At 70.7% G+C, this 55,773-nt stretch carries 50 protein-coding genes and 2 pseudogenes (1 of these 52 running past the window's edge); 22 read left to right on the top strand and 30 right to left on the bottom strand.

The window, feature by feature from the left end; genetic code table 11:
* Positions 1 to 137: 137 nt before the first annotated feature.
* Both ACGFWE_RS32215 and ACGFWE_RS32210 read left to right on the top strand, forming a co-directional pair.
* Positions 138 to 683, top strand: a complete 546-nt coding sequence (locus ACGFWE_RS32215; protein WP_393603446.1) for a GNAT family N-acetyltransferase — start codon at positions 138 to 140, stop codon at positions 681 to 683.
* 31 nt (positions 684 to 714) lie between these two features.
* Positions 715 to 1,587 carry a GNAT family N-acetyltransferase gene (locus ACGFWE_RS32210; RefSeq protein WP_393603444.1) on the top strand — a complete coding sequence of 291 codons (873 nt, stop codon included), beginning with the start codon at positions 715 to 717 and terminating at the stop codon, positions 1,585 to 1,587.
* Between the two features lie 3 nt (positions 1,588 to 1,590).
* Here ACGFWE_RS32210 and ACGFWE_RS32205 read toward each other — a convergent pair whose 3' ends face one another.
* The 9 genes from ACGFWE_RS32205 to ACGFWE_RS32165 all read right to left on the bottom strand — a co-directional run bounded on the left by ACGFWE_RS32205 (position 1,591) and on the right by ACGFWE_RS32165 (position 13,038).
* A complete protein-coding gene (locus ACGFWE_RS32205) occupies positions 1,591 to 3,129 on the bottom strand; it encodes a type IV secretory system conjugative DNA transfer family protein (protein WP_393603442.1) in 1,539 nt (512 codons plus the stop codon).
* A gap of 14 nt (positions 3,130 to 3,143) precedes the next feature.
* Positions 3,144 to 4,553, bottom strand: coding sequence for an ATP-binding protein (locus ACGFWE_RS32200; RefSeq protein ID WP_352391644.1), 1,410 nt, complete (start codon positions 4,551 to 4,553; stop codon positions 3,144 to 3,146).
* A gap of 10 nt (positions 4,554 to 4,563) precedes the next feature.
* A complete protein-coding gene (locus ACGFWE_RS32195) occupies positions 4,564 to 6,123 on the bottom strand; it encodes an SCO6880 family protein (protein ID WP_352391645.1) in 1,560 nt (519 codons plus the stop codon).
* Positions 6,120 to 7,448: a hypothetical protein gene (locus ACGFWE_RS32190; protein WP_393603440.1), complete on the bottom strand. Its 1,329-nt coding sequence runs from the start codon at positions 7,446 to 7,448 to the stop codon at positions 6,120 to 6,122. Before ACGFWE_RS32190 ends, ACGFWE_RS32195 begins: the two co-directional genes overlap by 4 nt.
* Positions 7,438 to 8,271: a hypothetical protein gene (locus ACGFWE_RS32185; RefSeq protein ID WP_393603438.1), complete on the bottom strand. Its 834-nt coding sequence runs from the start codon at positions 8,269 to 8,271 to the stop codon at positions 7,438 to 7,440. Before ACGFWE_RS32185 ends, ACGFWE_RS32190 begins: the two co-directional genes overlap by 11 nt.
* 244 nt (positions 8,272 to 8,515) lie before the next feature.
* On the bottom strand, positions 8,516 to 8,824 hold the full coding sequence (locus tag ACGFWE_RS32180; RefSeq protein WP_007383036.1) for a hypothetical protein: 309 nt from the start codon (positions 8,822 to 8,824) through the stop codon (positions 8,516 to 8,518).
* 338 nt (positions 8,825 to 9,162) lie between these two features.
* Positions 9,163 to 10,437, bottom strand: coding sequence for a peptidase S8 (locus ACGFWE_RS32175; protein WP_393603436.1), 1,275 nt, complete (start codon positions 10,435 to 10,437; stop codon positions 9,163 to 9,165).
* Positions 10,438 to 10,811: 374 nt separating this feature from the next.
* Positions 10,812 to 12,131, bottom strand: coding sequence for a peptidase S8 (locus tag ACGFWE_RS32170; RefSeq protein WP_393603435.1), 1,320 nt, complete (start codon positions 12,129 to 12,131; stop codon positions 10,812 to 10,814).
* Between the two features lie 292 nt (positions 12,132 to 12,423).
* Positions 12,424 to 13,038: a TetR/AcrR family transcriptional regulator gene (locus tag ACGFWE_RS32165; protein WP_393603433.1), complete on the bottom strand. Its 615-nt coding sequence runs from the start codon at positions 13,036 to 13,038 to the stop codon at positions 12,424 to 12,426.
* A gap of 89 nt (positions 13,039 to 13,127) precedes the next feature.
* On the opposite strand from ACGFWE_RS32165, the gene ACGFWE_RS32160 reads away from it, so the two are divergent.
* Positions 13,128 to 14,081: an oxidoreductase gene (locus ACGFWE_RS32160; protein WP_393603431.1), complete on the top strand. Its 954-nt coding sequence runs from the start codon at positions 13,128 to 13,130 to the stop codon at positions 14,079 to 14,081.
* Between the two features lie 114 nt (positions 14,082 to 14,195).
* On the opposite strand, the gene ACGFWE_RS32155 is transcribed toward ACGFWE_RS32160, so the two are convergent.
* On the bottom strand, positions 14,196 to 15,095 hold the full coding sequence (locus tag ACGFWE_RS32155; RefSeq protein WP_393603429.1) for an alpha/beta fold hydrolase: 900 nt from the start codon (positions 15,093 to 15,095) through the stop codon (positions 14,196 to 14,198).
* A 127-nt stretch (positions 15,096 to 15,222) separates the two neighbouring features.
* Between ACGFWE_RS32155 and ACGFWE_RS32150 the strand changes: the two genes are divergently transcribed.
* The 3 genes from ACGFWE_RS32150 to ACGFWE_RS32140 all read left to right on the top strand — a co-directional run bounded on the left by ACGFWE_RS32150 (position 15,223) and on the right by ACGFWE_RS32140 (position 17,897).
* Positions 15,223 to 15,933, top strand: a complete 711-nt coding sequence (locus ACGFWE_RS32150) for a trypsin-like serine peptidase (protein ID WP_393603427.1) — start codon at positions 15,223 to 15,225, stop codon at positions 15,931 to 15,933.
* 88 nt (positions 15,934 to 16,021) lie between these two features.
* Positions 16,022 to 17,029, top strand: a complete 1,008-nt coding sequence (locus ACGFWE_RS32145) for a bifunctional lytic transglycosylase/C40 family peptidase (RefSeq protein ID WP_352391654.1) — start codon at positions 16,022 to 16,024, stop codon at positions 17,027 to 17,029.
* A gap of 169 nt (positions 17,030 to 17,198) precedes the next feature.
* On the top strand, positions 17,199 to 17,897 hold the full coding sequence (locus tag ACGFWE_RS32140) for a phosphatase PAP2 family protein (RefSeq protein ID WP_352391655.1): 699 nt from the start codon (positions 17,199 to 17,201) through the stop codon (positions 17,895 to 17,897).
* Between the two features lie 22 nt (positions 17,898 to 17,919).
* On the opposite strand, the gene ACGFWE_RS32135 is transcribed toward ACGFWE_RS32140, so the two are convergent.
* A complete protein-coding gene (locus ACGFWE_RS32135; RefSeq protein ID WP_393603424.1) occupies positions 17,920 to 19,461 on the bottom strand; it encodes an FAD-binding oxidoreductase in 1,542 nt (513 codons plus the stop codon).
* Positions 19,462 to 19,758: 297 nt separating this feature from the next.
* Here ACGFWE_RS32135 and pstS point away from each other — a divergent pair, with 297 nt between their 5' ends.
* The 4 genes from pstS (at position 19,759) to pstB (ending at position 23,873) form a co-directional block, all read left to right on the top strand.
* Positions 19,759 to 20,880 carry a phosphate ABC transporter substrate-binding protein PstS gene (pstS, locus tag ACGFWE_RS32130; RefSeq protein WP_352391657.1) on the top strand — a complete coding sequence of 374 codons (1,122 nt, stop codon included), beginning with the start codon at positions 19,759 to 19,761 and terminating at the stop codon, positions 20,878 to 20,880.
* Between the two features lie 114 nt (positions 20,881 to 20,994).
* On the top strand, positions 20,995 to 21,999 hold the full coding sequence (gene pstC / locus ACGFWE_RS32125; protein WP_393603422.1) for a phosphate ABC transporter permease subunit PstC: 1,005 nt from the start codon (positions 20,995 to 20,997) through the stop codon (positions 21,997 to 21,999).
* Positions 21,996 to 23,057, top strand: a complete 1,062-nt coding sequence (pstA, locus tag ACGFWE_RS32120) for a phosphate ABC transporter permease PstA (protein WP_352391659.1) — start codon at positions 21,996 to 21,998, stop codon at positions 23,055 to 23,057. Before pstC ends, pstA begins: the two co-directional genes overlap by 4 nt.
* A 39-nt stretch (positions 23,058 to 23,096) precedes the next feature.
* Complete coding sequence (pstB, locus tag ACGFWE_RS32115) at positions 23,097 to 23,873, top strand: phosphate ABC transporter ATP-binding protein PstB (RefSeq protein WP_352391660.1); 777 nt, start codon at positions 23,097 to 23,099, stop codon at positions 23,871 to 23,873.
* A gap of 112 nt (positions 23,874 to 23,985) precedes the next feature.
* Here pstB and ACGFWE_RS32110 read toward each other — a convergent pair whose 3' ends face one another.
* Entirely contained in the window at positions 23,986 to 24,984 is a 999-nt protein-coding gene (locus tag ACGFWE_RS32110) for an inorganic phosphate transporter (protein WP_352391661.1), read from the bottom strand.
* Positions 24,985 to 24,992: 8 nt separating this feature from the next.
* Positions 24,993 to 25,613, bottom strand: coding sequence for a DUF47 domain-containing protein (locus ACGFWE_RS32105; RefSeq protein WP_030043659.1), 621 nt, complete (start codon positions 25,611 to 25,613; stop codon positions 24,993 to 24,995).
* Positions 25,614 to 25,812: 199 nt separating this feature from the next.
* On the opposite strand from ACGFWE_RS32105, the gene ACGFWE_RS32100 reads away from it, so the two are divergent.
* Positions 25,813 to 26,151 (top strand): metal-sensitive transcriptional regulator, encoded by a 339-nt coding sequence (locus tag ACGFWE_RS32100; protein WP_352391662.1) that lies wholly within the window; start codon positions 25,813 to 25,815, stop codon positions 26,149 to 26,151.
* 48 nt (positions 26,152 to 26,199) lie between these two features.
* Here the strand turns inward: ACGFWE_RS32100 and ACGFWE_RS32095 are convergent, their stop codons facing one another.
* The 5 genes from ACGFWE_RS32095 to ACGFWE_RS32075 all read right to left on the bottom strand — a co-directional run bounded on the left by ACGFWE_RS32095 (position 26,200) and on the right by ACGFWE_RS32075 (position 31,442).
* A complete protein-coding gene (locus ACGFWE_RS32095) occupies positions 26,200 to 26,376 on the bottom strand; it encodes a hypothetical protein (RefSeq protein WP_352391663.1) in 177 nt (58 codons plus the stop codon).
* A 98-nt stretch (positions 26,377 to 26,474) separates the two neighbouring features.
* Positions 26,475 to 27,311 carry a hypothetical protein gene (locus ACGFWE_RS32090; RefSeq protein ID WP_352391664.1) on the bottom strand — a complete coding sequence of 279 codons (837 nt, stop codon included), beginning with the start codon at positions 27,309 to 27,311 and terminating at the stop codon, positions 26,475 to 26,477.
* Positions 27,312 to 27,608: 297 nt separating this feature from the next.
* Complete coding sequence (locus tag ACGFWE_RS32085; protein WP_352391665.1) at positions 27,609 to 28,049, bottom strand: NUDIX hydrolase; 441 nt, start codon at positions 28,047 to 28,049, stop codon at positions 27,609 to 27,611.
* On the bottom strand, positions 28,046 to 29,092 hold the full coding sequence (locus ACGFWE_RS32080) for a CHAD domain-containing protein (protein ID WP_352391666.1): 1,047 nt from the start codon (positions 29,090 to 29,092) through the stop codon (positions 28,046 to 28,048). The genes ACGFWE_RS32085 and ACGFWE_RS32080 overlap by 4 nt, the downstream gene beginning before the upstream one ends.
* Positions 29,073 to 31,442: an RNA degradosome polyphosphate kinase gene (locus ACGFWE_RS32075; protein ID WP_352391667.1), complete on the bottom strand. Its 2,370-nt coding sequence runs from the start codon at positions 31,440 to 31,442 to the stop codon at positions 29,073 to 29,075. The genes ACGFWE_RS32080 and ACGFWE_RS32075 overlap by 20 nt, the downstream gene beginning before the upstream one ends.
* Before the next feature lie 666 nt (positions 31,443 to 32,108).
* Between ACGFWE_RS32075 and ACGFWE_RS32070 the strand changes: the two genes are divergently transcribed.
* The 6 genes and pseudogenes from ACGFWE_RS32070 to ACGFWE_RS32045 all read left to right on the top strand — a co-directional run.
* On the top strand, positions 32,109 to 32,651 hold the full coding sequence (locus ACGFWE_RS32070) for an RNA polymerase sigma factor (RefSeq protein WP_037710944.1): 543 nt from the start codon (positions 32,109 to 32,111) through the stop codon (positions 32,649 to 32,651).
* A gap of 58 nt (positions 32,652 to 32,709) precedes the next feature.
* Positions 32,710 to 33,537 carry a zf-HC2 domain-containing protein gene (locus ACGFWE_RS32065; RefSeq protein ID WP_393603416.1) on the top strand — a complete coding sequence of 276 codons (828 nt, stop codon included), beginning with the start codon at positions 32,710 to 32,712 and terminating at the stop codon, positions 33,535 to 33,537.
* A complete protein-coding gene (locus ACGFWE_RS32060) occupies positions 33,534 to 34,397 on the top strand; it encodes an ABC transporter ATP-binding protein (protein WP_352391669.1) in 864 nt (287 codons plus the stop codon). The genes ACGFWE_RS32065 and ACGFWE_RS32060 overlap by 4 nt, the downstream gene beginning before the upstream one ends.
* On the top strand, positions 34,394 to 35,944 hold the full coding sequence (locus tag ACGFWE_RS32055) for an ABC transporter permease (RefSeq protein WP_393603414.1): 1,551 nt from the start codon (positions 34,394 to 34,396) through the stop codon (positions 35,942 to 35,944). Before ACGFWE_RS32060 ends, ACGFWE_RS32055 begins: the two co-directional genes overlap by 4 nt.
* 76 nt (positions 35,945 to 36,020) lie before the next feature.
* On the top strand, positions 36,021 to 36,680 hold the full coding sequence (locus tag ACGFWE_RS32050; RefSeq protein ID WP_393603412.1) for an ABC transporter: 660 nt from the start codon (positions 36,021 to 36,023) through the stop codon (positions 36,678 to 36,680).
* 264 nt (positions 36,681 to 36,944) lie between these two features.
* Positions 36,945 to 37,148 (top strand): annotated as a pseudogene (locus ACGFWE_RS32045) (hypothetical protein); the annotation flags it as partial.
* Positions 37,149 to 37,183: 35 nt separating this feature from the next.
* Here the strand turns inward: ACGFWE_RS32045 and mshD are convergent.
* Positions 37,184 to 38,110: a mycothiol synthase gene (mshD, locus tag ACGFWE_RS32040; protein WP_352391672.1), complete on the bottom strand. Its 927-nt coding sequence runs from the start codon at positions 38,108 to 38,110 to the stop codon at positions 37,184 to 37,186.
* A gap of 146 nt (positions 38,111 to 38,256) precedes the next feature.
* Between mshD and ACGFWE_RS32035 the strand changes: the two genes are divergently transcribed.
* Complete coding sequence (locus ACGFWE_RS32035; RefSeq protein ID WP_352391673.1) at positions 38,257 to 40,080, top strand: bifunctional metallophosphatase/5'-nucleotidase; 1,824 nt, start codon at positions 38,257 to 38,259, stop codon at positions 40,078 to 40,080.
* Positions 40,081 to 40,531: 451 nt separating this feature from the next.
* The gene (locus ACGFWE_RS32030; RefSeq protein WP_352391674.1) at positions 40,532 to 42,316 is read left to right on the top strand and encodes an ABC transporter ATP-binding protein; all 1,785 of its coding nucleotides are present in this window, start codon (positions 40,532 to 40,534) and stop codon (positions 42,314 to 42,316) included.
* A 27-nt stretch (positions 42,317 to 42,343) separates the two neighbouring features.
* Here ACGFWE_RS32030 and ACGFWE_RS32025 read toward each other — a convergent pair whose 3' ends face one another.
* The 9 genes from ACGFWE_RS32025 to ACGFWE_RS31985 form a co-directional block, all read right to left on the bottom strand.
* The gene (locus ACGFWE_RS32025) at positions 42,344 to 44,107 is read right to left on the bottom strand and encodes an immunity 49 family protein (RefSeq protein WP_393603410.1); all 1,764 of its coding nucleotides are present in this window, start codon (positions 44,105 to 44,107) and stop codon (positions 42,344 to 42,346) included.
* Between the two features lie 77 nt (positions 44,108 to 44,184).
* Positions 44,185 to 46,227: a pectinesterase family protein gene (locus tag ACGFWE_RS32020; protein WP_393603408.1), complete on the bottom strand. Its 2,043-nt coding sequence runs from the start codon at positions 46,225 to 46,227 to the stop codon at positions 44,185 to 44,187.
* A 79-nt stretch (positions 46,228 to 46,306) separates the two neighbouring features.
* The gene (locus tag ACGFWE_RS32015; RefSeq protein ID WP_352391677.1) at positions 46,307 to 47,164 is read right to left on the bottom strand and encodes a hypothetical protein; all 858 of its coding nucleotides are present in this window, start codon (positions 47,162 to 47,164) and stop codon (positions 46,307 to 46,309) included.
* A 133-nt stretch (positions 47,165 to 47,297) separates the two neighbouring features.
* Complete coding sequence (locus tag ACGFWE_RS32010; protein WP_352391678.1) at positions 47,298 to 48,743, bottom strand: HAMP domain-containing sensor histidine kinase; 1,446 nt, start codon at positions 48,741 to 48,743, stop codon at positions 47,298 to 47,300.
* Complete coding sequence (locus tag ACGFWE_RS32005) at positions 48,740 to 49,477, bottom strand: response regulator transcription factor (RefSeq protein ID WP_352391679.1); 738 nt, start codon at positions 49,475 to 49,477, stop codon at positions 48,740 to 48,742. The genes ACGFWE_RS32010 and ACGFWE_RS32005 overlap by 4 nt, the downstream gene beginning before the upstream one ends.
* A gap of 109 nt (positions 49,478 to 49,586) precedes the next feature.
* Entirely contained in the window at positions 49,587 to 49,766 is a 180-nt protein-coding gene (locus tag ACGFWE_RS32000; protein ID WP_352391680.1) for a hypothetical protein, read from the bottom strand.
* Positions 49,767 to 49,795: 29 nt separating this feature from the next.
* Positions 49,796 to 50,980 carry a S1C family serine protease gene (locus tag ACGFWE_RS31995; RefSeq protein ID WP_393603405.1) on the bottom strand — a complete coding sequence of 395 codons (1,185 nt, stop codon included), beginning with the start codon at positions 50,978 to 50,980 and terminating at the stop codon, positions 49,796 to 49,798.
* A 131-nt stretch (positions 50,981 to 51,111) separates the two neighbouring features.
* The gene (locus tag ACGFWE_RS31990) at positions 51,112 to 52,134 is read right to left on the bottom strand and encodes a LacI family DNA-binding transcriptional regulator (RefSeq protein WP_352391682.1); all 1,023 of its coding nucleotides are present in this window, start codon (positions 52,132 to 52,134) and stop codon (positions 51,112 to 51,114) included.
* Positions 52,135 to 52,253: 119 nt separating this feature from the next.
* Positions 52,254 to 53,021 carry a response regulator transcription factor gene (locus ACGFWE_RS31985; RefSeq protein ID WP_352391683.1) on the bottom strand — a complete coding sequence of 256 codons (768 nt, stop codon included), beginning with the start codon at positions 53,019 to 53,021 and terminating at the stop codon, positions 52,254 to 52,256.
* Between the two features lie 118 nt (positions 53,022 to 53,139).
* Between ACGFWE_RS31985 and ACGFWE_RS31980 the strand changes: the two genes are divergently transcribed.
* From ACGFWE_RS31980 to ACGFWE_RS31970, 3 genes are read left to right on the top strand one after another with little or no spacing between them, the layout of a single operon-like run.
* A complete protein-coding gene (locus ACGFWE_RS31980) occupies positions 53,140 to 54,000 on the top strand; it encodes an alpha/beta fold hydrolase (protein ID WP_352391684.1) in 861 nt (286 codons plus the stop codon).
* A 37-nt stretch (positions 54,001 to 54,037) separates the two neighbouring features.
* The gene (locus ACGFWE_RS31975; protein WP_007382997.1) at positions 54,038 to 54,292 is read left to right on the top strand and encodes a MoaD/ThiS family protein; all 255 of its coding nucleotides are present in this window, start codon (positions 54,038 to 54,040) and stop codon (positions 54,290 to 54,292) included.
* 2 nt (positions 54,293 to 54,294) lie between these two features.
* Positions 54,295 to 55,464, top strand: coding sequence for a hypothetical protein (locus tag ACGFWE_RS31970; protein WP_393603402.1), 1,170 nt, complete (start codon positions 54,295 to 54,297; stop codon positions 55,462 to 55,464).
* Position 55,465: 1 nt separating this feature from the next.
* Here the strand turns inward: ACGFWE_RS31970 and ACGFWE_RS31965 are convergent.
* Positions 55,466 to 55,579: pseudogene (locus ACGFWE_RS31965) on the bottom strand (VOC family protein); the annotation flags it as partial.
* A 149-nt stretch (positions 55,580 to 55,728) separates the two neighbouring features.
* A protein-coding gene (locus ACGFWE_RS31960) for a DUF3099 domain-containing protein (RefSeq protein ID WP_352391686.1) crosses the window boundary here: on the bottom strand, positions 55,729 to 55,773 show its 3' portion. The gene runs 216 nt beyond the window's last position; the window shows 45 of its 261 coding nt (coding positions 217-261); the start codon falls outside the window, past its right edge; it ends in the stop codon at positions 55,729 to 55,731.

Below are 55,773 nucleotides of genomic sequence, written 5' to 3'. Positions count from 1 at the left end.
GCGCCGATGGTACTGCAGGGGGGACCCTGTGGGAGAGTAGGACACCGCCGAACAATTTTTGGGAAAACCCCCGTGCCATTCGGCACGGGGGTTTTTTCGTTTCACGCATTACCCGGCCGAGTACTACTGTGGCCCGTATGAGCTACGTGATCCGGTCCGTCCGCGCCCATGAGTGGCCCGCCGCGAAGGAGTTGCGGCTCGCGGCACTTCAGGATCCGGTCGCGCCCCTCGCCTTCCTGGAGACCTACGAGGCGGCCGTCGCACGGCCCGACTCCTTCTGGCAGGAGCGGACGGCCAAGGGTGCCGAGGGGGCGGACGGGGCACAGACGGTCATCGCCGAGGCGCCGGACGGACAGTGGGTCGGGACGGTGACGGTGCTCATGGAAGAGCCCGGGACCACGGACTGGGCCGGGTTTCCGGTCGAGCGGAAACAGGGGCACCTCGTCGGGGTGTTCGTACGGCCCGAGGAGCGCGGCAGCGGGCTCACGGATGTGCTGTTCGACGCCACTGTGGAGTGGGCGTGGGCACACGGTGCCGAGCGGGTGCGGTTGATCGTGCACGAGGACAACGGGCGGGCGCAGCGGTTCTATCGCAAGGCCGGTTTCGAGCCCACGGGTGTGGTCGTGCCGCTGGGGTCGGCTCCGGGGGAGTCGGAGCTGGAGTTCGCGCTGGAGCGCGTCTGACCACGCCGAGGCCCTTCAGGGATCATGAGGCATGCGCTCGGACGACTGGCACCTCGACGACTGGCACCTCACCGAAGACCTCGACGACTTCCTCGCCCGAGGCGGGGAGTTCCTGCGCTCGCGGCCCGTCCCGCACATCATGCAGCTGACCTGGACCGCGAGACTTCGTACCCGCGGGGCGGCCGCGTACGACGCCGAAGGAGCCGTGTTCGGTCTGCTGGAGGAGGCCGGCGAGGTCCAGGGCGCCTTCTACCGTCTGTCGCCCCACCGCGGGCTGGGCCTGACTCCGCTCACCGCCGAGCAGGCCGACGCCCTCGCCGCCCGGCTGGTGGCACTCGGCCACTCCGTACCCTCCGTCAGCGCGGACGAGCGAACCGCCGCCGTTTTCGCCGAAGCGTGGCAGCGGCACACCGGGGCGGCGCCGCGGGAGAGCGTCCGGCTCTGTCTGCACCGTCTCGGCACGCTCGTGCCGCCGGAGCCGTACCCGGCGGGTCGGGGACGGCCCGTGGGGGAGCGGGACCACGAGCAACTGATGGGTATGTGCCGTGGGTTCGCCGCGGATGTGGGGGAGGCCGTCACCATCGACGCCGGCACCTGGGCCGGCACCCGCTTCGCCGACAAGAGCTACACGTTCTGGGAGACCCCGGGCGGCACGCCCGTCTCCATGGCGGGCGCGAACCCGATGGTCGCGGGCCTCGTCCAGGTCGACCCCGTGTACACGCCGGCCCACCTGCGGGGTCGGGGATACGCGGGCGCGGTGACGGTCGAGGTGAGCCGGGCCGCGCTGGCGGCGGGCGCCGAGGACGTGGTGCTGTTCACGGACGCGGCGAACCCCACCAGCAATGCCCTCTACCGGCGGCTCGGATATGTGCCGGTCATCGACTGGGTCGTGTACGACTTCTGAGCCCTACGCCGGGAACTCCGCGTCCGGCCAGCGGGTGCGGGCCTGTTCGCGGGACCGGAGCAGGGCCAGGGTCGGTAGTCCCCGGTCCGCTCCGGCGGTCAGCAGCTCCGGGAGCTGGGGAAGCGGAGCCACGGCTGCGATGTCGTCCAGGACGAGTGTCAGTGGTGGGTCGAGGCGACCGGCGGATGACCGTTCGGCCATGCGCCGGCCACGCTCGACCACGCTTGAGATGAGAGCCGTCAGAAGGGGCATCGCGCCTGGCTTCGTCCTGGGGTCCTCGAGGGATTCACCTACCACATAAAGCGTGCCCCCTTCATCGACGAAGGAATCCAAGGCGAGGGCATCATTTCGGTTGGGAGTGCATGCCTCGCGGATGTTGACCGTGAGGAGCGCCGAGAGGGCTCGGCCGGCCAGCTCCTGGGCGATGTCACGGCGTTCGGGGTGGGCGGTGAGGGCGGCTTCGAGTTCGCCCGCGGAGCCCGGGGCCGCCTTGGGGTGGGTGCGCAGAGTTCTCACCGCGTCCTGGACCTGGGTGCCCTGGCACCAGCGGTGGACATGGCGGATGGTGCGTGCCTCTATGGCCGCCGCGTGGAGATAGCTGCGCAGGAGCGTTTCGGCCACGTCGGCCACGGCCTGGTCGATCTTCGCGGTGGGGCGGACCGGGGCGAGGAGCGCGGCAGCTCTCGCCTTCGCCGTCTCCTTGGTCTCGCAGCCCGTGGTGGGGGACCAGTGCAGGCGGGCCGGGGTGTCGCAGAGGTGAGCGGGGTCGTAGACGTGGACCGGGCCCAGTTTGGTTCGGGCGTCCTTGGTGTCCTGCCAGACGGCCGGGTTCGAGGTGACGACGAGGGCGGGGCCTTCCGCGTCCCTGATGGCCTGGGTCGCGGTGGGGTGCCGGGTCGCCGGTGGGCCGTAGTGCACCACGCCTTCGGTGCGAGGGGTTTCCCACCCGCTCACCGCTGCGCCCTGCGTCACCGGGTGCGTGCTTCGCTCGGGTGGCCGGCTCACCGTGACCGGCAAAGGCTGCGGCAACGGCTGTGTTTGCGGCTGCGGTTGAGGCTCTGGCGTCGGTCTCGGGATCGCCACCTCGTGAGTGGCTACCTCGTGGGCCGGGGTCTTGTCAGCCGGTGCCGGTTCCGGACGTCGTTCCCGTGCCGCCAGTTTCTCCGCTCGCGTCCTCGCGCGGACCGCTCTCCAGCGGGCCAGTGTCCCCATCGCGAAGATCGTCAGGACGACCAGGAGCAGCAGCTGGCCGATGAACAGGCCCCAGACCAGGCCGTAGCCGGAGAGTTGGCCCGCCGAGGTGTCGGGCCAGGCTCCCGGGATGTCCTGGGGGTGACCGATGAGGTGGCGCATGGCCGGCGGGGTGCGGGTGAAGGTGACGCCGCTCGGCCAGTCGCCGTGGGCGAACAGACCCGCGAGGCCCGTCGCCGTCCAGACCAGCAGGGTCATGCCGAGGAGGAAGGCGAGTATGCCGACCAACAGCCCGTCAGGGACGCCTCCCTGGCCTCCCTGACCGCCCTGGTGGCGATCGTCCGGTCTCACCACTGCCCGCCCTCCTACGCCACCGTCGACTCGGAGTCGCCCATGTGCTGTTCCACGAAGGCCGCCGCCCGCTCCTCCGCCTCCAGCTCGGCGGCGCGCAGGGCCTCGTCGGCGAGATCGCTGGAGGACTCCGTCATCGCGCGGTCGGTGAAGACCAGCGGGCGTTCGGTCTCGGTGATCAGGTGTTTGACCACCTGGACATTGCCGTTGACGTCCCAGACGGCGATGCCGGGGGTGAGGGACGGGATGATCTCGACCGCCCAGCGGGGCAGGCCCAGGACACGGCCCGTCGCTCGGGCCTCGTCGGCCTTCTGGGCGTAGATCGTCCGGGTCGAGGCCATCTTCAGGATCGCCGCGGCCTCCTTCGCCGCAGCTCCGTCCACCACGTCGGACAGGTGGTGGACCACCGCCACGAAGGACAGGCCGAGCCGGCGGCCGAACTTCAGCAGGCGCTGGAAGAGCTGGGCCACGAAGGGGCTGGCGATGATGTGCCAGGCCTCCTCGACCAGGAAGATGCGCTTCTTGCGGTCGGGGCGGATCCAGGTGTGTTCCAGCCAAACTCCGACGATCGCCATGAGGATGGGCATGGCGATGGAGTTGCGGTCGATGTGGGACAAATCGAAGACGATCAGCGGCGCGTCCAGGTCGATGCCGACCGTGGTCGGGCCGTCGAACATGCCCCGCAGGTCACCGTCGACCAGGCGGTCGATGACCAGGGCGACATCGAGCCCCCACGCGCGGACGTCCTCTATGTCGACGTTCATCGCCTCGGCCGACTCGGGCTCGGGGTGCCGTAGCTGCTCCACGATGTCCGTGAGGATCGGCTGGCGTTCGACGATCGTCTCGTTGACGTAGGCGTGCGCGACCTTCAGCGCGAAGCCGGAGCGCTCGTCGAGGCCGTGGCCCATCGCGACCTCGATGATGGTCCGCAGCAGGGCCAGCTGGCCGGTCGTGGTGATCGCGGGGTCGAGCGGGTTGAGGCGGATCCCCATGTCCAGGGCGGCCATCGGGTCCAGGCGGATGGGAGTTATCCCCAACTCCTGCGCGATGAGGTTCCATTCGCCGACGCCGTCCTCGCCCTGGGCGTCGAGGACCACGACCTGGCGGTCCCGGAAGCGCAACTGGCGCAGCACATAGGTCTTCTCCAGGGCGGACTTGCCGTTTCCGGATTCGCCCAGGACCAGCCAGTGCGGTGCCGGGAGCTGCTGGCCGTAGAGCTGGAAGGGGTCGTAGATGTAGCCCTTGCCGGAGTACACCTCGCGGCCGATGATCACGCCCGAGTCGCCGAGGCCGGGCGCGGCGGTCGGGAGGTAGACCGCCTGCGCCTGGCCGGTGGAGGTGCGGACCGGCAGGCGGGTCGTCTCGACCTTTCCGAAGAGGAAGGAGGTGAAGGCGTCGCTGAGGACGGACAGCGGATCCCGCATGCTTGGTCCCCTACTTTCGAATGCCGGTGGCGAACGGAAGCGTGTTCACAAAGGCGCGATGGTGCTCGCGGTCGCACCACTCCAGTTTCAGATACGACTTTCCGGCCGAGGCCCGGATGGTCCGCTTGTCGCGGGCCAGGGCCTCGGGGTTGCGGGAGGACACGGTGATGTAGCCGACCAGGTTGACGCCGGCCGCGCCGCTCGCCAGGTCCTCGCCGCGCTGGTCCAGGCGGTTGTGGGAGGCGACGTCACGGGGGTCGACGGTGCGGTTCATCTTGGCGGCGCGGGAGGCCTCGGCCTCGTCGTTGGTCTTTTCGGTCAACATGCGTTCGATGGCTACCTCGGTTGGCTCGAGATCCATCGTCACGGCGACCGTTCGGATGACGTCCGGGGTGTGGACGAGCAGGGGTGCCAGGAAGTTGACGCCCACCGGGGTCATCGGCCATTCCTTCACCCAGGCCGTGGCGTGGCACCAGGGCGCGCGGGTGCTGGACTCCCGGGTTTTCGCCTGGAGGTACGTCGGTTCCATGGCGTCGAGTTCGGCCGGCCAGGCGTTGCGCTTGGTCATGGCCTGGATGTGGTCGATGGGGTGGTCCGGGTCGTACATGGAGTGGATCAGGGAGGCGAGCCGGCCCTGGCCGAGCGGCTGGCGGACCCGGATGTCGGCCTCCTGGAGGCGCGAGCAGATGTCGGTCAGCTCGCGGGCCATGACGACCGCGAGGCCGGCGTCCTTGTCCAGCTTGCGGCCGGACTGGGGGCGGGCCGCGCGGGCCATCGCGTGGGCCTCGGCGGCCAGTTCACGGGTGTAGTGCATGCAGGCGACGAGGTACGCGCGGTGCTGCTCGCTGCTGGTCGACACCATCGACTGGAGCTGGTCGTACGACGACTGCAGCCACGGCAGCGCCCTGTCGTCCCCGCGCATGGCGACGTCCTTGGCGTGGGCGTCCGGGTCGGCGGGGAGGGTGCGGGCGAGCATCTGGATGCGGGTGACGAAGCCGTCGCCGTTGGCCACGTGCTTGAGGAGGGTGCCGAAGCGGTCGACGAGGGCTTCCTGGTCCTCGGAGTCGCGCAGGCCGACGCCGGGGCCCTCGATCTCGATGGCGGCGGTGACGGTACGGCGGTCCGCGTGGAGCAGTACGGCGATCTCGTCGGGCCCGAACGGGGCGGCGAGCCAGTTGATCCGGCCGATGCCGGGGGGCGGGCCGACCTCGACCTCGCGGCCGTCGACGTGGGTGCCGGCCTCCATCACGGAGGAGCGGTAGGTGGTGCCCTGGCGCAGGGTGCGCTTGTAACTGCGGTTGATCTCGAACCACTTGTAGAAGGTGCGGCGCTTGTAGGGGACGTAGACCGCGGCCAGCGCGAGCAGGGGGAAGCCCATCAGCAGGACGATGCGCAGGGACAGGACGGGGACGAGGAGCCCGCACATCATGCCGAGGAACGCGCCCACGATGATGAGCGCGATCTCGCCCGACTCACGGTTGCGGCCGACGATCGCGTTCGGCCGGGCGCGGCCGATCAGATATGTACGGCGGGGCGTGACCGTATGCGACACGTGGGACTCGGTCGTCAACGCCCGTCACCTCCTGTGCTGTTGCTGCCTGCGTTGCGGTTGCCGGCGTGCGGGGTGTTCACCGCGTTGCCCGCGCGGGGAGCGGGAGCGGCGGAGGGGACAGATCCGCCGCCTCCGTTCGGGGTGCGCGAGCCGTGGGCGGCGACTCCGCCGGACGCCGGGTTGCTCGGGCGGGCGCCCGAGCCTCCGGAGGCCTGACCGTTGTTGTCGGCCCGGGAGCTGTGGGTCTTGATGCCCTGGGCGACCAGGGTGGCCGGGGAGCTGATGACCGCGGCGGCCTTGCCCTCGGCGTTCTGCATGATGCGGTTGTTGCGGGAGCCGGCGATCTCGTCGCCGAAGCCGGGGACGAACCGGTAGATCATCGCACTGGCGAAGATGGCGAGCAGGATGATGGCGAGGCCGGAGACGACGGCGGAGAAGGCGTCGGGGCCGTTGTCGGAGGAGAGCGCGCCGGCGAGGCCGAGGACGATGACGATCACCGGTTTGACCAGGATGACGGCGATCATGATGCCGGCCCAGCGGCGGACGTGGCCCCAGAGGTTCTTGTCGACGAGGCCGGCGTAGACGACGGTGCCGAGGAGGGCGCCGACGTAGAGGAGCGCGGCGCGGATCACGAGCTCCAGCCAGAGGACTCCGGCGGCGAGGATGCTGACGAGGGAGACGACGATCAGCATGATGGGGCCGCCGCCGATGTCGTTGCCCTTCTCCAGGGCGCCGGAGAAGGTGCCGAAGAACGTGTCGGTCTGGTCGCCGGTGGCCTTAGCGAGGACCTCTGAGACGCCGTCCGTGGCGGAGACGACGGTGTAGAGGATGAGGGGGGTGAAGGCGGACGCGAGCACGGTCAGCCACAGGAACCCGATCGCCTCGCTGATGGCGGTGGTGAGGGGGACGCCTCGTACCGCGCGCTTGGCGACTGCGAGCAGCCACAGGAGGAGGGTGAGGATGGTCGACGCGGCGAAGACGACGGCGTACTGCTGGAGGAACTTCTGGTTGGTGAAGTCGACGTTCGCGGTCTCCTTCACGGCCTCGCTGAGCTTGCCGATGGTCCAGGCGGCGGCTTTGGCACAGCTTTTGGCGAGGGAGGACATGGGGTCGAGGGTGGAGGTGAGACCAGGAGTGGTGCTGCCGCCAGACCCCGACCCGCTTTCGCAGTAGTCCTTGGCCGGGCCGACGATGAGGTCGCAGTTGTCGTCCGACGGGGTCGGGGAGGGCGTGGAAGAGGGTGTGGGAGCCGCAGCGGCGCGGGTGGCCAGTAGCAGGATTGCGGACTGAACGGTGGTCAGGGCTGCTGCGACCTTGAGGACGCGGCGCGGGCTACCGGGCATACGTGAACCCTCCGTACTCCTCGACGGCCTTGGCCATGTCGTCGGCGCTGGACGCCTTGTCGTCTCCGGGGACGGGAGCGGGGCCGTCCTTCTGGGAGAAGCTGTCGACCTTCCAGTCACTGTCGGCCCAGCGCATGTGGAGGGTCATGGTGAACCAGTCGCTTGTCACCGGGTCGGTCGAATCGGCGCCGGCTGTGCCGTACAAGCCGGTGCACCAGACCTCGACGGCCGCTGAGGTGGCCGATGCGCTCGTGACCTTGGTCCCGATCGGAACGGTGCGGGAGACGTAGGTGTGGCCTGCGGCCGCGTCGCCGTTCTGGTCGAGGCCGAGCTTGCTCAGGAAGTCCGCGGAGTAGGCCTTGTTGAACTTGGCGGTCAGGGCGGCCTGCTTGTCGGTCACGAAGACCTGCTGGACGATCTCGGTTCGCTGGGCCGGCTTCAGGATGTCGGCGGAGACCAGTACCGTCGCGTAATTCGCCGCAGCGCTCTGTGCCCCCTGGCTGTCGTGGGCGTAGCCGGTGGGGAGGGTGCCTGGGGTGGATTGCACCGGCTTGGTGCCGGTGGGGGCCGTGGTGGTGGCGTTCGGCTGGCCGCCCGTGCCCTGCGCCGAGGATGAGGGATCGTCTCCTCCTCGGTTCGCGAAGGCGATCGCGGCGATCAGGAGGACGACGACGCCGACCACGGTGACCAGGCTTCTGGAGGACGAGCGGCCGGAGCGGCGGGCGCCGCCGTACACGTCCGTGGTGCCGCCCGGCAGGTGGGTGCGGGTCTGGCCGGTGCCGCCGTAACCGCCGGAGCCCTCCTGGTCGTCTCCGAGACTCATGCCGCTTACGCCCCCTCGACGTGGTGCGGAACAGCGCGGGAAAACGCGTACGAGTACGACGGTAGCCGGGCTGGTTCCCGCGCGGGCGCGGTGTGGTGACTCGGCATCAGAGTCATAGGAGTCATCGAGGAGATCGGAGACATCGGGGGAACGCAACCTCAGCCGGTGGGCACTGCGGACGGGTGGGGTAGGGGGTACCGGGCGCGCCCGGCCGGGCCGGAGGTGCGTCGACCGGACGCGGCGGCTATACGGCCATGCCGTACACGATGGTGAAGAGCGTGCCCAGGGAGCCGATGATGAAGACTCCCGTCAGTCCCGCGATGATGAGGCCCTTGCCCTGTTCCGCGCTGAACGTGTCCCGCAGGGCGGTGGCGCCGATGCGCTGTTTGGCGGCGCCCCAGATGGCGATGCCGAGGCAGAGCAGGATGGCGACCGCCATGACGACCTGGATCATCGTCTTCGCCTCGGTCCCCAGTGCCCCGAAGGGGCCCCAGTCCGGAGCGATCCCGCCGATGATGGTGTTGATGTCTCCCTTGTCGGCCGCAAAGAGCATGTAAGTCACCGCCCCTGGTGGGTAGTTCCGTCTCCCCTGCGTGTGCGCAGAGGTCAGGCCTCATTGTCGCCGACAATTCTGCCGTCGTATGTCGACTTGGCGTCATTGGTTGGCGGGTTTCGTACGAATGACTGTCTGGTCACTCTGTGTATCACGGCAGGTAACGCCGGGCAATGAGGCCTGAGCGGAACCTGGCCCATGGTTCCGTCGTTGACCCCTCTTACGACCTGCGGCGCTTCTGGCACCGATGTTCTGCGGGTGAAGGCTAACCCGGAAGGCCGCCGGCATGACGAACGGGCCGCGGTAGGGGAGCCCGCGGCCCGTTCGTTGACGGACAGTCAGCTGGTGAAGGCGCTTACTCCCTTCGGGGTGCCCCACCCGGTCGGGCCGTCGTAGCCCGATCCGGCGGTGCAGAAGTAGCTCGTCGAGCAGGAGCCGTTGTTGCCGGAGGTCACGTCGTTGAGGGCGGACGTGTGCTTGTAGGGGTACTGGGCCGGGTAGTCGCTGCTGCCCGGGGTGCCCGCGAGGGCGTACACAGACGCGATGATCGGGGACGAGGCGCTGGTGCCGCCGAACGTGTACCAGCCGGCGGTGACGCCGTAGGAGTCGTAGACGGAGACGCCGGTGGCCGGGTCGGCGACGGCGGAGACGTCCGAAATCATGCGCTTGGTGCAGCCGGTGTCGGTCTGCCAGCTCGGCTTGGCGTCGTAGGACGAGCAGCCTGAACCCGTGCCCTCGGTGGAGCTGGTGTTCCAGACGCTCTCGGTCCAGCCGCGGGTGGTGGAGGACTTCGAGAGCGCGGTGCCGCCCACCGACGTCACGTACTTGGACGCTGCCGGGTATTCGGCGCCGTAGCCCTCGTCGCCGGCGGAGACGGTGATGGCGACGCCGGGGTGGTTGAAGTACGAGGTGTCGTAGGAGGTGTCCGAGGAGGACTCGGAGCCGCCGTAGGAGTTGGAGACGAACTTCGCGCCCAGGGTGACGGCCTCGTTCACCGCCTTGCCCAGGTTGGCCATGGTGGCCGACTTGGCCTCGACGAGGAGGATCTTGGCGTTCGGGGCGATGGCGGAGACCATGTCGAGGTCGAGGGAGATCTCCTCGGACCAGCCGCTGTCGCTGGAGGGCAGGGAGGTCGTGGAGCCGGTCTGGGAGACCTTCTTGAAGCAGCCGTTGGCCGTGGTGCAGGCCGGGAGACCGTAGTAGCTGCGGTACTTGGCGAGGTCGGCCTCGGCGTTGGGGTCGTTGTAGGCGTCGACGATGGCGATGGTCCGGCCGGAGCCGTTGGAGGCGGAGGCGGCGGTCAGGCCGTAGGCGGACTGGAGGTCGCTGGGGCCGTAGCCGGAGGGGGTGGCGGCGTCGGCGGCCTTCGGGGTGATGCCCCGGGCCTTCTGGAAGGCGGTGGTGCCCCCTGTCACGCGCAGGGAGTCGCAGGCGAGTTCGCCCGCCTTCTTGGGGGTGGCGCAAGGGGTCGCGGCCCAGGTGACCTTCGCGGAGCTCGCGGCGTCGGCGTGGACGGCGGTCCCGACGCCGGCGAGGAGGAGGGCGGCGGTGGCGGCCGCGGCGGAGCCGGCGCGGTGCCATCTCAGGCGGGTGTGGGGGAAGTCGGTACGCAAGGTGCAGCCTCCTGATGGTGACGGAACAGGGGCGGTGCGGGTGCGTGCCGTCGGTACGGTGTGTCCCCGGCGGCGGGCGGCGGCCTGCGACGACGGTCCACCTTGTTCCGTACGTGACAACAGGCAGTGGCCGGAATTCTGACCTTCGCGATACCGAAAGTTGTCCCGGGCTTACTCGTGCATGGCCGCTCGATGGACTGCGGGCGGTGGTGACTTGACTCGCGTGGAGACGGCGAACGACGCGCGTGACACGGCGAACGGGCCGCGACCGGATGTCGCGGCCCGTTGCCGTGGTGCCGCCGAGGGGACCCCACGTCCCCCTCTCGAGGGCGGCGCCCCCGTGACCCGACGGGGACGATTCAGGAGCTGACGGTTCAGCCGGTGAAGGCGCTGAGACCCTGCGGCGTGCCCAGACCGGTCGGTCCGTCGTAACCCGACTTGGCGGTGCAGAAGTAGCTCGTGGAGCAGCTGCCGTTGTTGCCGGAGGTCACGTCGTTGAGGGCGGAGGTGTGGGCGTAGGGGAAGGAGGACGGGTAGGAGCCGCTGGACGGCGTACCGGCCAGCGCGTACACCGACGCGATGATCGGCGACGAGGCGCTGGTGCCGCCGTAGGTGTTCCAGCCGGTGCCGTCGGAGCCGTAGGAGTCGTACACGGAGACGCCGGTGGCGGGGTCGGCGACGGCGGAGACGTCGGCGATCATGCGCTTGGTGCAGCCGGTGTCGGTCTGCCAGGAGGGCTTCGCGTCGTACGCGGAGCAGCCGGAGCCGGTGCCCTCGGTGGAGCTGGTCTTCCAGACCGTCTCTGTCCAGCCGCGGGTGGTGGAGGACGTCTTGAGGGCGGTGCCGCCGACCGCGGTGACGTACTTGGAGGCGGCGGGGTATTCGGCGCCGTAGCCCTCGTCGCCGGCGGAGACGGTGATGGCGACGCCGGGGTGGTTGAAGTACGAGGAGTCGTAGGAGGTGTCCGAGGAGGACTCGGAGCCGCCGTAGGAGTTGGAGACGAACTTCGCGCCCAGGGTGACGGCCTCGTTCACCGCCTTGCCCAGGTTGGCCATGCTCGACGAACTCGCCTCCACCAGGAGGATCTTCGCGTTCGGGGCGATGGCGGAGACCATGTCGAGGTCGAGGGAGATCTCGCCCGCCCAGCCGCTGTCGGCGGTGGGCAGGGAGGTCGTGGAGCCGGTCTGGGAGACCTTCTTGAAGCAGCCGTTGGCCGTGGTGCAGGCCGGGAGGCCGTAGTACGAGCGGTAAGTGGCCAGGTCGGCAGCGGCGTTGGGGTCGTCGTAGGCGTCGACGATGGCGACGGTCTGGCCCGAGCCGTTGTTCGCGGCCGCGGAGGTCAGACCGTACGCGGACTGGAGGTCGCTCGGACCGTAGCCGGTCGGGCTCGCGGAGGAGGCGTTCGGCTTGAGCGTCTTGGCGGTGATGCCCTTCAGCGCGGCCTGCTTCTCCATGAACGCGGTGGTGCCGCCGGTGACGCGCAGGGCGTTGCAGGCGGCGTAGCCCTTCTTGGGGGTGGCACCGCACGCGCTCTCGTACTGCACGTGGGCCTTGGCGACGGCGGTGGCGACGGCTTTGGCGCTCACGTGGTCGGGGGTGGCGGCGGTCGCGTGGACGGCGGTGCCGAGTCCGGCGAGGACGAGGGCGGAGGTGGCCACGGCGGTGGAGCCGGCCCGGCGCCATCTGCCGGACATGTGGGGGGAACGGGAAGTACGCAACGTACAGCCTCCTGGGAGTGGTTGCAGAGGCCTGCGGTGGGGGACCACCGGTGAGGTTCCCGGTGGGGGCGGCGACCCGCGAAGACCATCCCTTTGTTGAGTACGTGACAACAAGACAGGCGGTGGAATCCTGACTTCCGCCTTACCGAAGGGCGTTGGGGGATTGCTGATCAATGGCCGGCGGATGGGCGGGGGATGGTCACGGCTTGACCATCTACACGCGTCGCACACAACTCCCGGGTGCCTGAAGCCACTTGGAGGATCCGGATCAGCGGGGCTTGAGGCCGTACATCAGGTGGTGGACCAGTTCGGGCACGGTCTGCATCGCGGCCTCGGTGGTGAACATGCCGGTGGCAGCGAAGGATGCGAGGCCGTGCAGGGCGGTGCCCACGACGACGGTGAGCAGCTCGGGGTCGCCGTCGACGATCTCGCCGCGCTGCTGGGCGGCGGCGACGGCCCGCGCCAGGGCGCCCACCGTGCGGTCGATTCCGGCGGCCATCTGCTCGGTGGCGTCGGGCTCGTGCTTGCGGGCGTACATCAGCTCCAGGAGCGCGGCGTTGTCGATGGCGAAGCCCAGGTACGTCCGGGCCAGGACGGTGAGGCGGTCCTGGAGAGGGAGGCCCGGTTCGTCGGCGGCTTCGAGGGCCTCGGCCATGCGGTCGTAGCCGACCAGCGCGAGGGCGTTGAGCAGGGCCTGCTTGTCCTTGAAGTGCCGGCCGGGGGCGGCGTGGCTGACGCCGAGGTCGCGGGCGAGTTCCCGCAGGGAGAGGGAGGCGCTGCCCTTGTCGCGGAGGGTGTGCTCGGCGGCGGCGAGGAGGGCGGAGCGCAGGTCTCCGTGGTGGTAGGGGCGGCTCTCGGGCTTCTCGGCTGGCATGGGCGCCATCGTATCCGGATGTAGGCGATGCCAGCATTGTTGGCGGCGTCATCATTGTTGTCATTGACAGCATTGTTGGCGGCGTCTACATTCAGCGCATGGCTACGGACAGGCAGCAGAAGTGGAACGCGACCCGCATCCCCGACCAGACGGGCCGCACGGCGGTGGTCACGGGGGCGAACAGCGGGATCGGACTCCGGGCCGCGCAGGCCCTGGCCGAGGCGGGCGCGCACGTCGTGTTCGCCGTCCGGGACCCGGAGCGCGGTGAGGCGGCCGCGAGGACCGTCCACGGCAGCACGGAGGTGAGGCGGCTGGACCTGGCGGACCTGTCGTCGGTGCGCGAGTTCGCGGCGGGCTGGGACCGTCCGCTGGACCTGCTGATCAACAACGCGGGCGTGATGATGGTCCCGCAGCAGCGGACGGCGGACGGCTTCGAGATGCAGTTCGGCACGAACCATCTGGGCCACTTCGCGCTGACGAACCTGCTGCTGCCGTACGTCACCGACCGGGTTGTGACGGTGTCCTCGGGTGCGCACCGCTGGGGCGACCAGCGGATCGACTTCGACGACCTGAACAGGACGTCGGCCTATGACCCCAGGGGCGTGTACGGCCAGTCGAAGCTCGCGAACCTGCTGTTCGTGCTGGAACTCCAGCGCCGGCTGACGGAGTCGGGCTCCGGGGTCCGCGCCCTGGCGGCCCACCCCGGCTACTCGGCCACCAACCTCCAGAGCCACGCGGCCAGTGCGGCGGCCCGGGCGTTCATGAAGCTCGGCAACAGGTTCCTGGCGCAGGACGACCGCGCGGGCGCACTGCCCACCCTGTACGCGGCGACGCAGGAGCTGCCGGGGGCGAGTTACGTCGGTCCGGACGGGCTCGGTGAGATGAGGGGTGCGCCGACTCTGGTGGGCCGGAGCGCGGCGGCGAGCGACCCTGCCGTCGCGCGGCGCCTGTGGACGGTGTCGGAGGAGCTGACGGGGACGCGTTTTCCCCAGGGTGTGCAGACGCTCCAGGGTGCGCAGACGCCCCAGGGCGTGCAGAAGCGGGCCACCTGACCGCGGGCAGCCCCCCGTGACTCACGGCCATGTGTGGCCCGGAGTCGGTCGGACCGCCCTCCAGAGGGTGTGGGGACGCGGGGCCGAGCCGTTCGCCCGGTGCCCCCGCCGACCTCAGGACTGCTCGGTCCCGGTCAGGTGTCCGGCGCTCGCCCAGAACGCGCACAGCGCGCCGACGAGCTCTTCCGGGGCCTCCTCGGCCATGTGGTGCCCGGAGTCGATCGGGCCGCCCTCCAGGTGGGCGCCCGCCCAGTCGCGCCAGACGGCCAGGACGTCGCCGTACAGGTCGGTCATGTCGTCCCGCGTGGCCCACAGGACCTGGAGCGGGCGGTCGATGCGCCGGCCGGCCCGCCGGTCGGCGTCGTCGTGCTCGCGGTCGATGCCGAGGCCGGCCCGGTAGTCCTCGCACATGGCGTGCACGGTGGCCGGATCGTGGATCGCGTGCCGGTAGTCCTCGTACGCCTCGGCGCCCATCTGCTCGGGCTTCGCCGTGTACCAGGCGTCGGGGTCGGCGTTGATGACGCGTTCGGCGGGCTTGTCCGTCTGGCCGAGGAAGAACCAGTGCCACCAGCTCGCGGCGAAGCCGGCGTCGCAGCGGCGCAGGGCCTCCCCGATGGGGACCGCGTCCAGCACGCTGACGGCGGACACCGCCTCGGGGTGGTCCAGGGCGAGGCGGGTCGCCACGTACGCGCCCCGGTCGTGCCCGACGACCGCGAACCGCTCGTGCCCCAGCCGGCGCATGACCGCGAGGCAGTCGCCGGCCATCGCCCGTTTGGAGTACGGGCGGTGTTCCGGGTCGGTCGCGGGCTTGTCGGAGCGGCCGTAGCCGCGCAGATCGGGGCAGACGACGGTGTGGCCCGCCGCGGCCAGCAGCGGGGCGACACGGTGCCAGGTGGCATGCGTACGGGGATGTCCGTGCAGGAGCAGCACGGCGGGGCCGCTGCCGCCGTGCCGCACCCGCAGCCGGACGCCGTCGTCGCCCTCGCACCGCGTCAGTTCGAATCCGTCGAACACGCCCAGCCTCCCGGACTCCCTCGTCGAAGCTCGGCTGCCCCGGGGCGCGGGATCCACACCGTCGCCGGAGGCTGCACGAAACCTCCGCTTGATGCGTTTCTCACCTTCGTGCGGAATGCTTTCTTCCGTGAAGCGCACGCCACGTCTCGCTCTCCACGCCGCCGCTGTCCTGCTCACCGTCACCTCGGCCTCCGAGGCGGCCGCCGACGACGGGGCGGGGCCCTTCGGGGTGACGACGGTCGCCGCGGCGAACGCGCCGGCCGCCCGGGTGGGGCCCCTGTTCAACGGCGACCGGCACCACTGCACCGCCTCCGTCGTCCGCAGCCCGCACCGGGACCTCCTCGTCACCGCCGCACACTGTCTCGACGGCGACGACGACCTCGTGTTCGTGCCCGGATACCGGGACGGCGAGGCGCCGTACGGCAGGTGGCGGGTGCTGAGGCGGTTCCTGCCCGAGGGGTGGTCCAAGGGGCAGGACGAGGACAGCGACCTCGCCTTCGCCACGGTGGAGGGGGAGGTCCAGGACGTCGTCGGCGGGAACGGTGTCGCGACCGGCACCGCCACCGGGGCCACCGCCGTCACGGTCATCGGGTACCCCTCCTCCCGTGACGTGCCGATCAGCTGCACCAACAAGCCGACCGTGCACAGCCGCACGCAGCAGCGAATAGCGTGCCCCGACTTCACGGGGGGTACCAGCGGCAGTCCCTGGGTGAACGGGGACGGGCAGGTCGTGGGGGTGGTGGGCGGGCACGAGCAGGGCGGGGCGACGCCCGACGTGTCGTACAGCGTGGTGCTGGGGGCCGAGGCCGCCGCGCTCCACCGTGACGCCGTGCGCTGATCTTTGCGCCGACCCGTCCGAGTACCCCGGCTTTCTTCGGGGAAGCTCCTAGACTGGCGCGGGCGGACTCCCGGTCGTTGAGGGGCGGTTGACGGTGCGTAAGGCGTGGCTCGTTGCGGGCGCCGTTCTCGGGGCGGGGCTCAGCTTCGTGATGCTGCTCGTCGTGGGGGTCTACGTCGTCGCCGGCAACCTTGCGGGCGGGGTCGGCGGAGCCACCAGGGCGCTGGCCAAGGGGGCTGTTCCGGCCGCCTATCAGCCGCTCGTGCAGAAGTGGGGCAACCTCTGCCCCGCCATCAACCCGGCCCTGCTCGCCGCCCAGCTCTACCAGGAGAGCGGATTCAACCCGAGGGCCCAGAGCGCCGCGGCCGCGCAGGGAATAGCGCAGTTCATTCCGGGGACCTGGGCCACGCACGGGGTCGACGGGGACGGCGACGGCGACAAGGACGTCTGGGACCCCAACGACGCGATTCCCTCGGCGGCTTCCTACGACTGCTCGCTCGCGTCCTATGTGAAGAACGTCCCGGGGAACATCACCGAGAACATGCTCGCCTCCTACAACGCGGGCGCCTACGCGGTCATCAAGTACGGCGGTGTGCCGCCGTACGCGGAAACCCAGAACTACGTGAAGACCATCACGTCCCTGGAGGAGAGTTTCGCGGCGCCCACCACCCGCGTCGATCCCTCCAGGCAGGCCGCCGGTGCCATCTACTACGCGCAGAAGAAGCTCGGGACGCCCTATCTGTGGGGCGGGACCGGTACCGCCGAGCAGGGCGGGCGCTTCGACTGTTCGGGGCTGACGCAGGCCTCGTACGCGAGCGTGGGCATCACGCTGCCGCGCGTCGCGAACGACCAGTACAACGCGGGCCCGCATCCGGCCAGAAGTGAACTGTTGCCGGGGGACCTGGTGTTCTTCTCCAAGGACCTCGGCAATTCGCGCGCCATCCACCATGTGGGGATTTATGTGGGCGGCGGATACATGATCGACGCACCGAGAACAGGTGCTGTGATCCGGTTCGACCCGATCGACACTTCTGAGTACTTCGGCGCCACCCGGGTCACCGAAGATGGCGCGAAAGCGTTGCCCACGACGGTGTGACCGAGCGTGAAACTCACCCCCTGAGCTGCGGCGATGTGTCTCTCTTCGATAACGTCTGCGTGATCATTCAGTGGAGTGTGGAACGTATTAACGGGAGCCGTGCGTTCCTGGGGACGTAGCCGAGCGCACATGGGTACGCCGGGAAAGACGACGAAGGGGCCGCAGCACCATGGCTGTTCTCGCCGAATCCGGGTCGAACCCCGACGTCGACCTGCTCTACGACATCAACGGCCTGGCCAAGGACGCCCCGCACTGGTTCGACCGGGTCATGGAGTACGTCGGGGAGTACGGCATCCTGCTCGGGATGGTGCTGCTCGTCCTGTGGTGCTGGTGGTCGGGCCGCCGGCGCGGGGGTGAGGACGCCGCCTCCTCGGTGGCCGCGCTGCTGTGGGCGCCGCTCGCCGCCGCGCTGGCCGTGCTGGTGAACGTGCCCATAAGGGGGTTCGTCGAGCGGCCCCGGCCGTTCCGGACCCATGAGGGGCTCGAGGTCCTGGTGGCCGGGAAGACCGACTACTCCTTCGTGAGCGACCACGCGACGATCACCATGGCGATGGCGGTCGGACTGTTCGTGGCCAACCGGAAGTTCGGGCTCGTCGGGATCGTGCTCGCGCTGCTCGAAGGGTTCTGCCGGGTGTACATGGGGGTGCACTACCCGACGGACGTCATCGGCGGGTTCGCGCTCGGGACGGCGGTGGCTCTGTTGCTGTCGCCGCTCGCGATGGCCCTTCTCACGCCCTTGATGAGGGCCGTCGAGAGGTCGCCGAAGGGGGCGTGGATCGTTCGCGCGCGAGACGGCGGGCGGGGAGCGTCGGTGATTTCCGGGGCCCGGCAGGAGACCCCGGCCTCCCAGCGGGACCTCGCCGCGTAGCCGACGAAAGCTGCGACTACCGCTACAGCGACTGCGGGTACGTGAAGAAGCCCTGCGGGTCGTACTGCTTCTTCACCTTGGCGAGCTTGGTCGCCGCGTCGCCGTAATACGCCTTGCGCCAGTCCTTCAGCGTCGGGTCCGTGTAGTTCTGGTAGGCCGCTCCCGAGGCGTACGGCTTCATCGCGCCGTGGGCCCCCGCCAGCCAGGACTGGGCCGTCGTGCCCGGCGTGCCCGCCCGCCAGGACGCTATGTACTGGGCCAGCATGCGGGAGCGGCGGTGGACGAAGGCCGTGGCCGTGGGGGAGACGCGGTTGACCGCTCCGCCGAGGGCGGTCAGGGCGATGCTGCCCGAGCCGCCCCGGGCCGCGGCGACCTGCCTGAGCAGGGCCTGGACGCCGGCCGCCGGGATCGAGCGGTCGAAGAAGTCCGAGCGGGCCGCGTAGGTCTCGCGGCCGAGGGCGCCGTGCGGGTCGCGGTTCGGGGTGGAGCCGGGCAGGTGGCACTTGGCGTCCGTGGAGAAGGACGAGCAGCCCGCGTACGCCTCCATCGCGCTCTCGTAGGAGTGCCGCCGCAGTGAGACGCTGCGGGCCGGTGCGCCGACCCGGTCGGCCAGGTGGTCGAGGGCGTTCTGGAGTTCGCCGTAGGTGCCCATGGAGAACGCCGCGACCGCCACGGACGGCGAGCCGCCGTTCTCCAGATGGCAGGAGGACCAGATCTCGTCGGGCTGGCCGGGACCCCACTCCTGCCAGGCCTTCACCACGGCGGCGGCCCTGGACCACGGCCAGGTCGCGTACGCGGTCACGCCCTGCGGGGCCGGGTGGGTCCTGAAGTGCAGTTCCGTCACCACGCCGAAGTTGCCGTTGCCCGCGCCGCGCAGGGCCCAGAAGAGGTCCTTGTCGGTGGACGCGTCGGCGGTCACTTCCTTGCCGTCGGCCGTGATCAGTGTCGCCCGGGTGAGGCTGTCGCAGGTCAGGCCGTAGGCCCGGGAGGCCACGCCGTGGCCGCCGCCCAGCACCAGGCCGGAGACACCGACGGTCGGGCAGGAGCCCCCGGGGATCGTCACGCCCTTCGCGGTCAGGGCCCGGTAGACGTCGATCAGCTTGGCGCCGGCGCCGACCACGGCGGTGCCGCCCGAGGCGCGGACGCGCTTCAGCCGGGAGACATCGACGATCAGCCGGTTGTTTCCCGAGGACCAGCCGGCGTAGGAGTGGCCGCCGTTGCGGATCGCCACCCGGACGCCGTGGGCGCGGGCGTAGGCGAGCGTGGTGCGGATGTCGTCGGCATGCGCCACGTACGCCACCGCCGCGGGCTTCAGCGAGTCGAAGCGGGTGTTGTAGAGCTGCCGGGCGGTCGCCCAGCTCGCGTCGCCGGGGCGGACCAGGGTGCCGTCCAGGTCGCGGCCGAGGGCGGTCCAGTTCGCGGCGGCCGCGGCGGGCGTACGGGCGGAGAGGGACTGGCCGAAGGTGCTGGGTGTGGTGCCGGCGCTCTTGCCGCCGTCGCAGGCGGCCGTGCCGATCGCGGCGATCGCGGCCGCGCCGCCCCCGATGAACGTACGCCGTTCCATGTGTCCGTGCCTTTCGTCGGCCGCGTGGGCTTCCCTGGGACGAGACGGGACTGTGGGGGTGAGGGTTCCCTGGTGGGTTCCGGAATCACACTGTGCCCTCGACGTAAGCGTTCCGTGACCTCACCGCACCTTCTGCAGGGGTTCACTCCCCGTTCACTTCCGGCCATGAACGCCTTCACCTGATCTGCCTAATTTCGGCCTTACGCGATGTGTGGTGCGCCGTGAGCGCGCATCCGCATCTCCCAGACTTCGCGCACGCCGCCGGATTCAGGACGGCGGCTCCCGGAAGGAACTCAAGTGAAGCTTCAGCGCAAGAACCGGCGGGCCCTCGCCTTCGGTGCTCTCGCCGTCTCCGGCGCCCTGGCCCTCACGGCGTGCGGCTCCGACGACACGAGCGGCGGCAGCGGCAACGCGTCGGCCACCGCGGCCGCGGGCAACATCAAGTGCGACGGCGCCAAGGGCCAGCTGCTCGCCGACGGCTCCTCCGCGCAGAAGAACGCGATCGACGCCTGGGTCAAGCAGTTCACGCAGGCCTGTGGCGTGCAGATCAACTACAAGGGCTCCGGCTCCGGCGCCGGCATCACCGCCTTCACCAACGGCCAGGTCGCCTTCGCCGGTTCCGACTCGGCGCTGAAGCCGGAAGAGGTCACCGCCTCCAAGAAGGTCTGCTCCGGCGGCCAGGCCATCGACCTCCCGATGGTCGGCGGCCCGATCGCGCTCGGTTACAACGTCCCGGGCGTGGACAAGCTCACGCTGGACGCCCCGACGCTCGCGAAGATCTTCAACAACAAGATCTCCAAGTGGAACGACGCGGCGATCAAGAAGCTGAACCCCGACGCGACGCTTCCCGACCTCAAGATCCAGGCGTTCCACCGCTCCGAGGACTCCGGTACCACGGACAACTTCACCAAGTACCTGATCGCCACCGCCAAGAGCGACTGGCCCTACTCGGGCGGCAAGGCCTGGCAGGCCGAGGGCGGCCAGTCGGCGTCCGGCTCCTCCGGCATCGCCCAGCAGGTGAAGCAGACCTCCGGCGCGATCGGCTACATGGAGCTGTCGTACGCCAAGGACGGCATCAACCCGGTCAGCATCGACACCGGTGCCTCCGCCCCGGTCGAGGCCAGCGTGGACAACGCCACCAAGGCCATCGCCGACGCCAAGGTCGTCGGCACCGGCTCCGACCTGGCGCTGCAGCTGAATTACGCCACCAAGGCCGAGGGTGCCTACCCGATCACCCTGGTGACGTACGAGATCGCCTGCGACAAGGGCAACAAGGCCGACACCCTGGCCGCCACCAAGGCGTTCCTGCGCTACATCGCCTCCGAGGACGGCCAGAAGGTTCTCGCGGACAACGACTACGCGCCGATCCCCGACGACATCATCGCCAAGGTCCGCACCACCATCGAGGGCCTGAGCTGACCTGAGCGTGTGGCCGGACCGGGCCCGCTTCGAGGGCCCGGTCCGACCGCACCGTCCGGTGCACCGCCGCCAGGAGCCGCACATCGCGTGCGGCTCAGCAGACCGGAGAACCCGATGGACACCACACAGCTAAAAGACGTACCTCCTCCAGCCCACCGGCCGACCGAGGCCGAGCACAAGCGCGCGGCCCGTGGCGCCACCCGGCCCGGTGACCGGATCTTCCTCGGTCTCTCCCGCGGGTCGGGCATCCTGCTGCTGGCGATCATGGCCGCGATCGCCGTGTTCCTCACGTACCGCGCCTCGATCGCGATCGGCAAGGACGACGGGAACTTCCTCACCACCTTCGAGTGGAACACCGGTCTGATCCCGCCGAAGTTCGGCATCGCCGTCCTCGCCTTCGGCACGATCGTCTCCTCGATCATCGCCATGGTCATCGCGGTCCCGATCGCGGTCGCCATCGCGCTGTTCCTCACCCACTACGCCCCCCGCAGGCTGAGCGGCCCGATCGCCTACGTGATCGACCTGCTCGCCGCCGTGCCGTCGATCGTCTACGGCCTCTGGGGTGCTCTGATCCTCGTCCCGCACATGAACGGCCTCTACGGCTGGCTCGACGACTACCTCGGCTGGACCGGCATCTTCGACTGGCAGGGCGGCGCGCCCCGCTCGATGCTCACCGTCGGCATCCTGCTCGCGATCATGATCCTGCCGATCATCACCAACGTGAGCCGCGAGGTCTTCCGCCAGGCCCCGCAGATGATCGAGGAGGCGGCCCTCGCCCTCGGTGCCACGCGCTGGGAGGTCATCCGCATGGCGGTGATCCCCTTCGGCCGCTCCGGCGTGATCTCCGCCTCGATGCTCGGCCTCGGGCGTGCGCTCGGCGAGACGATGGCCGTGGCCACCGTGCTCTCCCCGACCTTCACCATCCAGGCCAGCCTGCTCGACCCGGGCGGCGGCACCTTCGCCCAGAACATCGCCAGCAAGTTCAGTGAGGCCAGCGACCTCGGCCGGGACGCCCTCATCGCCTCCGGTCTGGTGCTGTTCGTCATCACCCTGCTGGTCAACGGCGCGGCCCGCATGATCATCGCCCGCCGCAAGGAGTACTCGGGGGCCAACGCATGAGCAACGCCGTCATCGCCGACAAGCCCCGCAGCACCCTGCGTGGCGCGCGCCTCCCCAAGTGGAGCCCGTACGCCATCGGCGCCGGCTCCGTCGCCCTGGGGCTCGGCATCAGCGCGGCCGCCGGTCTGCACAGCAGCATCCAGTGGGCCCTGATGGCCGCGGTGCTGTTCGTCCTCGGCACGTACGTCATCGCGTCCCGCGTCGAGGGGCGCCGGCAGGCCAAGGACCGGGTCGCGACCGCGCTCGTCTGGGTCGCCTTCCTGATCGCCCTGGTCCCGCTGATCTCCCTGGTCTGGACGACCGTCGTGCGCGGGGTGAAGGTCCTCGACGTCTACTTCCTGACCCACTCGATGGGCCTGGTCTCCGACACCGAGCCGGGCGGCGGCATCTACCACGCCATCCTCGGCAGCCTGGAGCAGGTCGGCCTCGCCACCGTCATCGCGGCGCCGGTCGGTGTGCTCACCGCGATCTACCTCGTCGAGTACGGGCGGGGCAACCTTGCCAAGGCCGTCACGTTCTTCGTGGACGTGATGACCGGTATCCCCTCGATCGTCGCGGGCCTGTTCATCCTGTCGATCATGCTGATGTTCGACATGCAGCCCTTCGGCTTCGCCGGCTCGCTCGCGCTGGCCATCCTGATGATGCCGGTGGTGGTCCGCTCCACGGAGGAGATGCTCAAGCTCGTCCCGAACGAGCTGCGCGAGGCGTCCCTGGCGCTCGGTGTCCCGAAGTGGCGCACCATCCTGAAGGTGGTCCTGCCGACCTCGATCGGCGGCATCACGACCGGCATCATGCTGGCGGTCGCCCGTATCGCGGGCGAGACCGCGCCGGTGCTGCTGCTGGTGTGGGGCAACTCGCTCATCAACACCAACCCCTTCGAGGGCGCGCAGCAGTCGTTGCCGCTGTTCATCTACCAGCAGTACGCGAACAGTGCGGGTTCCGGTGCGGCGTACGACCGTGCGTGGGCGGCGGCGCTGACGCTGATCGCCTTCGTGATGATCCTCAATCTGGTGGCTCGCGGCATCGCCCGCTGGAAGGCCCCGAAGACCGGTCGCTGACGCGGCCCACCCAGCGACCGATCTGGAAGTGAAGCAATCATGGCCAAGCGAATCGACGTCAGCGGGCTCACCGCCTACTACGGCTCCCACAAGGCGATCGAAGACATCTCGATGACGGTCGAGCCCCGCTCGGTGACGGCCTTCATCGGCCCCTCCGGCTGCGGAAAGTCGACCTTCCTGCGCACCCTCAACCGGATGCACGAGGTCACCTCGGGCGGCCGGGTCGAGGGCAAGGTGCTCCTCGACGACGAGGACTTGTACGGCCAGGGCATCGACCCGGTGTCCGTCCGCCGTGAGGTGGGCATGGTCTTCCAGCGCCCGAACCCGTTCCCCACCATGTCGATCTTCGACAACGTGGCGGCGGGCCTGCGCCTGAACGGCTCGTACAAGAAGAGCGAGCTGGCGGACGTCGTAGAGAAGTCCCTCAAGGGCGCGAACCTCTGGAACGAGGTCAAGGACCGCCTGAACAAGCCGGGTTCGGGCCTGTCCGGCGGTCAGCAGCAGCGTCTGTGCATCGCCCGCGCGATCGCGGTGGAGCCCAAGGTCCTGCTCATGGACGAGCCCTGCTCGGCCCTGGACCCGATCTCCACGCTCGCCATCGAGGACCTCATCGGTGAGCTGAAGGAGCGCTTCACGATCGTCATCGTGACGCACAACATGCAGCAGGCGGCGCGTGTGTCGGACCGTACGGCCTTCTTCAACCTGGCCGCGGTCGGACAGCCCGGCAAGCTGATCGAGATCGACGAGACCGAGCGGATCTTCTCCAACCCGTCGGTCCAGGCCACCGAGGACTACATCTCCGGCCGCTTCGGCTGAGCCGGAGCCGTCGTACCAAGCCCCTCGCGGTGCTGCATGGCGGTGCCACCGCGAGGACACAGAGGGCCCGCCCCCGGAATCCGGGGGCGGGCCCTCTCTCGGTGTACGGCTCCTACAGGAATGCCAGATGGACGATGCCGTAGGCGCAGGCGGCCACGATCGCCGCGGCCGGCATGGTGATGAACCAGCCGAGGACGATGTTCTTGGCGACGCCCCAGCGGACCGCGTTGACCCGCTTGGTGGCACCGACACCCATGATCGCCGAGGTGATGACGTGGGTCGTCGACACCGGCGCCTTGAACAGGTACGCGGTGGTGAACATGATCGCCGCACCGGTCGTCTCCGCCGCGAAGCCCTGCGGCGGATCGAGTTCGATGATCTTCCGGCCCAGGGTGCGCATGATGCGCCAGCCGCCCGCGTAGGTGCCCAGCGACAGCATCAGAGCGCAGGCGATCTTCACCCAGACCGGGATCGGGTCGCCGTACGTCTCGTGACCGGAGATCACCAGGGCCATCACCACGACACCCATGGTCTTCTGGGCGTCCTGGAGACCGTGCCCGAGGGCCATACCGGCCGCGGACACGGTCTGCGCGATCCGGAAACCCCGCTTCGCCTTGTGCGGGTTGGCACGCCGGAAGAGCCACATGATCGCGGTCATCACCAGGTAGCCGGCGACCAGACCGACGACCGGCGAGAGGAACATCGGGATGACGACCTTGTCGAGCACCCCGTTCCAGATGACCTCGGTGCCGCCCGCCAGCGCCGCCCCCACCATGCCCCCGAACAGCGCGTGCGAGGACGAGGAGGGCAGGCCGAAGTACCAGGTGACCAGGTTCCACACGATCGCACCGACCAGGGCCGAGAAGAGGATGGCCATCCCCCGCGAGCCCTGCGGCGTCTCGATCAGGCCCTCACTGACGGTCTTGGCGACCCCGGAGCCGAGAAAGGCTCCCGCCAGGTTCATGACCGCCGCCATGGCCAGCGCCGCGCGCGGCGTGAGAGCCCGCGTGGACACCGAGGTCGCGATCGCGTTCGCCGAGTCGTGGAAGCCGTTGGTGTACGTGAAGAAGAGCGCGACCAGGATGGTCACGATCAGAGCGAAGGTGTCCATGGAAGAGGTCAGGACTCCTTGACGGCGATGGTCTCCACCGTGTTCGCCACGTGCTCGAACGCGTCCGCGGCCTCTTCGAGGACGTCCACGATCTGCTTGAGCTTGAGGACCTCGATGGCCTCGTACTTGCCGTTGAACAGCATGGCGAGCAGCTTGCGGTGGATCTGGTCCGCCTGGTTCTCCAGCCGGTTGACCTCGATCCAGTACTCGGTGAGGTTGTCCATGGTCCGCAGGTTCGGCATGGCCTCGGCCGTGAGCTCGGCGGCCCGCGCGAGCACCTCGATCTGCTGCTCGACGCCCTTGGGGAGTTCCTCGACGTTGTAGAGGACGACCAGGTCGACGGCCTCCTCCATGAAGTCCATGATGTCGTCGAGGGAGGACGCCAGGTTGTAGATGTCCTCGCGGTCGAACGGTGTGATGAACGAGGAGTTCAACTGGTGGAAGATCGCGTGGGTGGCGTCGTCACCGGCGTGTTCAGCGGCCCGCATACGCTCTGCGATCTCGGCCCGGCCGGCGGTGTCCGCGCCGAGCAGTTCCATCAGGAGCTTCGAGCCCGTGACGATGTTGTCCGCGGAGGCGGCGAACATGTCGTAGAAGCTCGTCTCCCTGGGGGTCAGACGAAAGCGCACAAGGGGTCCTCGGGGTGCATCGGTTTCGGTCAGGGTGATGCTAAGTGCATCATCCGGCCACGGCTAATGGGCCGTCCCCCAGTGTCGCCCATCGGGCACAGTGGTTGGCACGGGGGCCGTCCGCAGGCCATATACCCGGGAAACTTCGGTACGATATACCCAGGAGGGGTATAGGAATGCCCCTGGTTGTGAGGACGCGATGACGACGACCGACACCGGCGCCACGGCGCCCTCCGAGGCAGTGGCCGAAAACGTCACGCACGGCTACCACAAGCAGAAGGACGAGCACCTCAAGCGCCTGCGCCGGATCGAGGGCCAGATCCGGGGTCTGCAGCGGATGGTCGACGAGGACGTCTACTGCATCGACATACTCACGCAGGTGTCCGCCTCCACCAAGGCCCTGCAGTCCTTCGCCCTGCAGCTCCTGGAGGAACACCTGCGGCACTGCGTCGCGGACGCTGCCGTCAAGGGCGGCGCGGAGATCGACGCGAAGGTCGAGGAGGCGACGAAGGCGATCGGCCGTCTGCTGCGGACCTGACCGGCCTTCCCCTACGACGCGACCTGCGACGCGACGGGCGCCCCCGGCTCACTTGCCGGGGGCGCTCGCGCGTTCTTCGGCCACTTTCAGCACCTCGTCGATGCTCTCCGGGCTGAGCCGGTCGTCCGCGGCCGAGGCCGCGATGATCAGCTCTCCGCACAGCTCGATCTCGGCGAGGGCCACGTGGTCCTGAACCGCCGTACCGCCGACCGGAGCCACGCGCATCACCTCTTCTCTGCCGTTACCGGCTTCCTAGAGTAGGGAGCGGCCTACACACCGCGCATGGCACGGACGGGCTAGTCCTTGAGGCCCGGCACGGCCGCTCACCCCTCGGCGATCCTGCCGGCGTAGATGTCCCGGGCGGCCGGCAGACGTACGTCCGTGGCGGTCCCGAAGTCGTACAGCAGGGTCGTCGAGGCGACCGCCACGGTGCCGTGCCGCCGGCCGTTGACGAAGCTGAAGCGGTGGCGGACCTTGCGGATACGGCCCTGGTCGTCGAGGTAGACGTCGAAGGGCACCGTCGCCGTGGCGAACCCTTTCGCCGCCGCCGCCAGGACGTCCTTGTCGGCACTCGGGGTGCCCTTGGCCGCGGCCACGAGGTCCGCGGTACCCCGGTAGTGCCGCACCTCGGTCCCCGCGAGCTCGGTCGCGCCCACGTACGTCGCCGTCCTGGTCCCGCGCAGAATCTCGGCGGCCACCAGCGGATCGGTGGCACCCCCGGTGACGAGGTTGCCGTCGGTCAGGGTCGCGGTATCGACCCGCACCCACTTGTCGGCGGGCACACCCGCGCCCCGGTTCTTCATGAACAGGGCGCCCGGAGCGAGGAGTTCGGTGATCGGCCGGTGCTCGCTGGTGCCGGCCGGGTCCTGCGGCAGCATCACCTTCAGCCGGCCGAGGCGCTCACGGTAGTCGTACACGCCCTCGCCGCGGATGGTGACCAGGGTGCCGCCGGTGGCCATCTCCATGGACGTACGGGCCTTGGAACTGCCCGCGTCCACCAGGGTGTCGGCGGCCCGGCGCAGGGTCCCGACCGGGTCGGCCGCCCGCGCGTCGTCCAGCGCGGCGCCGCTTCCCGCACAACTCGTGGCGCAGGCGCAGACCATGAGCACCGCCGCGACGACGACCGACCCGCCGGCCTGCCTCTGCTGCCGCTTCGCCATCGCCGCCTACCCCCAGCCGATACGTCCGTCAAGGACCCGTGTCGTTTCGCATAACGACGGCCGGGTGGGGCCCGTCACGCGTACACCGGCCCTTTACCCGGGGTGGGTAACGTTGTCGGCGTGGCGCAGCAGGACAGGATCCCCCCACCTCCCTCCGACCGACCGGCCCACCACACGCAGATGGTCGAACAAGGCCGTTTCTGCCTGGCCCGGTGCACCTGCGGCTGGCGCGGACCGGCGCGCAGAGCCCGCAGCCAGGCCCGGGCGGACGCGGAGGGACACACGGAGGGCTGAGGCCTATGTGTCGTGCCCGGTCACGTGCACCAGGAGCTCGTCGACCAGGGTTCGGTCCTTGGGCTGGGTCAGCCGGTTCCTGGCGGCCGTCGGGGAGAGCCACAGCACGCGGTCGACCTCGTCGTTCGGGGTGAAGGCGCCGGTGACGGCCTCGGCCGCCCAGTAACGGACCTCCTTGGGACGGCCGCCCGCGTAGTACTTCGCGGTGGACAGCGGGGCGCCGGGCACGGCCCGGTGACCCGTCTCCTCCTCGACCTCGCGCAGCGCACCGGCGAGGGCGTCCTCGCCGCGCTTCACCTTGCCCTTGGGGTGCGACCAGTCGTCGTACTTCGGCCGGTGGACCAGGCAGACCTCGAGCCCGCCGTCGGCCGGGGAGCGGCGCCACAGGACGCAGCCGGCCGCCTGGACGGGGGGCTGCGGGGTGTCGGTGTCGGTGTCGGTCACGTGCTGACCGTCTGCTTCTGCCAGCACTGCTGGAACGCGAACCGGGCCGCCTCCACCTCGTGGCGCTGGTCGGCGTGCAGGACACCCAGGGCGTAGGCGGTGGCCGGAGCTATGCGGGGGGTACGGGCCGCGGCGGCGGCCTCGGCGGCCGCCTCCGAGGCGTCCCGGTGACGGTCCAGGGCCTGGCCCGCGGTCAGGAGCCGTACCTCCACCGCTGGATCGCCGCCGGTGAGGGCCTCTCGCGCGTAGCGGTGCAGGCGCAGGAGGAGGCGGACCTGGTGCCAGGGGGCGTCCTGGGGGTGCGGGGAGGGGTCCGGGGAAAGGCCGTGGACGAGGGCCTCGGCGTTGTAGGGGCTGCCCGCGGTGACCAGGGGCAGGGCGGTCACCGCGGCTTCGAGACGTTCCCGGGCCGCGGTGGCGAGGGGGTGGAGGCCGGTGGTGACGGCCGTTCTCGTCAGGGGGACCTCGCTCGCCAGTACGGCGATGCTGTCGGCGACCGCGTGGAAGCGGGAGGAGCCGAGGGCCTGGAGGGCGGTGCTGTGGGCCCGGGTGCGGGCGAGGGTGAGCCGGCGGTCCAGGAGGGCGCCCGCTTTCGCCGCGCCCACCGTCAGGTTGCCGCGGTCCGGGCCGGGCACCACGGTCTGCGTCGGGAACACCGCTCCCGACAGTCTGTGCAGCGCCAGCAACAGCCGCTCCAGCCGGGACTCGTACGCGTGCTCCATGCCCAAGGTCCCTGACAGCCAGGCCAGTTCGGGGCGGAGGGACTCCGACCAGTCGGGGTCCAGGAGGGGGCGGAAGGTGTGGAGGCAGGCGCTGATGCGGCGGACCGAGCGGCGCAGGGCCCGGGCCGCGTCGACCGGGTCCTGCGCGCCCGCCGCCGTAGCGCCCGCCGCCGTACCGCCCGGGTCGCGGTGCTGGCGCAGGGCGCGGAGGAACTCGGTGGCCTGGGCCCGCAGGTAGCCCGCGAGGGCGTCCCCGGTGGGGCCCGGCGGCCCGACGTGCCCGGACCGGGGATCCGTCGGTTCAAGGTGTTGCTGTGCCACGCCGGCGCCTCCGGGCGTCTATGAGCATCTCCTGGACGTTGCGCAGGGGTTGGCCGTCCGCGTCCGTGGCGTGCCGGGTCCACTCACCGTCCGGGCCGAGGTGCCAGGACGCGGTGGTGTCGGACATCCCGGTCTCCAACAGGCGGTTCAGGGCTGCCCGGTGGGCCGGGTCGGTGACCCGGACCAGTGCCTCTATCCGGCGGTCGAGGTTGCGGTGCATCATGTCGGCGCTGCCGAACCACACCTCGGGTTCGCCGCCGTTGCCGAAGGCGAAGACCCGGGAGTGTTCGAGGAACCGGCCGAGGATCGAGCGGACCCGGATGTTCTCGGACATGCCCGCGACGCCCGGGCGGATCGCGCAGATGCCGCGCACCCAGACGTCGACCGGCACGCCCGCCTGGGACGCGCGGTAGAGCGAGTCGATGAGCGCCTCGTCCACCAGCGAGTTGACCTTGATGCGGATGAAGGCCGGACGTCCTGCGCGGTGGTGCTGGACTTCCTTGTTCACGCGGGAGATGAGGCCGTCGCGCAGGGACTTGGGTGCCACCAGCAGACGGCGGTAGGTCTCGCGGCGGGAGTAGCCGGACAGCCGGTTGAAGAGGTCGGAGAGGTCGGCGCCCACCTGCGGATCGGCGGTGAGCAGGCCGAGGTCCTCGTAGAGCCGGGCGGTCTTCGGGTGGTAGTTGCCGGTGCCGACGTGGCTGTACCGCCGTAGCGTGTCGCCCTCCTGACGGACCACCAGGGACAGCTTGCAGTGGGTCTTCAGGCCGACCAGGCCGTAGACGACATGGCAGCCCGCCTCCTCCAGCTTGCGCGCCCACTTGATGTTGGCGTGCTCGTCGAAGCGGGCCTTGATCTCGACCAGGACGAGGACCTGCTTGCCGGCCTCGGCGGCGTCGATGAGGGCGTCGACGATGGGGGAGTCGCCCGAAGTGCGGTACAGGGTCTGCTTGATGGCGAGGACGTCCGGGTCGTCGGCCGCCTGCTGGAGGAATGCCTGCACGGACGTCGAGAAGCTGTCGTAGGGGTGGTGCAGCAGGACGTCACGGATGCGCAGGGCGGCGAAGATGTCCGGCGCGGACGCGGACTCGACCTCGGCCAGGTCACGGTGGACGCCCGCGACGAACTTGCGGTACTTCAGCTCGGGGCGGTCCAGGCCGGCTATGCGGAAGAGGCCGGTGAGGTCGAGCGGCCCGGGCAGCGGGTAGACCTCCGCCTCGGAGATCTTCAGCTCGCGCACGAGGAGGTCGAGCACATCGCGGTCGATGGACTCCTCGACCTCCAGACGGACCGGCGGACCGAAGCGGCGCCGCATGAGCTCCTTTTCCAGGGCCTGGAGGAGGTTCTCGGCGTCGTCCTCCTCGACCTCCAGGTCCTCGTTGCGGGTGACCCGGAAGGTGTGGTGCTCCAGCACCTCCATGCCCGGGAACAGCTCCTCCAGGTGGGCGCCGATGACGTCCTCGATGGGGACGTAGCGGCCGGGGGAGGACTCCAGGAAGCGGGACAGCAGCGGCGGGACCTTGACCCGGGCGAAGTGGCGGTTGCCGTTGACCGGGTTGCGCACGATCACGGCCAGGTTCAGGGAGAGGCCGGAGATGTACGGGAAGGGGTGCGCCGGGTCGACCGCCAGGGGGGTCAGGACCGGGAAGATCTGGTGCCGGAACAGGGTGAAGAGGCGGGCCTGCTCCTTCTCCTGGAGTTCGCTCCAGCGGACCAGGTGGATGCCCTCCTCCGCGAGGGTGGGGGCGACGTCCTCGTGGTAGCAGGCGGCGTGCCGGGCCATCAGCTCGCGGGAGCGGGCCCAGATCATCTCCAGCACCTCGCGCGGCTGGAGGCCGGAGGCGGAGCGGGTGGCGACGCCGGTGGCGATACGGCGCTTCAGTCCGGCGACCCGGACCATGAAGAACTCGTCCAGGTTGCTGGCGAAGATCGCGAGGAAGTTCGCGCGCTCCAGGAGGGGCGTGTTCGGGTCCTCGGCGAGTTCCAGGACCCGTTCGTTGAACGCGAGCCAGCTGCGCTCCCGGTCGAGGAAACGGCCCTGCGGGAGCTGGGCGGCACCGTCGACCGGGATCTCCTCGTACGCGTCGAGATCGGCGTCGAGGTCGGGCTCGAGATCGGAGACGGTGGCCGACACGGTGTGCGGGCGGTGCGCGGCTATGGAGCCCACGGAGGGCTGCATGTGCTGGACCTCTGCCTGGGCGTTCGACTGGCTCATGGACCCATTCTTCCGCGCCAGGAGCGAAACGGGCGCGTCGGAGGCGGCGAGCGGGAGCACGGCGGCGACCGGGACGTCCCCGTTCCCTGCGGATCCCCCGGGCGGCGGCGAAGGCTCTGGCACAGCGGGCTTCATCCAGCGAGCCTCGCAAGCCTGTCTGAACCAACGGTTACGGCGACATGGCGTTCGGGATATCGGCGGAGGGCTCGCGGGGGTCTGCGGAGCGGAGGCGGGCGTTTTTCTCGGGGGTGGGGGGTGAGGTGGGTCCTGGGGCGGGGGTGCGCGGTCGCGAGGCGCGAGTCGGGGCTGGGAGGGCCGCACCTGCCGTGTGCCTGCCCTGTTCCTGCCGGGGGCGTGCCGGAGCTGGGCCGACCAGCGCGCTGACGCGGCCCGTGGGCAGCCGGAAGGAGCAGCCGTCGAGGGCCGGCCCGCCTGCCGTACGGCTTGCCCGGGCCGGCCACCTTCAGGGCGACGGCCAGGCCCCGCGGACCGGGCGCGGGCACGGGCACAGGCACAGGCACGGGCGCCGAGCGTCCTGCGGATGAAGGTGCCGAGGCTGTGGCGGGCCTCGGCCAGGCCCTCGCGCTCCCGCTCGCGGTATGTCTCGAGCACGGTGTTCGGCTTGCTGGTGGTGGCCTCCACGACCTCGCGTGCCGTGGGGACCCGCTCGCCGGGTTCCGGGAGGCCCAGCCGCAGGGCTTGCCTGGTCTGCTGGACGATCTGCAGGTAGGCGGCGACGCCGGAGCGTGGTTTTTTCGGAGCTGGGTGAACCGGTCGGCGGGGGTCGTCCGATGAAGGGGCGTGAGGGAAACGAGAAGCGACGGGGATCTGCTGCGGGCCATCGCGGCGGACGGCGACCGGCGCGCCTTCGAGGAGCTGTACCGGCGGTACGCGCCCTGGCTGCTGGCCCGGCTGCGCGGCCGGTGCGCCGACGCGGGCCTGGTCGACGACGTCGTGCAGGAGACGTTCCTCGCGGTGTGGCGGGGGACCGCGCGCTATCGCGAGGAAGGCGACGTGGCCGGGTGGCTGTGGCGGATCGGCTCGCGGCGGCTGATCGACGCGCTGCGCGGTGACGGGGCGCGGGGGCGGCTCAGGCAGGCCCTGTCCCGCCTGCGGCACCGGGACGAGGTGTCCGCGGAGGAACGCGTGCTCGCGGGGGTGGAGCACGGGGACCTCGCGGGCGCCCTCGTCCGGCTGTCACCGGAGCTGCGGGCGGTCCTGCAGGCCACGGTCATCGACGGCCTGACCACCCGCGAGGCCGCCGTCCTGCTGGGCATCCCGCCCGGCACGGTCAAGACCCGCGCGATGCGGGCCCGCAAGCAGCTGAGGGAGGCCCTCGCATGACGACCGACGCACGGTCGCAGGGCCCGGTACGGGGACGCACTCGAGAAGGTGGGGCGGCATGACCTGGCATGTGGCCGAAGAAGATCTGCGGGCGTATGCCCTGGGCGAGTTGGCCGCCCCCCTGCTGTGGTCCGCCGACACCCATCTCGCCGCCTGCGCCGAGTGCCGGGGGCTGCTGGCCGGTGTCACCGACCCGGTGACGCTGGATGCCGGATGGGAGCGGCTGGACGCCGAACTGGACGCGCCCCGGCCCGGGTGGTTCGAGTCGCTGCTGACGCGGGTCGGGATCGCCGACCACACCACGCGGCTGCTCGCGGCCACGCCGGTGCTCAGGCGCTCCTGGCTGGCGGCGGTGGTGTTCCTGCTGCTGGCGACCGTCGGCGCGGTGCGCACCACCGAGTCCCCGACCCTGTTCCTCGCCCTCGCCCCGCTGCTGCCGCTGGCCGGCGTGGCGCTGTCCTACGGTCCGGTGCTCGACCCGACCTACGAGATGACGGTCGTCGCGCCCACCCACGGCTTCCGGCTGCTGATGATCCGCACGCTCGCCGTGCTGGTCGCGGGCCTCGGCCTCAACGGACTCGCCACCCTCGCCCTGCCCGGTTACGGCCTGCGCGCCCTGGCCTGGCTGCTGCCCGCGCTCGCCCTCACGGCGACCGGCCTCGCGCTCACTCCGCGGCTCGGCCCGGTGCTCGCCCCGTCCCTGGTGGGCGGCGCCTGGGTCGCGGCACTCCTCGCCGCGCAGGCCGCGCAGCACACGGCCGCCGACCCGCTCGCGCCCTTCACGGCGGCCGGTCAGGGCGTGGCCGGAACCGTCGCCGCACTCGCCGCCGGGCTGCTCTTTCTCCTCCGTGACCGCTTCGACCTCTTCAACGGGAGCGCCGAATGACCGCCACCGTCTCTGCCTCCGGGCTCCATCTCCGCTACGGCGGCATCCGCGCTCTCGACGACGTGTCGCTGCGGCTGACGCCCGGTGTGACCGGGCTGCTCGGGCCCAACGGGGCCGGGAAGACCACCCTGTTGCGGGTGCTCGCCACCGCCGTGCCCGCCGACCGGGGCTCCTTCACCGTGCTCGGCCACGACCCGGGCAGCTCGCGCGGACGTCAGCAGGTCCGCCGTTCGCTCGGCTATCTGCCGCAGACCCCGGGGTTCCACCCGGACTTCAGCGCCTTCGAGTTCGTCGACTACGTGGCGATCCTCAAGGAGCTCACCGACCGCACCGCACGCCACCGCGAGGTGCGCCGCGTGCTGGAGGAGGTCGACCTCGGGGACGTACGCCGACAGCGCATCAAGCGGCTGTCCGGCGGGATGCGGCAGCGGGTCGCGCTGGCCGCCGCGCTCGTCGGCGACCCCGGCTTCCTCGTCCTGGACGAGCCCACCGTCGGCCTCGACCCCGAACAGCGCATGCGGTTCCGGGAGTTGATCGCGCAGGCGGGGGAGGGGCGGACCGTGCTCCTGTCCACCCACCAGACCGAGGACGTGGCGATGCTCTGCCACCGCGTCCTCGTCATGGCCCGCGGCCGCATCCTCTTCGAGGGCACCCCCGCCGACCTGACCGCCCGCGCGGCCGGCCGCGTGTGGAGCAGCACGGAACGCGCCCCGGGCGCCAAGGCGGGCTGGCGGACCGGCACCGGCTCCTTCCGCAACGTCGGCGACCCGCCCGCCGGCGCCGACCTCCTCGAACCCACCCTGGAGGACGGCTACCTGCTCACCCTCGACGACGTGGACGCCGAGGTGGCGGCCGCATGAGCCTGGCGACGCAGACGGTGGCCGAGGCCGCCGCCGTACACGAGGACGATCCGCGCCGACGAGCCTGGGCAGCCGTGTTCGCCCTCGCCCGGTTCGAGGCACGCGACCTGCTGCGGTACATCCCGGTGCTGGTGACCCTCGTTCTGTACGTCGGTTACACCGCCTGGACGCTGTTCGGCTCGAAGGAGGGCATGGACGCCTTCCCGGCCCTCCAGGACGCCGACCGCGCCACCCAGAGCGGGCCCCTGTTCCTCGGGATCGCCCTGTTCGTGTGCGTCAACCGGTGCACGCTGCGCTCCCGCAGGCGCGGTACCGACCGGCAGTTCGACGTGCTGGTCATGGAACCGTGGCGGCGGACGGTCGCGCATGTGCTGTCGGTGGCGCCCTTCGCCGCCGTCACCGCGCTGGTCGTGCTCGGCGAGTTCACCCGGCAGGCCCTCAGGCCGGGCGCGGTGGGCCACGGCTCACTCGCCGAACTGGCCGTCGGCCCCCTGTACGTGCTGCTGTGCGGCGCCCTCGGGGTGCTGCTCGCCCGGCTGGTCCCGTCCACGCTCGCGGCACCGGGCGGCATCGTCGCGCTCTTCGTCGTCAGCGTGTTCCTCTCCGCGGGCACCAGCGACGCGGAGTGGACCCGGTGGCTGCCCCCGATCGTGAGCGAGAACGGCGGCAACACGGTCCTCCCCTCGGACCTCATCGGCCGCCCGGCGGCCTGGCACGCGCTGTACCTGACCGGGCTGATCCTGCTGCTCGCCCTCTGCGCGGTCCTGGCGAGCGGCGGCCGGACGCTGTCGCTGAAGGCCGGTGCGGCGGGTGCGCTCGCGCTGACGCTGGCCGGCGCGGTGGGCCAGTCCGGAGGCGTGTCACCGGAGCTGTCCGCCGCCCGCGAACAGGCCTCGGTCTCCCCGCAACGGGACCAGACCTGCGTCGAGCAGGGCACCTCGACGTACTGCGCCTTCCCCGAGTGGACCGGCCGCGCGGGCACCTGGGCGGGGGTCGTGGACCGCGTCCAGTCCCTGGCCGGCGGTACGGCCGCCCGGCAGCCCCTTCTCGTACGGCAGCGGGTCGAGGCTCGTTACGGTCTGGACGGCGACTCGGCGATCGATCCGCTCACCACGCCGCACCAGGTCACCGTCGACACGCGGTGGGGCGGCAACCGGGTCCCCGAGTTCGCGGTCGCCGTCGCCTATGTGCTGGTCGCCGGAGACGAGTCGAAGGGCGGCGAGCTGTGCGACGGCAGGGTGGTCACCACGATGTGGCTGGCCCTGGGCGGGGCCTCCCACCCGATGACCGACCTCGCGAACGTCCGCCTCGACGACAGCGTCACCGGGTCCGCGTATGTACTCGCCCCGACCAGCGGGCTGTCCATGACGGCCGGACAGACCGATGTCGTACGGGAGTTGCTCCGGCGGCCCCGCGGCGAGGTGACGGCTTCCGTCAAGCGGCACTGGGGCGAGCTGACCGCGTCGGGGGTCTCGACGACCCAGGTGGCGCGGGTGCTGGGGACCGAGGTGCCGAAGGGGGCGAAGGATTGTGAGGACGGGGAGTGACGGGGGTGTTGAGCGGCGGCTCGGCGGAGTTGGGGCGGGTGCCGGAGGTGTTTCGGGAGCCAGGGGAGCTCGGGGCGTGAGCAGCGCGCTGACGGTGGCCGTGGCGCGGACGGTGCCGTGGCGGGCGGTCGGCGCCGGGGCGGCCGTAGGGCTGCTGGTCGTGGGGGTGCCGCGGCTGCTGTCCACCACCCTCGACGCGTGGCTCGGCCTCAACCTTCTGCGGGCCGCCGCGCTCGTCTTCGCCCTCGGACTGACCTTCCTCCTGGACGACCCGGCCCGGCGTCTCACCTCCCCCGTCCCCACCCCGCGTTGGGTCCGGACGGGACTGCGGGTGGCGCTGGTCGCCCCGGTCACCGCGCTGTGGTGGGCGGCCGTACTGGTCCTCGTACCGGCGCAGGCGCGCCCCCCGGTCGGCGCGATCACCCTGGAGGCGGCGAGTACGGCCGCCCTCGCGCTGGCCGCCGCGGCCGTCGCCGTCCGCTTCACCGACGAACCCGAACCCGGCCCCTCGGTGGCGGCCGGCGTTCTGACCCTCGCCCTCCTCGCCCCCCTTCTGCTCCCCACCCGCTGGGACCTGTTCGTCCCGGTGGGCGACCCGGACTGGACGGCGGCACACGGCCGATGGGCCCTGGTGCTGACGGGCGCGGTACTGGTGGGGGTGGCTTGCGCGCGGGAGCCGGTGCGTGGCTCTGCTCCGAAGAGGCGAGAACGTCGCGGCATCCGGTTCACCTCGTGACATCCGGTTCAAGGTGTCGCCGACTGGAAGGCGGGTGAAGTCCCCGTCATCGGTGCCGCAGTTGTCGGGCCAGGCTTTTCCTGCTCATGCCGGGGGACTGCTGTCATGCCGAGATGCCCGGTGTGCGCTGACGTCGTGACAGGTCGAGGCGAACGCGATCGACCCGTCCGTCGTCTGCGATCTCGACGTGCTGCGCACGCTCCACCACGAAGCCACCGCGGGCCGGCGGATCGGGCAACGCCCGGATACGGGAGCGTCTGCTACGCACCGGCAGACGGGCGGCTCTGGAACGAACTCCTGCGCGCCGCGCACGCCACGGGCGACACGGACAGGCTCGCATCGACGGCAGCAGCGCTCGTCGCCCGCCATCACGAGCTCACCGGCGGCGCCCGCGGCCTGCCTCCCCGCACCGAGGCGCTCCTCGACGAGCTCCTGCCGGCCTGGCGTGAGGCCCAAGGCGCTGCCGGCCGACTCCCCGTGCAATCAGCCGTAGGCCCGACTCGTCACGTCTCCGTGCGGTACATCAGGTCCGTCTCGTACGTCGTGAAACCGAGCCGTTCGTAGACCGAGACCGCCGCCTTGTTGTCGGCGTCGACGTACAGCATCGCGGTCGGCAGGCCCTGCGCGGCGAGGTGGCGCAGGCCGATCGTCGTGAGGGCCTTGCCGAGGCCGCCGCCCTGGGTGCCGGGGCGGACGCCGAGGACGTAGACCTCGCCGAGCTGTTCCGTCGCGTGGACCTTGGTCCAGTGGAAGCCGATCAGTTCGCCGTCCCGGAAGGCCAGGAAGAAGCCCTCGGGGTCGAACCAGGCCTGGGACTTGCGGTCGTCGAGGTCGCGCTGGGTCAGGGAGCCCTGCTCGGGGTGGTGGGCGAACGCGGCCGCGTTCACCGCCAGCCAGGCGGTGTCGTCCTCGCCGGGGACGAAGGCGCGGACGGTCACGTCGGCCGGGAGCACCGGGTCGGGCAGCTCCAGGCCGGTCAGGGGGCGCCGCATCTGCCGTAGCTCACGGAAGAGGGTGAGGCCCAGGACCTGGGCGAGATGGCGGGCGGCGCTGTGGCCGCCGTGGGCCCACACCCGCAGCCGCTTGCCGGAGGCGGCGAGGAGCGCCGAGCCCAGGGCGCGGCCGTGGCCGTGGCCGCGGTGGGCGGGGTGGACGACCAGCTCCGCCGCCGGTGCCTCCACCGGGTCGGTGTCCTCCAGCTGGGCGTATCCGGCCAGTTCGTCGTCCACGTGCAGCAGCAGATGGGACACGCCCTCGCGGGCGCCGCCCCGCAGCTGCAACCTGCCCTGTTCGGACACCGCCTGCCTGCCGTCGGCCTGCGCGGCCTCGGCCAGGAGCCCGAGGACCGCCTCGGTCTGCTGCGGCGAGAGCACCGAGAGGGTGTCGATGGAGCGGGCGATGCCGGGGCGTGCGATGTCGTCGCTGGTCATGGCTACGAGGGTAAGGGCAGGTCCGGGCAAAGCGGCGGCAAAGAAGCAACCGGGATGTAACCATGAAACCCCTGTCGCGCTACGCGCGTTGACCCTAGGCTGCGCCGGACGGGGGCCACTCTCACATCCGGAACACAGGGGGGCGTATGCCAGCCATATCCCAGTCGGACCAGCCGCGCCGGTCGGGCGCAATCCGCCGCGGACGCCGCACGTACCGTCTGGTCGCCGCGGCCGCCGGTCTCGCCACCGTCGGCGCCCTCGCCGCCGCGATGCCCGCGGGCGCGCACGACAGCAAGCACGGCAAGCCGCTGCCGAGCCGCTACCAGGACGTCCAGCTGCTGTCCTTCAACGACCTGCACGGCAATCTGGAGCCGCCGTCCGGCTCCTCCGGCCGGGTCACCGAACTCCAGGCGGACGGGACGACGAAGACGATCGACGCGGGGGGCGTCGAGTATCTCGCGACCCATCTGCGCGAGGCCCGCAAGGGCAACCCGTACTCCGTCACCGCGGCCGGCGGTGACATGGTCGGCGCGTCGCCCCTCATCTCGGGTCTGTTCCACGACGAGCCCACCATCGAGGCGCTCAACAAGCTCGACCTGGATGTGACGAGCGTCGGCAACCACGAGTTCGACGAGGGCGCCAAGGAACTGGCCCGGCTGCAGAACGGCGGCTGTCACCCCACCGCCGGCTGCTACACCGACAAGAAGTTCAAGGGCGCCGACTTCCCCTACCTCGCGGCGAACGTCCTGGACGAGAAGACCGGCAGGCCGATCCTCAAGCCCTACTGGGTGTGGAAGAAGAACGGCGTCAAGGTCGGCTTCATCGGCGTCACCCTGGAGGACACCCCGGGTGTCGTCTCGGCCGAGGGCGTCAAGGGCCTGAAGTTCAAGGACGAGGTCGAGACGATCAACAAGTACGCGCGCGTGCTCCAGAAGCAGGGCGTGAAGTCGATCGTGGCGCTCATCCACGAGGGCGGGCAGCCGGCCTCGGGCTCGTACAACTACAACTGTGACTCGCCGGGCGCCGGCGACGGCATCTCCGGCCCGATCGTCGACATCGCCAAGAACATCTCGCCGTCCGTCGACGCCCTGGTCACCGGCCACACGCACGCCGCGTACGTCTGCACGATCCCCGACCCGTCGGGCAAGCCACGCATGGTCACCTCGGCCGCCTCCTTCGGCCGCCTCTACACGGACACGACGCTGACGTACGACCGCTTCACCGGCGACATCGCCCGTACGGCCGTGAAGTCGGCGAACCACGTGGTCACCCGGACCGTCGCCAAGGCGCCCGACATGACCGAGCTGATCAGCAGGTGGAACACGCTCGCGGCGCCCATCGGCAACCGCGCGATCGGTTACATCTCCGCCGACGTCCCGAGTACCGGCACCGAGTCCCCGATGGGTGACCTGATCGCCGACGCGCAACTCGCGTACGGCAAGAAGCTCGACCCCGAGACCGACCTCGCGCTGATGAACCCGGGCGGGGTGCGGGCCGGCCTGACCTACGCGGCCAAGGGGACCGAGGGCGACGGTGTGGTGACGTACGCCGAGGGCTTCACGGTGCAGCCGTTCTCCAACACCGTGAACCTCCAGGACTTCACCGGGGCCCAGCTGGTCAAGGTGCTCCAGGAGCAGGTGAGCGGCTCGAACGCGGCCTCGCCCAAGATCCTGCAGCCGTCCACCGGCCTCACCTACACGCTCGACCTGACGAAGACCGGCGCGGACCGGATCGTCGTGGACTCCGTGAAGCTGAACGGGACGGCCATCGACCCGGCGGCCACCTACCGTGTCGCGACCAACAGCTTCCTCGCGGGCGGCGGCGACGGCTTCACCACGCTGGGCCAGGGCACGGGCGACCTCGTCGGCGGCGACGACCTCGCCGCTCTCGTGGACTACCTGACGGCCAACTCCTCGGCGGCCGGCCCGATCGCACCGCCGGTCACGAACCGGATCACGGTCGTTCAGTAACTCTCGAAAAACCCCGGCCCCGCCGACCACCCACCGTCACGCAAGGCGGTGGGTGGTCGGCGGGGCTTTTTCATTGGCCCATAAATTCTGTGTCAGCATTTCGATTCTCAGGCGATGCACATCCTTTCTTATTGAGGTCTAAGGCGGAATGGCCTTTTCCCCCGCAGGAATGCTTGTAGTGTTTTCCATGTCGAGATCGAACGACGCAAACGCAAAGGAAAACATGATGAGCTTCCACAAGATTGCCCCCGTCAAGAAGGCTCCCAAGCCCGCTCCGGCCCCGAAGAAGAAGGCGCCGAAGAAGCACGCGCCGAAGCGCCGCCCGGTCGGCCACAAGGGCTGAGCCGACACGCCACGAGGCGGGGTCACCGGCAGCGAGCGCGTCTCGCGCCGGGGCCCCGCCTCGGCCGTCTCCACCGCCCGCGACCGCCGCATACGAAAGGGAGTCGTCATGAGGGAAGTCCGCGAGGCCTTCCACCGTTTCTGGCCGCTGACCCGCGGCGACCGCAAGTGGCTGGCGGCGATCGTCGCGTGCGTGGTGGTGGCCGCGCTCGCCGAGACCGCCGCGATCCTGCTGTTCGCGGAGCTCACCGACACCGCCCTGAAGGCCGGTTCCCTCTCCGCGTTCTGGGGCCCGGCCGGCGCCTGGCTCGCCGTGGCCGTGCTCGGCGCGCTCGTCGGCTACTTCGGCAACTCGCTCGCGACCTGGACCGCGGAGAGATTCGTGCTGCGGCTGCGCGCGAAGGTCTTCCGGCACATCCAGGACCTGCCCCCGCACTTCTTCCAGAAGCACCGCCAGGGCGACCTGGTCGAACGCCTCACCGGTGACGTCGAGGCCATCGAGCAGATGGTCGTGTCCGGCGTCGTCGGCACGGTCGCCGCCGCGTTCTCGGCCGTCTTCTACTCCGCGGCCGCCCTGTATCTGCGCTGGGACCTGGCCCTCGCCACCTTCGTCCTCGCGCCCCTGTTCCTGGTCGCCGCCCGCCGCTTCTCCGGCCGGATCAAGGAGGCCTCGCAGGACGAGCGGGTCGCGGACGGCGCGATCACCTCCGTCGTGCAGGAGTCGCTCGGCAACGTCGTGCTGACCCAGGCGTACAACCGCCGCCGCGACGAGGAGCGGCGCCTGGACCGTGAGGCCCGCGCCTGGATGAAGGCGTCGGTGCGCGGGGCCCGGCTGAGCGAGATGTACGAGCAGTTCGTCGAGGTCGTGGAGACGCTCTGCGTGCTCGCGGTGATCGGCCTGGGCGTCTGGGAGATCTCGGCGGACCGTATGACGCTGGGCCAACTCCTCGCCTTCGCCGCCTTCATCGGCTATCTGTACCCGCCGGTCCGCAACCTCGGCCAGCTGGGTCTGACCCTCACGGCGGCCACCGCGGGCGCCCGGCGCCTGAACGAGATCCTGGACGCGCAACCGTCGGTCGGCGACCCGGCCGAACCCGTCCCCGCCTGGCCGGTCCACGGCTGGGTCGGCTTCCACGGCGTGCACTTCCGTTACCCCGGCGCCCCCAGGGGCTCCCTCACCGACGTCTCCTTCACGGCCGCCCCCGGCGAGCTGGTGATCATCACGGGCCCGAGCGGCGCCGGCAAGTCCACCCTGTCCAAGCTCCTCACCCGCTTCTACGACCCTTCCGCGGGCGTGATCACCCTGGACGGAGTCCCGCTCACCCACATGGGCCTGGAGTTCCTGCGGGAGCAGATCGCCCTGCTCCCGCAGGAGACGCTGATCCTCAACGGCACGATCCGCGAGAACATCGGGACAGGCCGGCCGGGCGCGAGCGACGCGGAGATCGAACAGGCGGCCCGGTCGGCTGCCGCCCACGACTTCATCGCGTCGCTCCCCGAGGGCTACGACACCGAGATCGCCCCCGGCACGGCCGCCCTGTCCGGCGGCCAGCTCAAGCGGATCACCATCGCCCGCGCGATGCTCCGGGCCGCACCCGTCCTGATCCTCGACGAACCCACCGCCGGCCTCGACTCGGTCGCCGCGCGACAGGTCGTGCAGCCCCTGCGCCGGCTGATGTCCGGCCGCACGACCATCATGATCACCCACGACCTGAGCCTGGCCCCGGACGCGGACCGGATCCTGGTGGTGGACGGCGGCCGCCTGCTGGAAGCGGGCACCCACACGGAACTGCTCACCCGCCGAGGCACCTACGCCCGCCTGCTGGGCCCACTCCCGGAGGACACGATGATCCTCAGAAGGCCGCCGATCGACATGACGGCACCGCGCGGCTGACAGGGCGCCCAGTCTCCGTCAACGTCCTCAGAACGGCTTCGCCGCCTCCACGATCCGCCTCGGCAGGTACGGGGAGCTCACCCTGATCTCCCAGCCCCGGCGGCGTGCGTGGCAGGTGAGGGCCAGGGTGTCGAGGTTGAGGGCGGCGTCGGGGTCGGACGGGCGGTCGGCCACGGCGTAGTGGTCGCGGTGGGCCGTCAGGGCGTCCAGGAGGGCCAGGTTGAAGCTCTCCTCGTCGCCCTCGACGAGCTGGGAGAGGAGCACCACGGGCGGCGGCAGCAGCCCCTGGTCGCGGGCCTTTCCGGCGTCCCGCAGGGCCTGGTCCGTGGCGGGCTCGGGGTCCTCGCCGCGCAGGTAGGCGTGCAGGGCCCGGCGGTAGGAGGCCGACACGGAACGGTCCGGGCCGACACGCTCCGGCCCCGCGAGCACCAGCGGCGCCAGATGCTCCCGCCGGCCCGTGATCAGCGCGAGGTGCACCGCCCGGTGCCAGGCCCCCGGCCCGGCGTCCTCGTCCCGGCAGGCGGGGTACGTCACGGTCCTGCCGTCGATCGTCACCGGCACGTCGGTGCCGGGTTGCGCCAGCGTCGTACGGAAGAGCGCTGCCCCCAGCTCCGCCGCCAGCCGCAGGTTCTCCAGTTGGGCGTCGCTCGCGTCGGCCGTGTGCGAGGCGCGGGTCCGGAACAGGAGCTCCTGGTAGGTGACGGCGTAGGCCAGCTCGAAGGTGGTGAGCGACTTGCCCGGCACCGGGGTGACGGCGTCCCGGGTGTACCGCTCGAACTGCTCCTCGCTGTCCGGGTCCAGCGGACGCGGCTCCAGGCAACGCCCGAACTCCACTACTCCCGCCGCCAGTTCGGCCACCGCGTCCGGGCGGCGGTCCCGGCCGTAGGGCCCCACCCGCGGCGGCGTGGCCCGGAACCCGGTGACCAGCGCGTCCGGCAGGTAGTCGCTGTCGACGGCCGGCGGCCAGCCCTCCTCGCGGTACGCCAGCGCCGTCAGGGCGATCGGCAGGAGCGGGAGGAGACTGCCCGGACGCGCACCGGGCCCGGTGGTGCCGGTGAGCGGCTTCAACAGCCGTACGACCGCCTCGCCGAACCCCTCCCGGTCGCCCGCGGTCAGCGCGCGCAGCGCCCGCAGCCCGATGCCGTACGGCTGGTCGGTGAGGCGTTCCCCGGTCTCCGTCTCCCGCGCCCGGACCCGGTCGAGCGCCGCGTCGAGCGCGGTGAGCTTCTGCTCGCGCGAGGGCGGGTGGTCGGCGTCGTCGTCGGCGGTGTCGCCGATGACGTACGCCATGAAGCCGTTGATCAGCTCGGCGTCGGGGTGGCCGGATCGGCCCTCCAGCGGGGCCTCGCGGGCGAAGTGGAAGGCCTCGCCGTGCCATTGGGTCTTCTCGGCGAGGATCGCCAGGCAGAACGCGTCCAGCCACCTGGCGGCGGTGACCGGCTCCGGGGTGCCGCCGGGCTCGCGGTCGTAGACCAGGCCCCAGTTCGGGTAGGTGAGGAAGACCTCGAAGTGGTCGCGCGGGAAGTACGCCGCGTACGCCACCGCGCCGGCGGCCGCCTCGGCGGCGTCCTCCAGGATCGCCTTCGCCTCGGGGGAGTGCAGATCGGGGGTCTCCACCGAGAGCGCGCCGAGATACTCGACGAACTCCTGGGCGATCAGCCACCACTCCCACGCCGTCACCGGGCCGGCCTTGGACAAGGAGTGGACCTGCGAACCGATCCTGTTCGCGAAGTCCTTCCGCACCGCCGAAACGGCCGCCTCGCCGACCCGATGCCTTTCGATACGCACCATTGTTCCGCTCCCCCGTCAGTCCTTCTTCAGCTGAACAACCAGCCTAGAACGAGGCACTGACACAGGAGCGGAGCAGATCAGGCCGCGCTCGGCGTCCAGTCGCCCAGCCAGTCCGCGACCTCCTGGCCGGTCGCCTGGGCGTCGGTCAGCTGCGGCCGGTCGGAGGAGGCCGCACCCGAGCCGGCGCCGGTGTTCTTGTACTCCGCGAACCGGTCGTCCTTCCAGGAGAAGCCGCTCATGTCGGTCCACGGCGTGGACCTGATCGCCGCGCTCAACGACGTGTTGCGGACCGTGGTCTGCGGGTCGAGGGTCGCGTCACCGCCCGCGTGCCAGGGGCGGCCGAGGTAGAAGCTCGCGGAGGACACATCCCCGTTCACGGTCGAGTTGGCGATGAGGATGCCCTTGCGGCCCGCGGCGGTGCTGGGCGCGGTGACGTAACCGGCCGAGGTGCCGTTCCAGCGCTTCTTCAGCGTGATGACGGACTTGTCGATCACCGCGGTGGCCCGGCCGAAGATGAAGTCGACGTTGCCGACGACATAGGAGTTCTTCATGTAGACCCGGCCCAGCTTCTCCTTGGCCGCGGTGTCCACGAGGAGCGTGTCCTGGTCGCCGCTGACGATGACCCCGTCCAGGAACACCTTGTCGGCGGCGGTGCGCAGGGCGACCGCCTGGCCCGCGATGTCCTGGTGACCGGCCTCGTCGAAGTCGTTGGAGATCGACAGGTTGCGGGCCTGGAAGTCGTCGGCCTCCACGGCGACGGTGGCGCTGCCGCCGGTGCCGTACGTGCCGGAGCCGTCGGGCTTGGGCGTGCCGGACGCGTTGTTGTAGACGATCACCGTGTCGTTACGGCTGGAACCCGTGCCCTGGATGGTCACATGCGGCTTGTTGGACGGCACCTTGACCAGTTCGCGGTACGTCCCCGGCTTCACGGAGATCACCACGCGGGAGGGGTTGTTGGCGGGTACGGCGTTCACCGCGGCCTGCACGGTCGAGTACTGCCCGCTGCCGTCCTTGGCGACGGTGAGGGTGGTGGCCGCCGCGGCTTTGGTGGTCGTGACGGCCGTCGTCCCGATGGAACTGCGCGGCCCCGTACCGGACGTGAGCAGGGCGGGCACGTCGGCGGTCTTGTCGAGCGTGTAGGCGTAGTACGTCTTCGGGTCGAAGGCGGTGCCCCCGCTCTCGTTCCTGCCGCTGGTGTCCACGAAGGTGTTGCCCTTCTGGACGATGCTCGCGGTGCTGTCCTTGATGACGGGGTTCTTGAAGCCCTGGAACCAGGAGTTCTCCAGGACCATCCTGGTCGCGCCGCGCGAGTAGTTGCCGTAGGAGGAGGCGATGTCCGTCCCGGCCACGTCCTCCAGGAAGTTGTTGTACAGGTGCGCGTGGGCGGCGTTGTCGGTGGACGGGTTGCGCTGCTCCGTCTCCCGCACCCAGTTGTGGTGGATGGTGATGTCGGTGACGACGTTCTCCGTCCAGCCGATGCCGAACGCCTTGTTGTCCTGGCTGAGTTTGTTCCAGGAGACCGTCACATAGGTGCTGTCCTTGCGGACGTCGATGAGTCCGTCGGCCATGTGCCGCAGGTCGTTGTGGTCGATCCACACGTGGTGGGCGCCGTCCATCTGGATGGCGTCGAAGTCGTGTTCCTTGTCGTTCCACACGCCCTGGTAGGCGTCCCGGATCGTCAGGTTCCTGATGATCACGTTGTGGACGCCGGAGCCGAGGAAGAAGCCGCCGCCGACGATCTGCCCGGAGGCCCCGGCCCCGACGATGGTCTTGTCGCTCTGGACCTTGATCTCTTTCCCGACCGGGTCCATGGTGATGGTCGCGGCGACGACGATGACGTACGGCTCGCTCGCCGTCGCGTACTTCTCCAGGTCGGCGAGCGTCTTCACGGTGACGATCCGACCGTCCCGGCCGCCGTACGTCCCGTTCTGCCCCAGCGCGTTGACGGAGGCGAAGCCGTCCGCGGTGGCGGTGGCCCAGGCGGGAGCGGCGGTCGTGGCGGCGGAGGCCTCGGGCTGGGAGCCGGGCAGCAGGCCGTAGGCGAGTCCTCCCGCGGCCGTCAGGGCGAGCGGAACACCGAGGGCGTAAGCGGTTGTTCGGCGTCGGCGATGCTGGGCCATGAGGTCATCCGTTCCGTGTGGGGGTAGCGACCGCAGTGCAGTCGCCGCCCCCGCACGGAAGGTTGCCGCCCGAAGTGGCCTACTTGGCGCAGGACTTCGGGTCGAGGTTCTCCTGCCACTTGTCCTCACGGCCGTCGGGCTGGCCGCTCGGCAGGAGCTTGTCGGAGATGCCGTCGATGTAGTAGCCGTACGAGTAGATCGTCTTCCAGCTCGCGTCCCGGCCACGCCAGGTGTGCGTGGTGACCTCGCCGTCGCCCTTGTTCCACTGGTAGTCCTCGACGGAGAACACCGGGTTCACGCGGACCACCCGCTGGTACGGCGTCCAGGTGGTCGCCACCTGGGTGCACGGCGGTATGGACTTCTCGCTGCGCCGCTCGAAGGACGAGGTCTTCTCCCAGCCCCACTCGTAGCCGGCGCTGCCGCCCACGGTGCCGGAGAAGATGCTCTTGGCCAGCGAGAGGCTGATGCTGGCGCCGACGCTCTTCTTGGCGAAGGTCTTGGTGCTGTACCCGCTGACGAAGGTCACCTTGTCCTCGGTCGTGCCGTGGTTGCCGGTCCACTCGGAGGTACGGACGGGCTCGCCCTTCACGGACCAGGTCGAGGACTGCGCGTACCCGCACCAGCCGCGGAACAGCTCCCACGGTCCGGCGGGCACCCACAGCCCGAACACGTCCCGCAGGTACTCGTCGCGGGTCTTGAACTCGCCGGTGTCGACGTTGAGCGCGCCGTAGACGCCGGTCAGGCTGGTCTCCTGGCTGCACAGCCGGTCCAGCATGACGTCGGTGTTCCCGGGGTCCACGCCCCGGACGTTCTGGGCCCCGCCGGGACCGGCGGCCTGCGCGGTCCCGGAGCCGGCCAGCAGCCCGGTGACGGCGAGGGCCGCGGACGCGGCGGCGAGGGCGCTCTTCTTCAGAGTCGATGTACGAAACAGACGCATGGGGGGTTCTTCACTCCTGAGTGCTGAGGACAGGTGCGTGGGGCACCTGTGCGACGACTCAGGAAGCTGGCAGAGAACCCGCGAGTAGGGTCGAGAACGCGAGAGGTTTGACAGGACATCGACAGCTTGGCTTTTACTGCACGGCGGCGGGAGCCTCCGGTGGCGGAGTCGCCGCCCCCGGCAGTCGTACGGTCGCGACGGTGCCGCCGCCCTCGGCGGGACCGAGGGTGACCTCGCCGCCGGCCTGCTGGACGGTGCGGGCCACGATGGACAGACCGAGGCCGGATCCGGGCAGGGCGCGGGCGTCCGGGGAGCGCCAGAAGCGGTCGAAGACGTAGGGGAGTTCGTCGGCGGGGATGCCGGGACCGTGGTCGCGGACGGTGAGGACGCCTTGGGTGAGCCGGACGTCGACGCTCCCGCCCTCGGGGCTGAACTTCACCGCGTTGTCGAGGATGTTGACCACGGCGCGCTCCAGGGCGGCCGGTTCCGCGCGGGTGTACCAGGGCTCCAGCGAGGCGTTGATGGTCAGCTCCGGGCCCCGCAGTCGCGCCCGGCGCAGGGCCGACTCGACGGTGTCCTCCAGGGACACCACCTGCACCCGCTCCCCGCGCTGGCCCTCCGACCGCGACAGCTCCTGCAAGTCGCCTATCAGGGCGGCCAGTTCGGTCATCTGCGCCTTCAGGGAGGCGAGCAGTGCCTTGCGGTCGGCCTCGGGGATGGGGCGGCCGGTCTCCTCGCTGCGGGTGAGGAGCTCGATGTTGGTGCGGAGGCTTGTCAGCGGGGTGCGCAGCTCGTGCCCGGCGTCGGCGATGAGCTGCTGCTGGAGCTCGCGGGAGCTGGCGAGGGAGCTCGTCATCGAGTTGAAGGACCGGGACAGCCGGGCGACCTCGTCCTCGGCGTCCTCCTCGACGGGGATCCGGATGCCCAGGTCCTCGGTCCTGGCCACGTGCTCGACGGCCTCGGTGAGCTTGTCGACGGGACGCAGGCCGGCACGGGCGACGAAGAGACCCGCGGCACCGGCACCGAGGACTCCGATACCGGAGACGAGGAGGAGGATGAGGGCGAGCTCGTTGAGGGTGGACTGGGTGCCCTTGAGGGGGACCGCGAGGACCAGGGCGACCCCCTGCGAGTCGCTCTGGTCGACGCCGAGGTACAGGGTCAGTACACGTACGGCGTTGCCGTCATCGTCGGTGCCGTCGCGGAAGTACAACTCGCCGGCCTTCGCGTTCCTGATGACATTCTTGTCGCCACCGGTGACGTCGACCGTGCCCGGGGAGTTGGGGTCGACGCAGGGAGCGCCCTCCACCTTGATCGCCTGGACGTAGTCGCTGCGGCCCGGGTACGTCTGGGTGTTCTGCTGCGGGGTCTGCGTGCACCGCTGCAGGAGCGACTGGACCGTGCCGGGCCTGCGCACCATGTCCTTCAGGTCGTTGTCGACCTGTTCGTACAGTTTCCCCTGCACGATGAACCAACAGGTGACCGAGACCGCCGCCACCGCGAACGCCACCGCTGCCGCGACCAGCATCGAGAGCCGGGCCCGGATGGGGAGCGTGCGGAGCCGCCGTACGAGCCTCTTCACTCCGCGCCGCCCTGCCGCAGGACGTACCCCACGCCCCGCACGGTGTGCACGAGCCGCGGTTCGCCGCCCGCCTCCGTCTTGCGGCGCAGGTACATCACGTAGACGTCCAGCGAGTTGGACGACGGCTCGAAGTCGAAGCCCCACACCGCCTTCAGGATCTGCTCCCGGGTCAGCACCTGGCGCGGGTGCGCCATGAACATCTCCAGCAGCGTGAACTCGGTGCGGGTCAGTTCCACCGGCCGCCCCGCCCGGGTCACCTCACGCGTCGCGAGATCCATCCGCAGGTCGGCGAAGGTGAGCGCCTCGTCGTCCGCGGCGGATGCCGCCTCGGCCGCCGCCGCGTAGGAGCTGCGCCGCAGCAGCGCACGGACCCGGGCGAACAGCTCGTCCAGCTCGAACGGCTTGACCAGGTAGTCGTCGGCGCCCGCGTCGAGCCCGGTGACCCGGTCGCCGACCGTGTCGCGGGCCGTCAGCATCAGGATGGGAGTCGTGTCGCCGGCGCCCCGGATGCGGCGGGCGGCCGTGAGCCCGTCCATGCGGGGCATCTGGATGTCGAGGACCACCAGGTCGGGCCGGTACGCGGTCGCCTTGTCGAGCGCGTCGGCGCCGTCCACGGCGACCTCGGTGTCGTAGCCCTCGAAGGCGAGGCTGCGCTGGAGTGCTTCGCGCACCGCCGGCTCGTCGTCGACGATCAGGATGCGCTGGGGGTCACGGTCGCCTTCGGCGGGGCTCATGGCTGGGGATTCCTCGGGTGCGGTGGGGAGAACAGGGGACTGAAGGGAGTGAACGCTTTCAGCCTCGCACGGTTCCCCGATGGCGCTGCGGGACGTGCTCTCTCAAGGGTCAGCCGCGTACGGTACGGCGGCGGCTGCGGGCGGCGCTCACCCCGCGGCGGGCCACCGCCGTGGACGCCACCTCGGGCGCCCGGGGCGCCGGGGCGTGCAGTGCGTACGCCACCTCGAGGGCCAGGGCGAACCCGGCCGGGTCGGTACCGGCCACCGTGTGCGAAACCTGCTTGATCATGGCGTACTCCTCGCGAGGGTCGAAGGGGGTCAGCTGTCCGAGCCGCCGGCCCGCAGCGTGGCCAGGTCGGACTTGACGGTGTTGATCGGGATGGAGAAGCCGAGGCCCGCGCTGCCGGCCGTGGACGAGTCCGAAGTGGCCGAGTACATCGCCGAGTTGATGCCGATGATGTTGCCGTTCATGTCGATCAGCGCGCCGCCGGAGTTGCCCGGGTTCAAGGACGCGTCGGTCTGGATCGCCTTGTACGTCGTCGTGGACGAGCCGGTGTCGCCGTTGAACTGCCGGCCGCCGAACTCGAACGGCCACTGGCCGCTGCCGCCGCTCTGGCCCTGGTTCTGGCTCTGGCCCTCGTCGGTCGCGACCGTCACGTCCCGGTTGAGGGCGGAGACGATGCCGCTGGTCACGGTGCCGGTCAGGCCCTCGGGGGAGCCGATCGCCACCACCTCGTCGCCGACCTGGACGCCGTCGGAGTTGCCGAGGACGGCCGGGGACAGGCCGGAGGCGTTCTCCAGCTTGATGAGGGCGAGGTCCTTCTTGCTGTCGGTGCCGACGACCTTCGCGGTGTAGGTCTTGCCGTCGCTGGTGCTCACCTTGACGGAGGTGGCGCCGGAGATGACGTGGTTGTTGGTGATGATCTCGCCGTCGCCGGTGATGATCACGCCGGAGCCGGTGGACTCCCCGGCGTTCGAGGTGGCGTTGATCTCGACGATGCTCGGGCTGACCGCCTTGGCGACCCCGGAGACCGTGCCCTTGGCGGAGGACGGCACCACGTTGGTGCTGGTGCTGCTGGAGGCGACCGTGTCGTTGCCGGTCAGCTCCTGGATGCCGTAGGCGGTGCCGCCTCCTATCGCCGCGGCGACGATCGCGACGGCGGCGAGGAGGGCGAGGGGGCCGCGGGTGCGCCGCTTCGGAGCGGGGGCGGGCTCCGCGGGGGCCGCGGTGAGGAGAGCGGTTCCGCCGCCATTGCCGTCACCGCCGTACGAACCGGCGCCCTCGGAGGCGAAGGCGGCGTGCTGAGCCTGTTGCCCGCCCGGCCACACGGTCGTCGGCTCGACGACCGGCTGCCGGCCCGGCGCCGCGGGCTGCGCGGGCGGCTGGCCCGGCGGGGGCGGCCACTCGGGGTTCACGGGCGACGAAGCGTGCTGCTGCTGGGCGCCCTGGTAGGGGTTCTCGTACTGCTCGTACTCGCCGTCGCGGCGGAAGCTCTCGGTCATGACAGCAAGCTTGTCCCGCGACCATGAGAGCTCCCTGAGTGCTCCCTGAGAAGCCCGGCAGAACCGCGTATGCCCGATATAAAGGCGCCGCTGGCCTCGGGCCAGGTGTTCTCAGACGGTCTTCAGAAAGCTCACTCGCAGCCGCAGGACCGCCGCACGACCAGCTTCGACGGGAACACCTTCAGCCGCTCCCGGCGGGAACCGGCGACCCGCAGCCCGTCGTCCAGCACCAGGTCCACCGCGGCCCGGGCCATCGCCGACCGGTCCGACGCGATGGTCGTCATCGGCGGATCCGCGAGCGCGGCTTCCTTGATGTCGTCGAACCCGATGACCGCCAGCTCGCCCGGCACGTCGATGCGCAGCTCGCGCGCGGCCCGCAGCAGGCCGATCGCCTGGTCGTCGGTGGAGCAGAAGATGGCGGGCGGGCGATCGGGCCCGGAGAGCACCCCGAGCGCCACCTGATAGGCGTCGTAGCGGTTGTACGGCGCCTCGAAGAGCCGTCCCTCGGTCGGGAGGCCGGCCTCGTCCATGGCCTGCCGCCAGCCCTGGACGTGGTCGGAGACCGGGTCGCCGACCGCGGGGGTGTCGGCCGTGCCGCCCATACAGGCGACGTAGGGGTAGCCGTGGCCCAGCAGATGCTCGACGGCGGTCTTCGCGCCGGTGAGGTCGTCGAGGACGACGGCGACGTCGTCGATCGCCTCCGGCCGCTCGTGCAGCAGCACGACCCGGGCGTCCCAGGCGTCGATCTCGGCGGCGGCGTTGTCGTTCAGCGCGTGCGAGACCAGGATCAGCCCCGAGACCCGCATCCCGAGGAACGCCCGCAGATAGTGGACCTCGCGCTCACCGATGTAGTCGGAGTTCCCGACGAGCACCATCTTCCCGCGCTCGGAGGCGGCCTGTTCGACCGCGTGCGCCATCTCCGCGAAGAACGGCTGGCGCGCGTCCGGCACGATCAGGCCTATGAGGTCGGTGCGCCGCGAAGCCATCGCCTGGGCCACCCGGTCGGGCCGGTACGACAGCTCCTTGATCGCGGCGAGGACACGCTCGCGCGTGGCCGGGGCGACCGGCCTTGGTCCGTTGTTGATGACATAACTGACGACGGCAGTGGACGTCCCTGCCAGCCGTGCGACATCATCCCTGGTTACCTTGGCCACGCGCGGAGTCTACGCGGATGGACCCGCTCTGGGCAGGGCGTGAAGGAGGTCCCCGTGCTCCCGCGGTGAGGCGTGCGGGGGCGCATCGGTTCCGGAGCCATGCCCATCCGCGGGACCCGCTACGCCTCTACGTCTTCGAGGGCGGCACTCTCGTCCGCATCCTCCGCCTTTGCCCGGTCCGCCTTGGCCTTCGCCTCGTCGGTGACCCGGTCGCCCTTCTCGGGAGTAACGAATCGATAACCGACGTTGCGGACGGTCCCGATCAGCGACTCGTGCTCGGGGCCGAGCTTCGCGCGCAGCCGTCGTACGTGCACGTCGACCGTCCGGGTGCCGCCGAAGTAGTCGTAGCCCCAGACCTCCTGCAGCAACTGCGCGCGCGTGAAGACGCGGCCCGGGTGCTGGGCGAGGTACTTCAGGAGCTCGAACTCCTTGAAGGTGAGGTCGAGGACCCGGCCCTTGAGCTTCGCGGAGTAGGTCGCCTCGTCGACCGAGAGGTCGCCGTTGCGGATCTCCATGGGGGAGTCGTCGTTGACGATCTGCTGGCGGCCCATGGCGAGACGCAGCCGCGCCTCGACCTCGGCCGGACCGGCTGTGTCGAGGAGGACGTCGTCGATGCCCCAGTCGGCGGTGACGGCCGCGAGGCCGCCCTCGGTCACGACGAGGATGAGCGGGCAGCCGGGCCCGGTGGAGCGCAGCAGCTGGCACAGGCTGCGGACCTGGGGCAGATCACGGCGTCCGTCGATGAGGATGACGTCGGCACCCGGGGTGTCGACGAGTGCGGGGCCCTCCGCCGGAGCCACACGCACGTTGTGCAGGAGCAGGCCGAGGGCGGGCAGCACCTCCGTCGACGGCTGGAGGGCATTGGTCAGGAGCAGCAGAGAACTCATATGTCTGGTTCCTCCTCGGTCCCGCGAGGTCATGGCCTTCGTATACAGGGGTATCCGAAAGCACAAAAGGACCCGGGGGCTGCGTTGCCCGAGTCCTCTTCCGACGAGAATAGCCCACATGAGCATTGATCCGGCAGGTCGTGTGGTGCGTTCCACCGTGAGTCCGCACTCTGAGACGCGCAGACATGCACCTATACGGACGTTTCTGCACACCGACGACGGCGTGACGATCGATTCCGTATACGATCCGCCCTCCTTCGTATACGAAGCCTCCCGGCCACTCGCCCGTGACCTGGTGTTCGTCGTCGCGCACGGTTTCACCGGCGATGTGGATCGCCCGCATGTTCGCCGGGTGGTGAACACGTTCACCCGGTACGGCGCTGTCGTCACCTTCTCCTTCCGCGGCCACGGAGCCTCCGGCGGGCGCTCCACGGTCGGCGACCGCGAGGTGCTGGATCTGGCCGCCGCGGTGTCCTGGGCGCGGGGACTCGGCCACACGCGCGTGGCGACCGTCGGCTTCTCGATGGGCGGCTCGGTGGTGCTGCGGCACGCGGCGCTGTACCGGCCGGAGGCCGACGGGCACACGGACGCGCACGCGGACGCGGTGGTCTCGGTCAGCGCACCGGCCCGCTGGTACTACCGCGGCACGGCCCCCATGCGCAGACTTCACTGGCTGGTGACCCGCCCCGCGGGCCGCCTGGTGAGCCGCTACGGATTCCGCACGCGCATCCACCACCGCGACTGGGACCCCGTCCCCCTGTCCCCGGTGGAGTCGGTCCCGGGGATCGCCCCCACCCCTCTCCTGATCGTCCACGGCGACCGCGACGGATACTTCCCCCTCGACCACCCGCGGATGCTCGCGGAGGCCGCCGGCGACCACGGTGAGCTGTGGATCGAGCCCATGGGCCACGCCGAGCACGCGGTCGGCGACGAGCTGCTGGACCGCATCGGGGACTGGGCCGGCACAGCGGCCGGATAGCCTGGCGGCATACACCACCGATCGATTGAGGAAGCGGATGCCAAAGGTCACGGTGCGCTACTGGGCCGCCGCGAAGGCCGCGGCCGGGATCGCCGAGGAGCCGTTCGACGCGGCCACACTCGCCGAGGCGCTGGACGCGGCACGCGAGCGACACCCCGGCGAACTCGTGCGTGTCCTGCGGCGATGCTCGTTCCTCGTCGACGGTGACCCCGTGGGCACCCGCGGACATGAGACGGTACGGCTGGCCGACGGCGGCACGGTCGAGGTGCTCCCGCCGTTCGCAGGAGGGTGACGATGACGAACCAGCCGTACGAGGGCTACGACCAGTACCCGCAGCAGGGCTGGCCGGCCCAGCAGGGGTACGACGACGAGGCCCAGGCAGCCCAGCAGTACACCCAGCAGTGGCAGGGCCAGACCTGGGACACCCAGGTGCACCGACCGGTCCAGGCCGCGGGGGAGACGGCGTACCTGCCGCAGCAGGGCTACGAGGGCGAACCGCAGGGGTACGGCCACGGGCCCGCGCAGGGCGGCCCCGCCCCGGTGACTCCGGCGGCCGGTGCGTACGGCTCCGCCGCGGCTTCAGGCCCGGCGTACGGCTCCGGGCAGGCTTCTCCGGACCCCGCCGGCCACGCTCCCGCCCCGGGGCACCCCGCGCCCGATGCCTCCGGCTCCGGCTACGGCCCCGCCACCGTCGCCGGCAACGCGCGCATCACCGACGCCCAGCGCGCCCGCCTCGAAGGCCGGTCCCCGATCATCGAGCCCGGCATCCAGCCCGCCGCGCTCACCGCACTGCTCGGCCTGCTGCTCTCCGGTGCGGCGGCCGTCGGGTCGTACGCCCTCCTCGTACCCCTCGTCGTCCTCCAGGCCGTCACCGCGGCCGGCTGGTTCCGGCTGAACGGCATGTGGCCCGCCCGGCAGGGCATCGCGCTGGCGTTCCTCGGCGCGCTGGTGGCGGACGCGGCCCTGCTGACGGCCGGCCGGGAGAACGCGCCCGCGGCGATCCTCGGCACCCTGGGCGTCTGGGTCCTGCTGAGCCTGGTGATGCAGCTCCGCTCGCACGCCGACCCCGACGAGCGGATGTACGGCCTGATGGCGACCGTCGCCTCGGCGGCCCTGGCGATCGTGGCGACCGGCCACCTCGCGGCGGACCCGGACGCGGTGACGGTCGGTGCGGCCGCGGTGGCCGTGGCGGTCCTGGCCCGCGCGCTGCCCCTGCCGACCCCGGCCTCCGTCGTCGTCGCCCTGCTCGCCGCGGCGGGCGCGGGCATCGCGGTCGGCGGGATGACGGGCCTCGGCGCGAAGGGTGCCTTCCTCGGCGCGGGCGCCGCGGTGTGCGCGCTGATCGGCCACCGGGTCGCGAGCTACGACTACCCGTCCCGCTTCGTGCACTTCACGGCGGGCGTGGCCCTCCCGCTGGCCGCGTCGGCCCCGGCGGTGTACGTGCTGGGCCGGGCGATCGGCTAGGTCACGGGGTCATCCGGGTCCACAGACAGAAGGGATGCCCGGCCGGGTCGAACAGGACCCGGACGTCGCCCTGCGGCTGATACTCGGCGAGCCGCGCGCCTTGAGCGACAGCTCGACGCAGGGGGGATCGGTGATGCAGTGACCGAGTTCGTGGTGAGCGGCGTCGTCGGCATGTGCTCGGTGCCGGGCACATTCCAACCCGCCCGGCGTCTGGGGCGCAGCCCCGGCCACGGCCACGTCGGGGCCGCTCGGCCTCCTGCCGGGTCAGCCCCGCCGCTTCTTCCCGTCCAGCTCGTCCCACCACTCGTC

It is taken from the genome of Streptomyces sp. NPDC048523 (genome assembly GCF_043199815.1).
Classification (GTDB): Bacteria; Actinomycetota; Actinomycetes; order Streptomycetales; family Streptomycetaceae; genus Streptomyces.
The sequence above is the reverse complement of the archived record's forward strand: the minus strand, read 5'-3'. Positions and strand labels throughout refer to the sequence as shown.

Bases quoted from the DNA above. Each gene is read 5' to 3' on its own strand.
- pstA (WP_352391659.1), top strand. From the start codon at position 21,996: ATGAGCAACGCCGTCATCGCCGACAAGCCCCGCAGCACCCTGCGTGGC.
- ACGFWE_RS32055 (WP_393603414.1), top strand. From the start codon at position 34,394: ATGAGCCTGGCGACGCAGACGGTGGCCGAGGCCGCCGCCGTACACGAG.
- ACGFWE_RS32210 (WP_393603444.1), top strand. From the start codon at position 715: ATGCGCTCGGACGACTGGCACCTCGACGACTGGCACCTCACCGAAGAC.
- ACGFWE_RS32165 (WP_393603433.1), bottom strand. From the start codon at position 13,038: ATGGCGCCCATGCCAGCCGAGAAGCCCGAGAGCCGCCCCTACCACCAC.
- ACGFWE_RS31970 (WP_393603402.1), top strand. From the start codon at position 54,295: ATGACGAACCAGCCGTACGAGGGCTACGACCAGTACCCGCAGCAGGGC.
- ACGFWE_RS32170 (WP_393603435.1), bottom strand. From the start codon at position 12,131: ATGTCCGGCAGATGGCGCCGGGCCGGCTCCACCGCCGTGGCCACCTCC.
- ACGFWE_RS32200 (WP_352391644.1), bottom strand. From the start codon at position 4,553: ATGCGGGATCCGCTGTCCGTCCTCAGCGACGCCTTCACCTCCTTCCTC.
- ACGFWE_RS32215 (WP_393603446.1), top strand. From the start codon at position 138: ATGAGCTACGTGATCCGGTCCGTCCGCGCCCATGAGTGGCCCGCCGCG.
- pstC (WP_393603422.1), top strand. From the start codon at position 20,995: ATGGACACCACACAGCTAAAAGACGTACCTCCTCCAGCCCACCGGCCG.
- ACGFWE_RS32075 (WP_352391667.1), bottom strand. From the start codon at position 31,442: ATGAAGCCCGCTGTGCCAGAGCCTTCGCCGCCGCCCGGGGGATCCGCA.
- ACGFWE_RS32160 (WP_393603431.1), top strand. From the start codon at position 13,128: ATGGCTACGGACAGGCAGCAGAAGTGGAACGCGACCCGCATCCCCGAC.
- ACGFWE_RS32180 (WP_007383036.1), bottom strand. From the start codon at position 8,824: ATGCTCTTTGCGGCCGACAAGGGAGACATCAACACCATCATCGGCGGG.
- pstB (WP_352391660.1), top strand. From the start codon at position 23,097: ATGGCCAAGCGAATCGACGTCAGCGGGCTCACCGCCTACTACGGCTCC.
- ACGFWE_RS32035 (WP_352391673.1), top strand. From the start codon at position 38,257: ATGCCAGCCATATCCCAGTCGGACCAGCCGCGCCGGTCGGGCGCAATC.
- ACGFWE_RS31985 (WP_352391683.1), bottom strand. From the start codon at position 53,021: ATGAGTTCTCTGCTGCTCCTGACCAATGCCCTCCAGCCGTCGACGGAG.
- ACGFWE_RS31980 (WP_352391684.1), top strand. From the start codon at position 53,140: ATGAGCATTGATCCGGCAGGTCGTGTGGTGCGTTCCACCGTGAGTCCG.
- ACGFWE_RS32140 (WP_352391655.1), top strand. From the start codon at position 17,199: ATGGCTGTTCTCGCCGAATCCGGGTCGAACCCCGACGTCGACCTGCTC.
- ACGFWE_RS32110 (WP_352391661.1), bottom strand. From the start codon at position 24,984: ATGGACACCTTCGCTCTGATCGTGACCATCCTGGTCGCGCTCTTCTTC.
- ACGFWE_RS31995 (WP_393603405.1), bottom strand. From the start codon at position 50,980: ATGACCGAGAGCTTCCGCCGCGACGGCGAGTACGAGCAGTACGAGAAC.
- ACGFWE_RS32030 (WP_352391674.1), top strand. From the start codon at position 40,532: ATGAGGGAAGTCCGCGAGGCCTTCCACCGTTTCTGGCCGCTGACCCGC.
- ACGFWE_RS32005 (WP_352391679.1), bottom strand. From the start codon at position 49,477: ATGAGCCCCGCCGAAGGCGACCGTGACCCCCAGCGCATCCTGATCGTC.
- ACGFWE_RS32015 (WP_352391677.1), bottom strand. From the start codon at position 47,164: ATGCGTCTGTTTCGTACATCGACTCTGAAGAAGAGCGCCCTCGCCGCC.
- ACGFWE_RS32020 (WP_393603408.1), bottom strand. From the start codon at position 46,227: ATGGCCCAGCATCGCCGACGCCGAACAACCGCTTACGCCCTCGGTGTT.
- ACGFWE_RS32100 (WP_352391662.1), top strand. From the start codon at position 25,813: ATGACGACGACCGACACCGGCGCCACGGCGCCCTCCGAGGCAGTGGCC.
- ACGFWE_RS32185 (WP_393603438.1), bottom strand. From the start codon at position 8,271: ATGAGTCTCGGAGACGACCAGGAGGGCTCCGGCGGTTACGGCGGCACC.
- ACGFWE_RS32060 (WP_352391669.1), top strand. From the start codon at position 33,534: ATGACCGCCACCGTCTCTGCCTCCGGGCTCCATCTCCGCTACGGCGGC.
- ACGFWE_RS32090 (WP_352391664.1), bottom strand. From the start codon at position 27,311: ATGGCGAAGCGGCAGCAGAGGCAGGCCGGCGGGTCGGTCGTCGTCGCG.
- ACGFWE_RS31975 (WP_007382997.1), top strand. From the start codon at position 54,038: ATGCCAAAGGTCACGGTGCGCTACTGGGCCGCCGCGAAGGCCGCGGCC.
- ACGFWE_RS32135 (WP_393603424.1), bottom strand. From the start codon at position 19,461: ATGGAACGGCGTACGTTCATCGGGGGCGGCGCGGCCGCGATCGCCGCG.
- ACGFWE_RS32190 (WP_393603440.1), bottom strand. From the start codon at position 7,448: ATGCCCGGTAGCCCGCGCCGCGTCCTCAAGGTCGCAGCAGCCCTGACC.
- ACGFWE_RS32065 (WP_393603416.1), top strand. From the start codon at position 32,710: ATGACCTGGCATGTGGCCGAAGAAGATCTGCGGGCGTATGCCCTGGGC.
- ACGFWE_RS32095 (WP_352391663.1), bottom strand. From the start codon at position 26,376: ATGCGCGTGGCTCCGGTCGGCGGTACGGCGGTTCAGGACCACGTGGCC.
- ACGFWE_RS32025 (WP_393603410.1), bottom strand. From the start codon at position 44,107: ATGGTGCGTATCGAAAGGCATCGGGTCGGCGAGGCGGCCGTTTCGGCG.
- mshD (WP_352391672.1), bottom strand. From the start codon at position 38,110: ATGACCAGCGACGACATCGCACGCCCCGGCATCGCCCGCTCCATCGAC.
- ACGFWE_RS32000 (WP_352391680.1), bottom strand. From the start codon at position 49,766: ATGATCAAGCAGGTTTCGCACACGGTGGCCGGTACCGACCCGGCCGGG.